This is a genomic window from Sphingomonas faeni (genome assembly GCF_024273235.1).
Lineage (GTDB): Bacteria > Pseudomonadota > Alphaproteobacteria > Sphingomonadales > Sphingomonadaceae > Sphingomonas > Sphingomonas faeni_A.
The window spans coordinates 57,672-112,782 of record NZ_JANBVH010000014.1 but is presented as its reverse complement, the minus strand read 5'-3'; the positions used below and the strand labels follow the sequence as shown (position 1 = coordinate 112,782).

General features: G+C 66.5%; 34 protein-coding genes and 1 riboswitch (1 of these 35 running past the window's edge). Of the genes, 11 read left to right on the top strand and 23 right to left on the bottom strand.

The window, feature by feature from the left end:
* The 3 genes from NLI89_RS09785 to NLI89_RS09775 all read right to left on the bottom strand — a co-directional run.
* Positions 1-302, bottom strand: a 302-nt coding sequence (locus NLI89_RS09785) for a hypothetical protein (RefSeq protein ID WP_254686877.1), incomplete at its 3' end; no start/stop codon positions are given.
* Positions 303-789: 487 nt separating this feature from the next.
* Positions 790-2,754, bottom strand: coding sequence for a putative bifunctional diguanylate cyclase/phosphodiesterase (locus NLI89_RS09780; protein ID WP_254686876.1), 1,965 nt, complete (start codon positions 2,752-2,754; stop codon positions 790-792).
* Between the two features lie 154 nt (positions 2,755-2,908).
* On the bottom strand, positions 2,909-3,397 hold the full coding sequence (locus NLI89_RS09775; RefSeq protein WP_439144502.1) for a DUF882 domain-containing protein: 489 nt from the start codon (positions 3,395-3,397) through the stop codon (positions 2,909-2,911).
* A 286-nt stretch (positions 3,398-3,683) separates the two neighbouring features.
* Between NLI89_RS09775 and NLI89_RS09770 the strand changes: the two genes are divergently transcribed.
* On the top strand, positions 3,684-5,075 hold the full coding sequence (locus NLI89_RS09770) for a L,D-transpeptidase family protein (RefSeq protein ID WP_302675706.1): 1,392 nt from the start codon (positions 3,684-3,686) through the stop codon (positions 5,073-5,075).
* 144 nt (positions 5,076-5,219) lie between these two features.
* Here NLI89_RS09770 and NLI89_RS09765 read toward each other — a convergent pair whose 3' ends face one another.
* Positions 5,220-5,540 (bottom strand): hypothetical protein, encoded by a 321-nt coding sequence (locus NLI89_RS09765; protein WP_254686873.1) that lies wholly within the window; start codon positions 5,538-5,540, stop codon positions 5,220-5,222.
* Positions 5,541-5,782: 242 nt separating this feature from the next.
* On the opposite strand from NLI89_RS09765, the gene NLI89_RS09760 reads away from it, so the two are divergent.
* The 6 genes from NLI89_RS09760 to NLI89_RS09735 all read left to right on the top strand — a co-directional run bounded on the left by NLI89_RS09760 (position 5,783) and on the right by NLI89_RS09735 (position 22,952).
* Entirely contained in the window at positions 5,783-5,953 is a 171-nt protein-coding gene (locus tag NLI89_RS09760) for a hypothetical protein (RefSeq protein ID WP_254686872.1), read from the top strand.
* Positions 5,954-6,350: 397 nt separating this feature from the next.
* Positions 6,351-9,551 carry a TonB-dependent receptor gene (locus tag NLI89_RS09755; RefSeq protein WP_254686871.1) on the top strand — a complete coding sequence of 1,067 codons (3,201 nt, stop codon included), beginning with the start codon at positions 6,351-6,353 and terminating at the stop codon, positions 9,549-9,551.
* 87 nt (positions 9,552-9,638) lie between these two features.
* A complete protein-coding gene (locus tag NLI89_RS09750; protein ID WP_254686870.1) occupies positions 9,639-11,195 on the top strand; it encodes a tryptophan halogenase family protein in 1,557 nt (518 codons plus the stop codon).
* Positions 11,192-12,436 carry an ROK family transcriptional regulator gene (locus tag NLI89_RS09745; protein ID WP_254686869.1) on the top strand — a complete coding sequence of 415 codons (1,245 nt, stop codon included), beginning with the start codon at positions 11,192-11,194 and terminating at the stop codon, positions 12,434-12,436. Before NLI89_RS09750 ends, NLI89_RS09745 begins: the two co-directional genes overlap by 4 nt.
* Positions 12,437-12,820: 384 nt before the next feature.
* Positions 12,821-20,047 carry an autotransporter outer membrane beta-barrel domain-containing protein gene (locus NLI89_RS09740; protein ID WP_254686868.1) on the top strand — a complete coding sequence of 2,409 codons (7,227 nt, stop codon included), beginning with the start codon at positions 12,821-12,823 and terminating at the stop codon, positions 20,045-20,047.
* Between the two features lie 208 nt (positions 20,048-20,255).
* Positions 20,256-22,952: a M1 family metallopeptidase gene (locus NLI89_RS09735; RefSeq protein WP_254686867.1), complete on the top strand. Its 2,697-nt coding sequence runs from the start codon at positions 20,256-20,258 to the stop codon at positions 22,950-22,952.
* Positions 22,953-22,983: 31 nt separating this feature from the next.
* Here NLI89_RS09735 and NLI89_RS09730 read toward each other — a convergent pair whose 3' ends face one another.
* The 3 genes from NLI89_RS09730 to NLI89_RS09720 all read right to left on the bottom strand — a co-directional run bounded on the left by NLI89_RS09730 (position 22,984) and on the right by NLI89_RS09720 (position 25,994).
* Positions 22,984-23,478 carry a cell wall hydrolase gene (locus NLI89_RS09730; RefSeq protein ID WP_254686866.1) on the bottom strand — a complete coding sequence of 165 codons (495 nt, stop codon included), beginning with the start codon at positions 23,476-23,478 and terminating at the stop codon, positions 22,984-22,986.
* A 285-nt stretch (positions 23,479-23,763) separates the two neighbouring features.
* Positions 23,764-24,948 carry an MFS transporter gene (locus tag NLI89_RS09725; protein WP_254686883.1) on the bottom strand — a complete coding sequence of 395 codons (1,185 nt, stop codon included), beginning with the start codon at positions 24,946-24,948 and terminating at the stop codon, positions 23,764-23,766.
* A gap of 11 nt (positions 24,949-24,959) precedes the next feature.
* Entirely contained in the window at positions 24,960-25,994 is a 1,035-nt protein-coding gene (locus NLI89_RS09720) for an aldo/keto reductase (protein WP_254686865.1), read from the bottom strand.
* Positions 25,995-26,093: 99 nt separating this feature from the next.
* Between NLI89_RS09720 and NLI89_RS09715 the strand changes: the two genes are divergently transcribed.
* Entirely contained in the window at positions 26,094-27,017 is a 924-nt protein-coding gene (locus tag NLI89_RS09715; RefSeq protein WP_302675703.1) for a LysR family transcriptional regulator, read from the top strand.
* A gap of 7 nt (positions 27,018-27,024) precedes the next feature.
* Here the strand turns inward: NLI89_RS09715 and cobA are convergent, their stop codons facing one another.
* From cobA to NLI89_RS09680, 7 genes are all read right to left on the bottom strand, one after another.
* Positions 27,025-27,816: a uroporphyrinogen-III C-methyltransferase gene (gene cobA / locus NLI89_RS09710; RefSeq protein ID WP_254686863.1), complete on the bottom strand. Its 792-nt coding sequence runs from the start codon at positions 27,814-27,816 to the stop codon at positions 27,025-27,027.
* Positions 27,806-30,391, bottom strand: a complete 2,586-nt coding sequence (locus NLI89_RS09705) for a molybdopterin-dependent oxidoreductase (RefSeq protein WP_254686882.1) — start codon at positions 30,389-30,391, stop codon at positions 27,806-27,808. The genes cobA and NLI89_RS09705 overlap by 11 nt, the downstream gene beginning before the upstream one ends.
* Before the next feature lie 125 nt (positions 30,392-30,516).
* A complete protein-coding gene (gene nirD / locus NLI89_RS09700; protein WP_254686862.1) occupies positions 30,517-30,855 on the bottom strand; it encodes a nitrite reductase small subunit NirD in 339 nt (112 codons plus the stop codon).
* Positions 30,852-33,368, bottom strand: coding sequence for a nitrite reductase large subunit NirB (gene nirB / locus NLI89_RS09695; protein WP_254686861.1), 2,517 nt, complete (start codon positions 33,366-33,368; stop codon positions 30,852-30,854). The genes nirD and nirB overlap by 4 nt, the downstream gene beginning before the upstream one ends.
* A 37-nt stretch (positions 33,369-33,405) precedes the next feature.
* Complete coding sequence (locus NLI89_RS09690; RefSeq protein WP_254686860.1) at positions 33,406-34,788, bottom strand: MFS transporter; 1,383 nt, start codon at positions 34,786-34,788, stop codon at positions 33,406-33,408.
* A gap of 382 nt (positions 34,789-35,170) precedes the next feature.
* Entirely contained in the window at positions 35,171-36,385 is a 1,215-nt protein-coding gene (locus NLI89_RS09685) for a CmpA/NrtA family ABC transporter substrate-binding protein (protein WP_254686859.1), read from the bottom strand.
* The gene (locus NLI89_RS09680; protein ID WP_060525221.1) at positions 36,385-36,963 is read right to left on the bottom strand and encodes an ANTAR domain-containing response regulator; all 579 of its coding nucleotides are present in this window, start codon (positions 36,961-36,963) and stop codon (positions 36,385-36,387) included. The genes NLI89_RS09685 and NLI89_RS09680 overlap by 1 nt, the downstream gene beginning before the upstream one ends.
* Before the next feature lie 131 nt (positions 36,964-37,094).
* A riboswitch (Fluoride riboswitch) is annotated at positions 37,095-37,171 on the top strand.
* A gap of 23 nt (positions 37,172-37,194) precedes the next feature.
* On the opposite strand from NLI89_RS09680, the gene NLI89_RS09675 reads away from it, so the two are divergent.
* Positions 37,195-38,601: a voltage-gated chloride channel family protein gene (locus NLI89_RS09675; RefSeq protein ID WP_254686858.1), complete on the top strand. Its 1,407-nt coding sequence runs from the start codon at positions 37,195-37,197 to the stop codon at positions 38,599-38,601.
* A gap of 24 nt (positions 38,602-38,625) precedes the next feature.
* Here NLI89_RS09675 and NLI89_RS09670 read toward each other — a convergent pair whose 3' ends face one another.
* From NLI89_RS09670 to NLI89_RS09640, 7 genes are all read right to left on the bottom strand, one after another.
* Positions 38,626-38,871: a hypothetical protein gene (locus NLI89_RS09670; RefSeq protein ID WP_254686857.1), complete on the bottom strand. Its 246-nt coding sequence runs from the start codon at positions 38,869-38,871 to the stop codon at positions 38,626-38,628.
* Between the two features lie 158 nt (positions 38,872-39,029).
* Positions 39,030-41,531, bottom strand: coding sequence for a glycoside hydrolase family 31 protein (locus tag NLI89_RS09665; protein WP_254686856.1), 2,502 nt, complete (start codon positions 41,529-41,531; stop codon positions 39,030-39,032).
* Positions 41,528-43,060: a tryptophan halogenase family protein gene (locus NLI89_RS09660; protein ID WP_254686855.1), complete on the bottom strand. Its 1,533-nt coding sequence runs from the start codon at positions 43,058-43,060 to the stop codon at positions 41,528-41,530. Before NLI89_RS09660 ends, NLI89_RS09665 begins: the two co-directional genes overlap by 4 nt.
* Positions 43,057-44,682, bottom strand: coding sequence for an alpha-amylase family glycosyl hydrolase (locus NLI89_RS09655; RefSeq protein ID WP_254686854.1), 1,626 nt, complete (start codon positions 44,680-44,682; stop codon positions 43,057-43,059). Before NLI89_RS09655 ends, NLI89_RS09660 begins: the two co-directional genes overlap by 4 nt.
* Positions 44,682-46,484 (bottom strand): alpha-amylase family glycosyl hydrolase, encoded by a 1,803-nt coding sequence (locus NLI89_RS09650; protein WP_254686853.1) that lies wholly within the window; start codon positions 46,482-46,484, stop codon positions 44,682-44,684. The genes NLI89_RS09655 and NLI89_RS09650 overlap by 1 nt, the downstream gene beginning before the upstream one ends.
* On the bottom strand, positions 46,481-47,995 hold the full coding sequence (locus tag NLI89_RS09645; protein ID WP_254686852.1) for a tryptophan halogenase family protein: 1,515 nt from the start codon (positions 47,993-47,995) through the stop codon (positions 46,481-46,483). Before NLI89_RS09645 ends, NLI89_RS09650 begins: the two co-directional genes overlap by 4 nt.
* Before the next feature lie 79 nt (positions 47,996-48,074).
* Positions 48,075-51,044, bottom strand: a complete 2,970-nt coding sequence (locus NLI89_RS09640; RefSeq protein ID WP_254686851.1) for a TonB-dependent receptor — start codon at positions 51,042-51,044, stop codon at positions 48,075-48,077.
* A gap of 235 nt (positions 51,045-51,279) precedes the next feature.
* Here NLI89_RS09640 and NLI89_RS09635 point away from each other — a divergent pair, with 235 nt between their 5' ends.
* On the top strand, positions 51,280-52,302 hold the full coding sequence (locus tag NLI89_RS09635) for a LacI family DNA-binding transcriptional regulator (protein WP_254686881.1): 1,023 nt from the start codon (positions 51,280-51,282) through the stop codon (positions 52,300-52,302).
* 152 nt (positions 52,303-52,454) lie between these two features.
* On the opposite strand, the gene NLI89_RS09630 is transcribed toward NLI89_RS09635, so the two are convergent.
* A complete protein-coding gene (locus tag NLI89_RS09630; protein WP_254686850.1) occupies positions 52,455-53,147 on the bottom strand; it encodes a DUF6445 family protein in 693 nt (230 codons plus the stop codon).
* A gap of 123 nt (positions 53,148-53,270) precedes the next feature.
* Here NLI89_RS09630 and NLI89_RS09625 point away from each other — a divergent pair, with 123 nt between their 5' ends.
* On the top strand, positions 53,271-54,770 hold the full coding sequence (locus NLI89_RS09625; protein WP_254686849.1) for an MFS transporter: 1,500 nt from the start codon (positions 53,271-53,273) through the stop codon (positions 54,768-54,770).
* 18 nt (positions 54,771-54,788) lie between these two features.
* Here NLI89_RS09625 and NLI89_RS09620 read toward each other — a convergent pair whose 3' ends face one another.
* Positions 54,789-55,111: the 3' end of a GH92 family glycosyl hydrolase gene (locus NLI89_RS09620; RefSeq protein ID WP_254686848.1), read on the bottom strand. Its footprint extends 2,011 nt past the window's final position; 323 of the gene's 2,334 nt are visible here — the last part of the coding sequence; its start codon lies beyond the right edge, outside the window — the gene reads right to left on this strand; its stop codon occupies positions 54,789-54,791.

Genomic DNA, 55,111 nt, shown 5'->3' with positions numbered 1-55,111 from the left:
AAAGCGAATTGTGAGTCGTCAAACTTGGTAACCGTTGGGGTTTCTATGACGAAGCGACCCGGTCTTTCAGCATCACGACCTGCCGAATATCCGACGTTTATGGTTCCCTTATCCAAACCAGAGCCGATCAGCCCTAGAGTCGGTTGGAAGTAGAATTCGCGATGCCACCTAGCTAGGTCGCCGATACAACTGCTGCGAGCCGTGACAGCTTCGATACGAGCAACTTCATAAACCGATGGTTTGCCGACAGAGCATCCCGCAACCTGTAACAATCCCCAGAACGTGACAGCTAACCCCCGCACGCTTTGAAGCTGAACGAGTGGCCGGTGTTAGGCAAGGCCGAGAGGCTCGTAAGAGCCCAAGATTGGGCGTTTTCAGACATGCGGCAGTCCCACGAGAAACCTGCGCCTCCTTAACATAACGACCCGGCTTCTGGGATGCTGGTGACGGGCGAAAACGGCAAGTAACGGCTGTTTTCCGTCTTGCACTGTGCGTCAACTACGAAACCAGTGGGCCATCCCGGAACCAGTCGGCACTCGTCCCCAACATGCAACCGCCATTCCCGCGCAGGCGGGCACCCATATCGGCAAAACCCCGCGAGATGACCGCGACCTCCCGAGCATCGCGGTCCCCGCCTCCGCGGGCCCGAACTGCCGAATGTCGATCCGCCATGGTGCCGGCCGTGATGCTGGCCGGAAAGACCTGGTCGGAGCGTTGCGCCGTACGCCGCCCTCAGCGCCTTGCAATCAAGACGATCCCACAGCTGTTCGGTAGCCCCGGCTGCGCTCGTTACGGGTGCAGGGCCGACGCCGTCGGGCCGGTCGCGCGAAGCGCTTCCACCGCCTCGCGCGCGGCCATCGGTCGTCCGAAGAAATAGCCTTGTGCCTCCGCGCATCCGAGTTCCCGAACGATCCCGAGCGCGAATTCGTCCTCGATCCCTTCGGCGATGACGGCCACGCCTAGGCTGGCCGCGAGCCGCGTGATCGCCAGCACCATCCGGTACGCCTCGCTGTCCCGTTCCAGCTCCTGTACGAACGATCGATCGATCTTGATCTTGTCGAAGGGGAGCATCTTCAGATGCTGGATCGACGAGAAGCCCGTCCCGAAATCGTCGAGCGCCAGCAGCATGCCCTCGCTTTTGAGCGACTGGATCAATCGCTTGGCGTTCGCGGGCTCTGCGATCAGCGCGTTCTCGGTGATCTCCAGCGTCACCCGCGATGCGGGAAACCCGGTGCGCGCGAGTACGGCGAGAACCTTGTCGCTGAACCCCGGGTCCTTGAGCTGCACGGGCGAAACATTCACCGCCAGCATGATGTCCGGCCCCCATGCCGCGGCATCGATGCAGGCGCGGTCGAGCAATTTGAGCATGAGGTCCCCGACCAGCCCGCATTCCTCGGCGATCGGGATGAATTGGTTCGGGCCGATCTCCTCCCCGTCCGGCCGGTGCCAGCGGGCCAGCATCTCGAAGCCCTGGATAGTGCCCGATACCAGGTTCACGATCGGCTGGTAGAAGGGCAGGAACGCGTCGCTGGCGATATCCTCCCGCAGCGCGCGTTCCAGAACCGAGCGCCGCGTGATCTCCACGTCCATCCGCGGCTCGAACATCTGGTACTGGGACCGGCCGTTTTCCTTGGCCTTGTACAGCGCGATGTCGGCCTGCCGCATCATCGTCTCGCGATCGGCTGCATCGCGGTGGACCAATGCTATGCCGACGCTCGCGCCGATATGGTGGACGAGCCCGCCGACCTGGAACGGTGCTGCCAGGCCATCGACGATGGCCTGTGCCAGCGAGGTAGCGGAATCCTTGTCGGGGTCGGTCGTCTCGATGATCACCGCGAACTCGTCGCCGCCGAGCCGATAGGCGACACCGACGCCGGCGACGATACCGGTCAACCGGGTCACCACCGCCTGCAACAGGCTGTCGCCCGCGGGATGGCCGTGAACGTCGTTGACCGCCTTGAAGCGATCGAGGTCGAGGACCAGCAGGGCCAGGTGCGTCGAGCAGCGATCCCGAAAGCCAAACCTATCGAGCTGTTCGCTCAGCGCCCGTCGATTGTACAAGCCCGTCAGAACATCGCGATAGGCCAGTTCCTGGGCGCGTTGCTCGGCGTCGCGCGCACGCTCCCGCTCCAGCTGCATGTCGGATCGGCTTCGCACCACCTCGGTAAAGCCGGCATAGCTGGTGGACATCGTCCGCAGGATGAGGATGGCGACGATCACGAAATTGGCACCGGTCCCGATCAGCTGCCAGTCGCCGGACATCAGGAGTTGGACGGTGACGGGCAGGGCGCCCAGCAACAGCACCAGCCGGCCCGCGGTCGGGAGGGTCAGCAGGCAGTAACAGCAGCTGATCGTGCCGACGAACACATAGAGCGCGACCGCCATGCTACGCTGCGGCTCGGCTTGCTCGAACAGCACCATGCCCCACCCGCCGAATGCCAGGCTGAGGATCGTGGCGGCGATGATCGTTCCGCGAAGATAGCGCCGTATATCGGCAGGCGGCGCGGCGACTTTCCTTCGGCGGAGCCACAGCCCGGCGCGCGCGGTTATGGCGACCGACAGCGCAACCGGCACGCCCAGGCTCATCGCCAATGGTATGTCGTCGTAGGAGGAAACCGCCAGGAAGACGATGTCGATGAACATCAGGGCGTACATGAGCGGGATCTGCTTGCGCAAAGCCGCATATTGCTCCGCGAGCAACACGTCCTCAGTATCCGCCCCTGGCGATGGTGCAGGGGAAGGCCAGTCCGACATCCGCGCCTCGCTTCGCCTTTCCTAAGTGATCCAGGTTATGGCGGAAGTGTTGAGAATTGGTGTGCTCGGCGCAACCCGAGTATTCGTCCCGCGCGCGACCCGGTCGCAGCGCATCGAAACGCATCGACAAGGCCCTGCCGGAACGGACCTGCCGTCAGCTCCAGTGACGCAGGGCGCCCGTGTCGACATGCACGAAGCCGTCGTGCGGATAATAGCCGACGCCGCCTGCGCGCAGCGACAGCGCGGCATCGCGGAGGCGGTTCAGGTGCACGCCGGGGATGGCGATGTCGGTCGCCTTGCCGAGCATGTGCTGGCTCTTGCTGGCGACGCCGTGCGATCGGGCATGCATCCGCCCATTCGTCTTCGGACTGCGGTAGGCCGAGACCAGCCGTAGCGGCTTGTGCGACGACACGTCGAGGCGGTCGCGGACGTGCACCAGCAGGTCGAGGAGTTTCGGGTCCATGGTTCGCGTGGCCCCCGTGCGCCAGTCCCGCATCGCGTGGTTCAGCTCGGCGAGGCCGTCCGCGCGGTAGCGGCCGTTGGCGAAGAAACAGGCATCGTACCGCTCGCCGGTATTGGCATTGAACAGCGCAAGGCGACGCTCGGGCGACCGCGCGGACGCGCGTTCGGACAAGGCCGCCATGACGAGGGCCGCGGTCCCGCCGTTCAGCAGATCGCGGCGGGAAAGCAAGGCGTTGGGCAAGATATCGGTTCCACTCAAAAGATTGCCTGCACCCTAGGGCCATCGTCCTTGCTCGTCCGTTTACCCACTACGCATTGGCCGGCGTCTGTCGTACCGCATGACCCGTTCACCCGATTGTCATCGGTCGGCGTGCATTCGGAGCAGGCTGATCGGCAGCGCGGTGTCCAAGCGAATCTGGGAGTATGGTGTGCGTTCAACAGTCGGAAAATCGCTGGCCTTGGGGCTCATGCTGTCGGCGTGCAGCGTCAACGTCGTGCCGAACCAGAACGAGGCGTCGAGCACGGATGCGGCGACCACGCCCGCGCAGTGGAGCGACCGGACGACGCAGCAACTGCGCAAGGCGATCGATGCCCGCGCCGCGCACGGCCTCGATCATGTCGATTTCGGCGCCACCTCCGGCAAGGATGGCGACCCGACCGCGCAGGCGTTGCGCTTTGCAGGCGCCCTGGCGCGCGGTGCGTCGGATCCGGCCAAGCTCTACGACGTCTATACCGTGCCGCGCCCGGCGCCCGATCTGAAGGCGGGCCTGGCCGCCGCACTGCGCGCCGGCGATCTGACCGCGTGGCTCGACAGCCTCGCGCCCCACGATGCCAATTACGCCAAGCTGTCGAGCGCCTATCTCGAACTCCGGCGGCGACCGGCGGCGCCCGTCGCCGACATCGCGGTCACCGGCAAGGCGATCGAGCCGAACGCGACCGATCCCCGCCTGCTGGTTATCGCGCGCGAACTGGTCGTCCTCGACTATCTCGGTGCCGATGCCGCGCAGGGCGATCGCTATGGGCCGGCGATGGTCGACGCGGTGCGCCGGATGCAGGCGGATTACGGCATGAAGCCCGACGGCATCATCGGCAGCGAAGCGCTGGCGATCCTCAATATGTCGGACGTCGACCGCGCCCGCGCGATCGCCGTCGCGATGGAGCGGTTGCGCTGGCTGGAACGCACCCCGGCGGCGACGCGGATCGACGTCAACATCGCGGCGGCACGGCTGACCTATTGGCGCGACGGCAAGATCGCCGACAGCCGCAAGGTGATCGTCGGCGAGCCCGACACGGAGACGCCCCAACTGGGCTCGCCGATCTTCCGGCTGGTGGCGAACCCGACCTGGACGGTGCCCCGCTCGATCCAGGAAAAGGACATCGCAAAAAAGGGCGCCGGATACCTCAAGGCGAACAACATGGTCTGGAAGAACGGCTGGATCGTGCAGCAGCCGGGGCCGAAGAATTCGCTCGGCCTGGTCAAGTTCGACATGCAGAACGACCACGCCATCTACCTGCACGACACCCCCGCCAAGACCCTGTTCGCGATGGTGCAGCGCCAGCGCAGCCATGGCTGCGTCCGGGTCGACGATGCGCTCGGGTTCGCCGAGCTATTGGCGAAGGATGGCGGCGTGCTCGACCAATGGCATCAGGCCCGCGCCACCGGCAAGGAAACCTTCGTCAAGCTGCCGCGGCAGATCCCCGTCCGGATGCTCTACCAGACGGTATTGTTCGACGATGCCGGCGAGCCGATCGTGCGCAACGACCCCTATGGTTGGGACGACCGCGTCGGCGCGGCCCTGGGCTTCAAGGCCGGCAAGGCCTTGCGCGTCCAGACCGGCGCCGCCGATGTCGGTCCCTGAGGCCTGAGCCCGAATGCACGGCGCGAGCGCACGCGACGGTCATCGGATATCAACCAGAACGAGAGGGCGGGCGACGTGTCGGCCGCACGCCCTTTCGACCGCACGCCCTTTCGACTCCATCACCGAAGTCGCCGGGATCAGCGTCTAGTTTCCATGCAAGGCGATCTGCGAGCGGATCACGGCGGTCAGCGCAGCATCCATCTCCCCGACGCCCCGATCGGACAGTGCATAGACCCGGCGCTGGTCCTCGGTCTCGGTGACGTCGACGGTCCCCGCGCATTCGAGCACCTTCAGCCACCGCAGGATCACCGACTGCGGCACCGTGCTGCCCTGCGCAAGCTCGTCGATCGTCACGTCCCGGCGTTCGCCCCGCCCGACGACCAGCTTCAGAAGGATGTCGAGTGCCGGATCCGCGAGGATAGCCGACGGCAACGGGCCATGCAGCGCCTTGCGGGCCGCCAGCATGCTGTATGCACAGGATAAAAGCTCGGCAGGTCCCAAGTCGTTCGGTGCGACGAATATCGTTGCCACGGTGCCCGCCATCGCCCTTGCCTCCTGATGCCGCCCGTCGCAGCCACGCCGCGGCAAGTTGATGAAGAATCTGTCATGTTGCAACTGGTTTCATTTTCTACCGGCACGTGGCACACGACCATGGCGTTTACGTTACCCAAGGTCCGCTCATCATATTGGCTGCAATAGGCTGCTGCATGCGTAACAATACCGACCCGATCGCCAGGCTGACCTATGTCGCCGGTGTGGTGCACGAGGCGCTTACCATCGTCGACGAACAAGGCGAGTTCATGATCGCGGCAAAGCTCGATGAAAGCCTGAACTGCATCCGCGACCGAATCGACGCCCTGAAGTCGCAGAAGATCTGACCTGTCGAGGTCGCGCCGGGAAGCATCGTTGCAAGCGTTTCAGGCAAATCCATAGGCGGAACCGCGCGCTGGCTGCACCGTCGAGGCAACCCCCGCAACACGGCGACCCATGGCGGATCGACACGCGGCACTCCGAGCCCGCAGCAATTCCAGCATCCGTCCGTCAACCATGACCAATTCCAGCGACTACGGCATCAACTAAAGCAACTTGCATTATTTAATTGACGACGACGCCAACGTCCGCGAAAGTTCCTGCGCTTCTAGACGACGATAAGTCGCGATTGGTGCAGGGAGAGGGGTGCTGAGCGCGTGTGCGCTGCTCAGCCAGATACTTCCGAACGCCAAGTGGAGTGATCGCCAGCAATGGTGGTCCGCAATGGCTCGGAGGAGAACGCCCGTGAATTCCCGCGTACAGTCCAAGACGATACTGATGATGGCCGCGTCGGTCACTGCCCTCGCTTATGGTGGAGCGGCGAACGCCCAGCAGACGTCGACCACGCAAGGCGTTCTTCAGTCGGCGCCGACCGACCAGGCGGCGTCTCCCACGGCGGTTGCGGCCGACCAGTCGAGCGAAGCGCAGAACCCCAGCACGCCGACCAGCGACGCGGGAGCCGAAGGGGCCGACATCGTCGTCACCGGCATCCGCGGCGCGCAGCAGCGGGCAGTCAATTTGAAGCGCGATGCCGCATCGGTGACCGACTCGATCTCCGCCGAGGACATCGGCAAGCTTCCCGACGTGACGATCTCGGATTCGCTCCAGCGTATCCCGGGCGTCCAGATCCGCCGCGACGCGGGCGAGGGTGCAGCCATCAACATCCGCGGCCTGCCGCAGGTGACGACGCTGCTCAACGGCGAGGCCTATCTCGGCGCGCAGTCGATCACGACGATCCAGCCGAACTTCAACGACATCCCGTCGCAGTTGTTCGCCGGCGCCGACGTCATCAAGTCGAGCACCGCGGACCTCCTGAACGCGGGCATCACCGGCACCGTCAATCTGCGCACGCGGCGTCCGTTCGACCTGAAGAAGGGCTTCACCTTCGCCGCCGCGGCCGAGGGCGCGTATGGCGACAAGACCAAGGAATTCGATCCGAACCTGAACGGCCTGTTCGGCTTCCATGGCGAGAAGTTCGGCTTCCTGGTGTCGGGAGCCTATTCGAACCTGCATCTGTCGAACTCGCACAACGGCATTCAGGAGGGTTACGGCGCGGCGCTCCACAACGAGCAGTTCAACACCGAGGCCAACCCGACCGGCGACGTCAACCTGAGCAGCGGCTTCTCGCCGGCCAATCGCCCCAAGGGCACGATCGTCGGCACCGGCCGCGACGTGAACGGCGACGGCGATGCGAACGACATCTTCATCGTGCCGCAGGGCTTCACGGCCTGGGACAAGGTCAACCAGCGCGAGCGGATCGGCATCAACGCCTCCGCGCAGTGGGAGATCAGCGACGCGCTGACGCTGAACGCAGATGCGTTCTTCACGCGCCAGAACGAGAATGACCGCACCGCCGGCATCCAGATGCAGAACGTCAACTGGCAGGCGGCCGAGTTCGTACCCGGTCAGTCGCGCGATACCGGATCGATCGTCACGCAGACCGCAACCAACTCCCTCAACCAGACAGTCTCGCGCGATTACAATCTCAACACGACCCAAGTCTATAATTACGACCTCGGCAACTTCGATTCCTACGCGCAGAACGATCGCTTTGAATCGCAGTCGCAGAACTACAATGTCGAGTTAAAATACGACAATGGCGGTCGCTTCAAGGCGAGCCTGCGCGGCATCTACGGCAAGGCCTATTCCAACTACGACCAGAGCTATTTGCAGTTCAGCCCGTCCAACGGCGCGCAGTGGCAGCCTGGCGGTGTCGGCCATTATCCCACCGGCGACGTTGCGTTCAATCCCGCCGGCTACGTGGTCAACACTGTCGCGGGCACTGCATCCTTGCCCGCCACCGTGGATTTCACGGGTAACCAGCCAGTGTTCACACTGCCGGCGCAGTTGACCGGCCTGCTCGGCGACATCAACAATTACGCGATGAAGACGACTTCGTCGGAGGGCAATTATAGGCGCAAGGGTGATTTGAAGCTGGTCCGCGGCGATGCCTCGTACGAGGCGAACGACAATGTCAGCATCGCCTTTGGCGGTCGCTACAGCGAGCGATCGGTCGACGATTTCGAGTTCGACCGCGCCGCGCCGCTCTATGCGGGGCAGGCGTCGCAGACCGGCGGGTGCCTCGTGAAGTGGAAGGCGTTCGACGTGGGCATGAACGACCAGACCTGCTCGGCCGTGTCGGGCACCTTCGGTACGCCGGGGTTCCAAGCCTATACGGCCGGCGTGGTCCGCAACGCGAGCGATCCGATCTTCAACGGCCAGGTCAAGCAGTACACGCTGCCGGGTGCCGGCCTGCCGCCGATCTACGTGCTCGACCCCAAGGTGATGGATAACGCTCTGGCGTTCCAGAACAGCTTCTATCCCGGCAACGTCGAAGTGCAGAATCCCGGCGCTTCGTTCAACGTCGGCGTGAAGCAGATTTCGGGCTACGCGCAGCTTAACGTGAAGGGTGACGTGTTCGGTATCCCGGTTTCGGGTAATGCCGGCCTGAAGATCATCAACACCAAGCTCGACATTACTCAGTTCGTGACCGGGGCGCCGCGACCCTATGGCCTGGCGAATGCGAGCAACGGCACGGTCGAGACCAAGCGCAGCTTCACCGACTTCCTGCCCGCGTTTAACCTTGCGTTCGAACTGTCGCAGAACCTGAAGCTGCGTGCCGCCTTCTCGAAGACCATGACACTGCTCGACCTCAACCAATGGGGCGGCGGTCTCAACCCGACCTACGCGATCCAGCCCGGCGCGCCCGGACAGGCTCCCGTGTTCCGCGTCACCGGCGGCAGCTCGAACGGCAACCCGTTCCTCGATCCGTGGCGCGCCACCAACGTCGAAGGGTCGCTGGAGTATTACATCGGTCGCAGCAGCCTGATCAGCGTCGGTGCGTTCTACATCGACGTCGCCAGCTTTATCCAGCAGGGCAACATCATCCGTACCGACCTGCCCGATAACGACGGCGTTGTGCGCAACCGCACTGTGTCGATCAGCACGCCGATCCAGGGCGAGGGCGGTACGCTGAAAGGCGTCGAATCCGGTGCCAAGCTGTCGTTCAACGACTTCGCGTTCATGCCGTCGATCCTGACCAACTTCGGCATCGACGCCAACATCACCTATTCGCCGTCCGATTCCGGTGCGGTCGATCTGAAGGGCGATGCGATCCCGTTCCAGGACAATTCGAAGATCCAGACCAACCTGGCGGGCTTCTACCAGGACGATCATTTCCAGGCGCGCGTCGCATGGAATTATCGCTCGAAGCGCGCGGTGCAGCAGAATTTCGGCGGCATCCAGGGCCTCGAACTCTATCAGCAGCCGACCAACTATATCGACGCCTCGATCAGCTATGACTTCACGCAGAACCTGACGCTGTACGCGCAAGGATCGAACCTGACCGGCGAATATGAGAAATACTATCTGACCTTCCCGGATTCGAAGGCCTACAACAACATCTACGAGCGCCGGTTCATGGCAGGCGCGCGCTTCAAGTTCTGATCCGCGGCATCGGCATGGACATGATGCCCGTCATCCTGTTTTCGGATGACGGGCATCGGTGTGGGTGACGGGAAGAAGGGGGACGGTATGACGAACGGGCCGCTTGGAGCGGCAGCGGACCGCGCACCGCTGCGATCGATCGTGATCGTTGGCGGAGGCACGGCCGGGTGGATGGCGGCGACGCTGCTCGCGCGTCGGCTCGAACATCAGCCGGTGAAGATCACCGTCGTCGAATCCAGCGCCATTCGCACCGTCGGCGTCGGCGAGGCGACCGTGCCGGGTATCCGCGATTTCTTCCGGGAGATCGGCGTCACCGAGCAGGAGGTGATGGCGGCGGCGCAGGGCACGGCGAAGCTCGGCATCGAATTCGTCGACTGGCACCGCAAGGGGGAAGGCTTTTTTCACCCGTTTGGCCTGTACGGGATGCGGTCCCGCGGCGTGGCGTTCCATCATTACTGGCGCAAGATGAACGCCGCGGGGCATCCGACGCGGTTGGCCGACTATTGTCTCGCGACGGCGCTCGCCGAACGTAACCTGTTCATGCTGCCGACCGACAAGCCGGTGCACGACCTGCTGTTCTTCGATTGGGCGGTGCATTTCGATGCGGGGCTGTACGCGCGTTTCCTGGCGGAGAAGGCGGCCGAATGGGGTGTCGAGCATATCGACGCCACGATCACCGATGTCCGTGTCAACGATGCGACCGGGTTTATCCGCGGCGTCGATACCGCGTGCGGCAAGGCGATCGACGGCGACTTGTTCGTCGACTGCTCGGGATTCCGGTCGCTCCTGCTCGGCGGGGCGCTCGGCGTACCGTATGAGGACTGGAGCAACATCTTGCCGTGCGACCGGGCGGTCGCCATCCCCTGCGCGCGGACCGGGCCGCTGACGCCGTATACCCGCAGCACGGCGCTTGCGGCAGGGTGGCAATGGCGGATCCCACTCCAGCACCGCGTCGGCAACGGGTATGTCTATGCCAGCCGGCATGTGTCCGACGACGAGGCGGTCGCGACGTTGCGCGGCCGGCTGGAGGGGGAGGCGCTGGCCGAACCGAACCTCATACGATTCCGCACCGGTCGGCGGACCGCGTTCTGGCAGGGGAATTGCGTCGCGCTGGGGCTCGCCGCGGGCTTCATGGAGCCGCTGGAATCGACCAGCATCACGCTGATCCAGACCGGGGTTGAAAAGCTGCTGGCCTTGCTGCCCGACCGTCGGTTCGATCCGGCGCTCGCGCAGGAATACAACCGGACAACCGCGCTGGAATATGAACGTATCCGCGATTTTCTGGTGCTGCATTATGCGGCGAATGGTCGGCACGGCGAGGCGATGTGGGACCGTTGCCGCGATACCGCGCTGCCCGAGACGCTGGCGCACAAGCTCAGGCTGTTCAAGGCGCGCGGGCATCTGGTGCGGTACGAATGGGAATCGTTTCAGGATCCCAGCTGGCTGTCGATGTATGCGGGGTTCGGCATCGATGCGGCGGCGCATGATCCGGTGGCCGATCGTTTCTCGGTGTCGGATCTTCAGGCAGCGTTTGCGCGGATGAAGGATTCGATCGCGCAGGCCGTCGCGCTTGCCGAGCCGCATGCGGCGTTCCTCGGCCTGTCCGAAGCCGCGCCGACTTTCATGATCCCGCCAGCGAAGTGAGCAAACCGATGGATTTCTCGGAACTGGATCTGTCGGGTCACGGCAGCGTGACGGCCAATGATCGCGCCGTGCGGCTCGGACCCAGCCTTTCGGGGACCAATCTGGAGCGGGCGGGGGACTATAATCAGCGGGTGGTCCTTCAGGTGATCCGGCGCAACCCGGACATCACCCGCAACGAGATCGCGGCGATGACCAATCTCACCTCGCCGACGATCGCCAATATAACGGGGCGCTTGTTCGAGGCCGAGCTCATCGTCGATGCGGGGCGACGGTTCGGGGGGCGCGGACAGCCCGCGACGCGGTTGCGGATCAATCCGGAGGGGTGTTTTTCGATCGGGCTGAACATCGACCGCGATCATGTGACGCTCGTGTCGCTGGATCTGGCGGGGACGGTGCGGTCGCGGTTCACGCGGCAGGTCGCTTTCGCGATGCCCGAGGACGTGGTGCGGATCGTCGGCGAGGGGATGGAGGAGATCCGCCGTGCCGGCGTGATCCGGATCGACCGGGTGCTGGGGGTCGGGGTCGCGCTGCCCGACGATCTGGGGCAGGTCGACCTGCCGCACCGGCCGCCCAACTACGACCGCTGGGGCGATGTCGACCTCCGCAAACTCCTCGTTGAAGTAGCCCCCTGGTCCATCCACACCGACAACGACGCCGCCGCGGCCGCGATCGGAGAGGCCCAGTTCGGCGACGGCCACGATCATGTCAGCTTCTTCTACATTCTCGTCAGCGCGGGGCTGGGCGGTGGTGTGGTGATCGACGGCGCCTATTACCGTGGTGCGAACGCGCGGAGTGGGGAGATCGGCTTTCTGCCGCTTGCGGCGGATCCGACACGCGTGTTGCAGGACGTCGTATCGCTGTCGGCATTGTCCACCCGGCTCGAGGCTGCGGGCTTGGTCCTTGCCGGGATCGACCCCACCCAGCCCTTTCCGATCGCGTTCGCGCCGCATGTTGATGCATGGGTGGATTGCGCGTCGGATGAGTTGGTGCCGGCGCTGAGGGCGGTGAACTGTCTGGTCAATCCCGCGGTGGTGCTAGTCGGCGGGCGTCTGCCGGATGATGTGCTCGACCAGCTTGCAGCAGCGTCGTATCGCAAGCTCGTAGCCGCCGCGCACGGTATGCCAACATTGGCGCCGATCGCTCGGGCCAGTCTGTCGAGAGATGCACCTGCGGTCGGAGCAGCAATCCTGCCGTTCCTCGATCGCATCCTGCCGTCCGACGCAATCCTCATCAAGGGGTGACCGCCACTGGTAGATAATGCGGTCCAATGCATGCTGATTCAGGATCGCGATACTGACCAGCTTTTCGACTGTGATCGGCAAGAGACAGTGCCCACGCGACCGCCAACGTGACGCGCACGTGGCATGTCGCTCCATGGGCCGATTGGAGTGTTCAATTGAGGCGGCGGTCACAGTCTTCGCACCGTAGTTCGACCACGAACTGGTTAAATCGAACGGCTACAGAGACGCGGTCACATTAGTATGTCCGGACCGTTGCTCAGCGATATTCGCGTCCACGGAAAGCCATTCAGAACGGGCGCAATTTACCTGACCAATTCACTCATGTGGCTCGACAGTGGGACAGCAAGCGATTAGCCCCCGTTCGCGAGATCAGGGGGATATGTAATGGGGAATAACATTGTGCCGACGCGGCGTGTTCGCGCGCGCGCGCTAGAGACGAGCGCGATTGCGGCAGCGCTTGTGCTTTCGGTGCCTGGTTTCGCGCAATGTGCGCCCGACCCACCCCGCGCCGACGTCGTAACAACCTGCACGGGTACCGACGCGGATGGCATCGGCATAACCGCGCCGGGTGCTACGGTCGTAGTAGACGGCAGCGCGACGGTGGTCGGCTTGTCCGCGCCGGCGATAGCGGTGAATCTCCCCTCCGATCCGAATGTCTTCGGCACGCGAACGGCGTCGATCAGCGTTGCGGGAACCGTGAACGGTGGCCTTCAGAGCGGCATCGACGTGCGCTCAGGCACGGTACCGTCGGGTTCGTTCGACTTCTACGGTACGCATGTCGACATCGCGGTTCAGTCGGGCGCAACCGTCGCTGGCGTGAACGGTATCACGGCTGGATCGTCGCCCGGCAACAGCTATGGCGTGGCTTTGGTCAGCCTAACTAACGCCGGGACGATAACGGGGACCGGTGGTCCGGCGTTGCTCGCAACCGAGCCCGCAAGGGGCGGCTTCGACGTCATAGTCAACACTGCAACCGGCTCGATTGCGGGGATCAGCGGCGCGGTCGGGCAACTCGCCAATGCGGGCATGATCGATGGGGGAGTTCGGAGCGCGATCGAGCAGACAACGACCTATAATTCGGGGGTCAGGGCAGGTGCGTGGACGAATGAGGGCACGATCCGGTCCGCGTCGAACGCAGCGACCCTCGCGAATTTTTCGCAGAGCGCGTCGCTGACCAACAGCGGAACGATCCGCAACGATGGCACCGGCGCCGCCGTGCAGGGTAGCAATCTGAAGATCACGAACTTGGTCGGGGGGCAGATCGGTACTGCTGGAATTACGGCGTTGGTGGCGGGCTCGGCGATCCAACTGGTCAACGCCGGTACGATCACGGGGGGCATCGTCGCTGATCCGGGTCAGGGGACGGGGTTTTTCAGTGTTGTTGATTCCACGGTTGGCATCATCAATGGCAACGTATCGCTCGGCCGGGGCAACGATCTTGTCTACGCGCGGTACGTCGGGACGTCGGCGCTGGTAACGGGGATCACGGGCAGCCTCAATGGCGGCGAGGGGACCAATTCGATCGTCCTGGCACCGACGACCGACCTGACGGTGAACACCGCGATCACGCTGCCCGGTGGCTTCCAGCGGTTGCGGCTCGATCCGGGCGCGGAGGCGACGGTCACGTTAGCCGACGGCTTCGTCACGCCCGGTACGATCGAACTGGCGGGGTATGGCAGCATCGTCAACGACGCCACGATCACGACCAACGGCCAGGCGTTCGTGCAGTCCTATTATGTAACGGGCGGCCCGACCTTCACCAACAACGGCAGCATCCAGACGAGCGTCACGCAGGGATATTATGCGGTAAGCCTCGGTAATTCCATGCTCACGAATGCCGGGACGATCGCATCGAATGGCAACGGCATCGCCCTGTCGGGCGGCACGCTCGTCAACACCGGATCGATCGTCGCGGCGGGCACCGCCGCCTCGTTATTCGGCGGTGCACTCGAAAATCGCGGGCTGATCCGTTCGACGGCGGGCATCGGCGTCGAGCTGAGCGGCAACACCGACAACATGCCGGCGATCAACAGCGGCCGGATCGAGGGCGCCACCTTCGGCGCGGTGACCGGGTATGTGTTGACGAACAGCGGGACGATCGCAGGCCTGGGGAGCGGCACCGCCGTCGGGCTTTCCAATTACGGCGTGCTCAACAACCTGGCGGGTGGTACGATCAGCGGCGGGGCCAATGCCATCAGCGGCCGCGATCCCTATGGCTCGACGAGCGTCTATAACGGCGCGGTCTTCAATGCCGGGACGATCGACGGCGACGTGACGTTCGTATCGCCACGCGATACCGGCTACGGTAGCGGCAACGCCAACCGCTTCGTCGCGCTGACGGGCGGCGTGCTGAACGGCAACCTGACGCTGGGCAAGGGCGACACGCTGGTCGTCGACTTGGTCAATCCCGGGCAGACTGCCTTCGCCGGGATCAACGGCACCGTGATCTCCAACGCCGGCCTGTTGCGCTACCGTGTGAGCGGCCAGCAGAGTGCCGTGATCGGCGCAGTCGGGCCGTTCCTCACGGCTGGGTACGAGCTCGTCGATAGCGCCACACTGACCCTGACCGCAGCCGCGGCACAGACGCTGCCGATCGTGCTTGCCGGCAACGGCACAGTCGACCTAGCCGCCGATGTCGCCGTGACCAACCAATCCGCGCTGCGCATGGCATCGGCGTCAATCGTACCCGGCACGACGACGGGCGGTTCGGACGGATCGACGGAGGCACTGACCGTCGTCAGTCGCGGAACCCTGAGCGGAACGATCGACGATTATTTCGCAGGTGCGTTGGGCGTGGCGGTTCTCGGTTCGAACAACACGCTGCAGAACGAGGGAACGATCCGCGCGGCGTACACGGCAACCAACGGCGGCGATGCGTTCAATGCCGCCGTCGTTTATACGGGTACCCTGATCAACAATGGCCGGATCGAGCTGAACGGGAGCTACGGCACCTACGGCGTCACGGACGTGATCAACACCGGCACGATCATCCAGACCGGGCCTCGGGCGTCCGTCGGGATCGGCAACGCCAGCACCGTCGCGAACAGCGGCACGATACAGACCGCAGGCTTCGCGATCAGCGGCGGATATTCGTCCGGCTCCTACGTGACGAACTCCGGCACGATCGCGAGCACGGGCGGCGTGGCGATCGGCAATATCTCCGGTGGCCAGGTCACGAACCTTGCCGGCGGTACGATTTCCGGCGTCGGCGGTACGGCGATCCGGATGGACGGCACGGTCGAAAATGCCGGCACGATCATCGGTTCGGTCGATTTCAGCTCCGGCTTCTCCAGCGGCGGGTCGACCTACTTCGCCAACGGCGGCACGGTCGCTGGCAATGTCAGCTTCGGGTATGGCGACGACACCTTCGTCGCCCTGAACGACGTGATCGGCGTGAGCGGCACGGTCGATGGCGGCAATGGTGACAACGTCTTCGTTCACGCGCGAAACACGAGCGGCACCGTGGCATTGGGGACCTTGCCAGCGGCCAACGTCGTCAATTTCAATCTCGAGGGCATCCGCGCGCTGGGCGCCGGAACGATCCTCACGGCGACCGCATCAAACCCGTTCCAGTCCGACCTTTATCTCTCGGGTGACGGCAGCATCGTCAATGCCGCCACGATCGAAGGCGCGGTACTGAGCGGTTACTATGATTATATGAGCGCCGATCCGGCCGCCCAGCTGGTCCTGTCCAGTTTTACGAATCAGGGAAGCATTCGCGACGGTTTCTTCGGGACCGCACGGAGTTTCACCAACACGGGGACGATCGGTTCCACGTCTCTTGCGGGCGGAGCCGTGTCGATCGACAGCGCGAACGACGTCAGCTTCGTCAACAGCGGCCGCATTTCTGGTGATGACAGCTACCAGACCGTCCATCTTTCGACCTATGCGGGATCGATCGTCGCGACGAACACCGGCAGCATCGAGGGGGGATTGACCGCCTCGGCCGGGAATTACTTTGGCTATTCTGACGCCTCACTCCCGTCATCGGCGATATCGTTGACCAACGCGGGCGTCATCTCCAGCGCAGTCCAGGCCGTATCGCTCTATATCATCGACTGGACGGGTCTCAGCGGTACCGTGTCGCTGGCCAACAGCGGTACGATCGAGGCGGCTGGGCCGGGTGGCGCTGGCGCCTCGGTCGGCGTCTATAGCTATAGCGATCTCACCGGTCCTGCCACAATCGGCGTGACCAATTCCGGGACGATCCGCGCCAATGGCGGGGGAATCGATCAGGTCTATTTCGACACCTATGGCACTGCGTATCACGTGACCCAAGCCGCCAACGCGCTCGGCTTCAGCGCCAGTTCGGGCATTGCGAGCATCACCAATATGGCGGCCGGCGTGATCGAAGCGACCGGCGATCGTTCTGTCGGAATACTGGGCTACGGCGCTGGCTTGGATCTCACCAACGCCGGTACGGTCCGCGGCGGCGTGGGCACGACGCTTGCCAGCTACGACGGGTTGATCGACACGATCGGCTCGACCTACCTCGCCGGCGCGATCCAGACGGTCGGCGGCGTAGACGATCGGATCGTCAACACCGGCACGATCATCGGCTCCATCGCGCTGGCCGGCGGCAACGACAGCATCGAGAACCGCGGCACGATCCGTGGCGACGTGTTCCTCGGCTCGGGCGACGACGTTTTCCTCCAGCAGGCGAGCGCGACCCTGGTCGGCACCATCGATGGCGGCGAGGGGAATGACGGGCTGATCGTCGATGCCACCGGCGGCGGCGCGGTGAACGGCGACCAGTTCGTCAACTTCGAACGCTTCACCCAGACCGGATCAGGCAACGTCATCTATTCGGGCAGCTTTCGCTTCGACACGATCGGCGTCAGCGGTGGCAGCGTCACGGTGGCAGCGGGGCAGATCCTGAGCAGCGACGGCGCGGTGACGATCACCGGCGGCGACGGTGCCGAGACCGTGACGAGCAATGGCACCATCACCGGTTCGGTCGACCTCGCAGGCGGCAACGACCGCGTCGTCAACGCCGGCGCGATCCTCGGCTCGGTCGCGCTCGGCAGCGGCGACGACGAATATGTCGAGGGTCTGGGCAGCCGCGTGGCCGGCACCGTCGATGGTGGTGCGGGCAACGACCTGTACACGGTGATGCTCGCGGGCAATCGCAACGGCATCGGCCAGCGTACCGGCTTCGAGCGGCTGGGCATCGCGGGCAACGGCATGCTGTCGCTGGCGCTCGACCAGGATTTCACCAGCGTCGCGCTGGCAGGAACCGACCTCGACCTGGTGCTGGCCGGGCATCGGATCGGATCGCTGACGGGTAGCGATGCGGCCGAGACCGTGGTGGTCGATGGCGATCTCGCCAACGTCTCGCTCGGTGGTGGTGACGATCAGCTTTCGCTGGGGACTACAGTCGCGATGGGACGCTATGATGGCGGCACGGGCAATGACCTGTTGCGCTTCGCCACGACGGGGCCGGTTACGCTGGCCGGCAGCGCTACCGGCTTCGAGCAGATCGCGCTGGCGGGCAGCGCGCTCACGGTGACGGGCGCGCTCGGTTCGACGGGTATGCCGCTGTCGTTCGGAAACGGCGACCAGCAACTGACGCTGGCGAGCGGCGGCACGCTGGCCGGCGTGATCGATCTCGGCGCGGGTAACGACGCGTTCCGCTGGATGGCGGGCGGGATACTCAACGGCACTGTCTCTGGTGGCGCGGGCAGTGACACGGCGACGATCGGACTGGTGGGCGTACCGACGGGCGATCACGTGCTTGCCGCCGGCGTGCTCACCGGGTTCGAGACACTCGCGACCGAAGGTAACGGCACGTTATCGCTGTCGGGCACGCAAAGCTACGACCGGGTTGTCGCCAATACCGACCTTGTCGTTCTCGGTGGCGGATCGCTGACCGCGGGGCAGGTCCAGTTCGGTGGCGGCAACAATCGCCTGGCCGTCCTCGGCCAGTTTGCCGGGTCGGTCGATGGCGGAGCGGGTACGGACACGATCGCCGTAACAGGCGGTACCGCAACCGCGCCCGTCGCGTTCGGCAGCATCGCCAATATCGAGAATTTCGGCATGGCGTCGGGCTATGCGACGATCGCGGGCACGGCGGTGCTTGGCAGCGTCGACCTGACCGGCGGACGCCTCGTCGGGCTGGCTGGATCGACGATCGGCGCGACGCAGATCACCGTGCGGCAGGGTGCGACCTTCGGCTCGGCGGGAACGGTGAACGGCAATTTGGTCGTGGCCGGCACGCTGAGTCCGGGCGCGTCGGCGGGTACGATGACGGTAAACGGCAACGTCGCGCTGCAGGAAGGATCCGTGTCGCTGTTCGAACTGACACCAGCGGTATCGGACAAGCTCGTCGTCAATGGCGCAATATCGATCGCGTCGGGTGCGACGCTCCAGATCGTTACCAGCGGGACGCTGCGCGCCGGCGTTTCGTACGACCTCGTCGTTGCCAGCGGCGGGATCACGGGAGCCTATTCGACGGTGCTCAAGCCCGATAGCCTGTTCGGCTTCGTGGTGCAGCGGGCGGATCGGATCCAGCTTCTCGGCCAGTTCCTGGGGGATGCGGCATTCTCGCCGCAGGTGGCTCGCAGCATTGCCTATGCAAATACGGCGCTGGCCGCGCAGCCCGCCACCAGTGCGCTATTCGCCGCGGTGCCCGCGCTGCTGACCGCGTCGGGCGCGTCGAATCCGACCGCGTTCGCGCAATTGACGCCCGAGGCCTATGCGTCGGCGACGCAGATCGGTGTCGATAACGCGCTGACGCTGTCTGGTGCGGCACGGGGTACGGCCTTCGCGGCGACCGGCGACACGGTCCACGCCTACACCTTCGCACAGGCGCTGGGCGGTTGGCATCGCTTCGGCGCGGATGGGGGCGCGGGTACCTCGGCAACGCAGAGCCGCAATTACGGCTTCCTGGGCGGGATCGGCATCGGCGATGCATCGTGGAGCGTGGGCGCGTTCGGTGGTTATCTCAATACCCGCCAGCAGATCGAACGGCTGGGTGCGCGGACCCGTGCGGATGGTTTCGTGGCGGGCGTGCATGCGCGCTTCATGGCGGACACAGGGTTCGGCATCACCGGATCGGTGATGTACGACGGCGGCAAGGCGTCGACGACACGCGCGCTGCCGGGGACCGCGGCTGGTGTCGGTCGCTATGACCTGCACAGCTGGGTCGGCGACCTCTCGATCGGCTATGGGATTGCCCTGGCATCCGATTGGACGCTGCGGCCGCGCGCGGGGATAACCTATGTTCGCACGACCCGTGACGCGACGGACGAGACCGGCGGCAGTGCCTTTGCGCTGACCGTGGCGCGAGACCGCCATGTCGCAGGCTTTGCGGATGCGGGGCTGTTCCTCGGCCGAAGCGAGGCGTCGTCGGCGCCGTTCCGCCCGTTCGCGTCGTTCGGCGGGCGCTATCAGGTCCAGGGCCGACGGGTCGATGCGCTGGCAGGCTATGCCGGCGGTGGTCTCGGTCTCGAGGCACTGGGCGCGCAACGTTCCAAGCTGGTGGGCACCGCGCAGGCTGGCGTTGGATATCGCCTGCCAAGCGGGCTCGACCTGTTCGCGGCGGCAGGATCGCAGACCGGTCGCGATGATCACCAGGAGAACATTACCGCGGGAGTGCGGCTGCGGTTCTGAGGATCGGGACGGGCGTGCAATCGGCTTGGCGTGATCCGCCATGCCGATTCCGCACCCGGTAGCCGTCCTCAGTCGCTGCGGGGGACGGCTACCGGCGTTGCTTTGCGGGGGGCTCTACGCAGGTTGCGTTATGGCGCCGCCAGTCAAAGCGCTTGCCGCCGCCATCCTGCTGACTTACATCTCTACTACACCTTAGTCGGGAATTTTAATGCGCACCTCCTTCGTCATCGGTTTCACCGCCCTGCTGCTGTCCACGACCGCGCAGGCGAGCCCGGCACCGGCACCGGCGCCGGCACAGGGGCCATCGCAACAGGGTGCACCGACCAAGGCGGCGATCACCCCGGATGCGAACGCGCCGAAGGGGAGGCTTTCCGACGCCGCGGTTCCCAAGGCGTATCGTCTCGATTTCACGATCCTGCCGGAAAAGGACAGCTTTTCCGGGCATGACGAGATCGACGTCACGCTGAAGGCGCCGACGAAATCTCTCTACATCCACGGCCGCGACCTGAAGATCGCGAAGGCGGTCGCCATGGTCGGCGGGAAGGCGACGCCGGCGGTGTTCACGCAGGTCGACCAGAGCGGGACCGCGCGGCTGGACTTCGCGCAGACGCTGCCGGCGGGCGCGGCGACGCTGGCGTTCGATTACACCGGTAGCTTCGGCGACAGCGCGTCGGGCGTGTTCCACGTCAAGGTCGGCGACGCCTGGTATAGCTGGACGCAGTTCGAAAGCATCGACGCCCGCGCCGCGTTCCCGAGCTTCGACGAGCCGGGCTTCAAGACCCCGTTCACCGTCTCGGTCACGACGCACCCCGGGATGGTCGCGGTCAGCAACGCGCCGCAGCTGGCCGTCACCAAGGTCGCGGGCGGGATGGAGAAGCACCAGTTCGCCCCGACCAAGCCGCTGCCGACCTATCTCGTCGCGTTCGACACCGGTCCGTTCGTCCATCAGACCGGGATGATCCCGCCGACGCCAGAGCGGCCGACGCCGATGCCGTACGGCGCGGTCGCCACCACGGCGCAGAAGGACAAGATGGGCTATGTGATGGCCGAAACGCCGCGCATCGTCTTGCTGCTCGAGAAATACTTCGGGGAGCCGTTCCCCTTTCCCAAGCTCGACCAGATCGGCACGCCGATCATGGCCGGCGCGATGGAGAATGCCGGCGCCGACACGTATGGCGACGGCATCATCTACCTCGCGCCGGGAGCGACCACCCGCGAAAAACAGTCGTTCGGGATGATCGTCGCGCACGAACTGTCGCACCAGTGGTTCGGCGATCTCGTGACGCCGGCCTGGTGGGACGACATCTGGCTGAACGAGAGCTTCGCCAACTGGATGGGCTACCGGATCGGCAACGAATGGCGGCCCGAACTCAACATCGGCGTCGGCGCGCTGGCCGAGGGCTTCGGCACGATGAACACCGATGCGCTGGAGGTCGGCCGTCCGATCCACCAGCCGATCACCGAAAACGGCCAGATCGATTCCGCGTTCGACAACATCACCTATGGCAAGGGCGGCCAGGTCGTGGCGATGATCGCCGCGTATCTCGGCGACGAGAAGTTCAAGGAAGGTGTCCGCCTCCACCTCAAGCGCCACGCCTACGGCAACGCGACGTCCGAACAATTCTTCGAGTCGATCTCCGATGCCGCCAAGGATCCGCGCGTGCTCGCCGCGCTGAAGTCGTTCGTCGACCAGCAGGGCGTGCCGGTCGTCGACGTGCGGCGGCAGGGCAATGGCCTCGTCGCCACCCAGTCGCGCTATGCATTCCTGGGCTCGTCGCCGCCGCCGCTGAGCTGGACGATCCCGTTCTGCGTCCGGGTCGGCGCGGCGAAGCAGTGCGCGCTGCTCGACAAGCCCGCGACGACGATCGCCGCGCCCGCCTCGGGCGTGATCATGCCCAATGTCGGCGGTGCGGGCTATTACCGCTTCGACCTCGCGCCCGCCGACTGGCAGTCGTTGATCGCGGCGTCGGGGACGCTATCGCCGGGCGAGGCGCTCGCCACCACCGACAGCCTGTGGGCGGCGTTCCGCGCCGGCAAGGCACCGGCGGCCTGGCTGTTTGCCGAAGCCCGCGCGGTCGCCGCGAACCCCGACGCGACCGCGAGCATCGACGGTGGCCGGCGGATCGCCGGGCTGCGCGCGCGCGGCCTGATCACCCAGGCATCGCTGCCGGGCTATCGCGCGTTGCTCGCGTCGATCTACACGCCGCGCCTCGCCGCACTCGGTTTCGATCCCGCCGCCGGCGCCCACGCGAAGGACGACCCCGACCGTCAAAGCCTGCGCCACGACCTGGTCGATCTCGTCGCCGACGAAGCGCGCGACACCGCCGTCCGCAACACGCTGAAGGTCGCGGGTGAGAAATATCTCGCCGGCGATGCGACGGCGCTCGATCCCGGTTTCATCGGCAGCGCGCTGACCGTGGTGGCGCAGGAGGGCGGCTTGCCGGTGGTGAAGACGCTGATCGACAAGGCGCTGTCGAGCGAGGATCCGACCTTCCGCCAGAACGCAATCGGTGCGGCGGCGTCCAGCGGGCGCGCCGAGGCCGCCACCTATCTTCTCGGGCTCGATGACAAGCGGATGCGCAGCTACGACAAAATCGCGCTGATCTTCGGCATCGTCGGCAACGCCGACACGCGCGACCTCGGCACCGACTGGATCCTGGCCAATTACGAGACGCTTCTCGCCGGCGGCACCGGTATCTTCCTGACCAGCCGCCTGCCTCAGGCGCTCGGCACGCAGTGTGGCGCCGACCAGGCCGATCGGATCGACGCAAAGGTCGGCGCCCTCATCCGCAAGGCCGATGTCGGCGTGCTGACCTATGATCGAACCTTGGAAAGCATGCGCCATTGTGGCGTACTGCGCCAAGCCAAGTCCGCCGAGATCGCGGCGGCGCTGGCCGTAAAATAGCGGATCGGCGTTCGGTCGCACGGCGCACCGGTCAGGACCGCGTGCGCCTGCGATAGAAGATATGCGACTTCACCTGCGCGACCTTGTCGAGCGAGGGGCGCCAATAGGGGACCATCCAGTCGGTATGGTAGTGCGTCGCTATGCCGACCGGGGCGTAGACATGACCGTCGAGTGCGCGCCGCGCCGCGCGCCGGGCCTGCGTCCATCCGTCATGTTCGGGGCGGCGGGTCAGCGATCCGTCGCAGGTGAAGGAGAACTGGCAGCCGGTGATCCGTCCCGATCCCTGATACACGACACCGCAGACGGTCTTCGGGAAGCCCCGCGCGCGGACCCGGTTGAGGATGACCTGGATCACCGCGCGCTGCCCCTCGCGATCGCCGCCGGCCTCGTAGAGCGCGGCGGTCGCAAGGCATTCGGTCGCCTGTTCGCGCGATGCGACTCCGCCGCGAAACCGGAAGGGTTTGGCGGGCGCGCCGGCATCGGCGACGATCGGCACCGCCGCATTCGATACACGGGCCTCCGCCATCGTCAGGGGGCGGTGGGGCGGTGAGGCGGACCCGGCAAACGGCGCCGGCAGTCTGGTAAGCAGGCCGCAACCCACCGCGACCATGACGGCGGTTCCCAGGATCAAAAGCCAATGCTCGGACGACGGCCTGGCCTTACGCCGGCGGCCGTTCTTTCGGGACGAGGATCGCGTATGCCGGGCCGTCATGTCGCCTGCGCTCTACCGCGAATCCAGCGGCGGACCAGTTCACAAATCCTATTTCGAGCGCCCATCCGATTTCGCGTCGCGTCAAGATCGGGTCGCACCTTACGAAACGGCGTCGGCCGTCGCCAACACCCGGTCGGTGGCCGACCCACGCCGGACGCTGACGATCACCGCCACCAGCCCCAGCGCCGAGGCTACCGCGCCGGCCAGCGCGACCGCCGGATACCCCAGCCCCGCCGCGATCACGCCGCCGCCGACCGCCGCGCCGATCGCGTTGCCCAGGTTGAACGCCGCGATGTTCATGGCGGAGGCGAGATTGGGGGCGTCGGCGGCGGCGTGCATGACGCGGATCTGGAGCGGCGGGACCAGCGCGAAACTGGCGATACCCCAGAGGAAGATGAGGATAGCGGTCGGCGCCCGGAACGGCATCAGCAGGGCGAAGGCGACGAGGATGATCGTCAGCGCGGCAAGCGTCACGATCAGGGTTCGATCGACCGAGCGATCGGCGAAGCGTCCGCCCAGCCAGTTGCCGACGGTAAGCCCCAATCCGTACGTCACCAGCATCGCCGTGACATAACCGAGCGAGGCATGCGTCACCTCGCGCAGGATCGGCGTGATGTAGGTGAAGACGGTGAACATCGCGCTCGCACCGATGACGGTCAGGCCGAGTGCGCCGAGCACCGGGCCACGGGTGAGCACGCGCAATTCCGCCATCGCATCGCTGCCGGTGGGCGCGGGCAAGGCGGGGAGCGTCAGGCGCAACGCCGCCATCGTCGCGACGCCCAGCGCGGACACGCCCCAGAACGATGCGCGCCAGCCGAGATGCTCGCCCGCCCAGGTCGCGAGCGGCACGCCGACGACGTTGGCGATCGTCAGCCCCATGAACATCGCCGCGACCGCGCCCGCGCGACGCTCGGCGGGCACGAGGCTGGCCGCGACGATCGAGCCGACGCCGAAGAACGCGCCATGGTTGAACGAGGTCAGGATCCGCGCCGCCATCAGCATGCCGTAGCCGGTCGATACCGCCGCCAGCAGGTTGCCTATGGTGAAGATGCCGGCGAGCGCGATCAGCAGCGTCCGCCGGGGCACGCGCCCGGTCGTCAGCGTCATCAACGGCGCGCCGATCACTACGCCGAGCGCATAGGCGCTGATCAGCAGCCCGGCGGTCGGGATCGACACGCCGAGATCGCCGGCGATAACGGGCAACAGGCCCATCGGCGCGAATTCGGTCACGCCGATGCCGAACGCACCGACGGCCAGGGCCAGCAGGCCGGGGTTGGGCTTCATCATGTCGATCCTCAAACGAGTGCCGGGTTCAGGCGGGCGAAACCCTCCTGCTGGCGGTATGGCGTGTGCGGGTAGGGCGGCAGGACGTCGCTGGCCGCATCGAGTATGGCGATCTGGCCGGGCGACAAGGCCCAGCCGACCGCGCCGAGATTGTCGCGCAGTTGCGCCTCGTTGCGCGCGCCGACGATCACCGACGCGACGGTGGGCCGGCGCAACAGCCAGTTGATCGCGACCTGCGGGACGGTCCTGCCCGTTTCTTCCGCAACCGCCTCGAGGGCGTCGATCACCCGGTAGAGATGCTCGGCCTCCACCGGCGGGGCGAACTGCTCGGTATCGTGGAGGCGGCTACCCTCGGGGACCGGACGGTTGCGCCCGATCCTGCCCGTCAGCCGGCCCCAGCCGAGCGGGCTCCACACTAGCGCGCCGACGCCCTGGTCGGCACCGAGCGGCATCAGGTCGGCTTCGTACGCGCGGCCGATCAGCGAATAATAGACCTGGTGCGTGACGAGCCGTGGCCAGCCGTTGCGGTCGGCGATGCCCTGCGCCTTCATCACCTGCCAGCCGGGATAGTTGGACACGCCCGCATAGCGCACCTTGCCCGTCGCGATCAGCGTGTCGAGCGTGCCCATCAGTTCCTCCGTGGGGGTCGACGCATCGAACGCGTGAAGCTGGAGGATGTCGACATGATCGGTGCCGAGCCGCCGCAGCGATGCCTCGACCGCGCGGATCAGGCGCGCGCGCGATGTGCCCCAATCCTGTGGCCCGTCGCCCATCGGCAAGCCGGTCTTGGTCGAGATCAGCACGTCGTCGCGGCGGCCCTTGATCGCCGCGCCCAGCACCGACTCCGACGCGCCGTTCGAATAGACGTCGGCGGTGTCGAACAGCGTCACGCCCGCCTCCAGGCAGACGTCCACAAGGCGCCGCGCTTCGGTTTCGTCGCTGCGCCCCCACGCGCCGAAAAGCGGTCCGGTGCCGCCGAAGGTCGCGGTGCCGAAGCTGAGCACGGGCACGCGTAACCCCGATGATCCGAGTTGCCGGTATTCCATGTGCCTATCCCCAATCGCTACGTCGAAGCATAGATGGACGCTTCACCTGCGTCGCATTAGTGTCTGCGTCGGCGAAGGATTTATGACGTGGACGCAAAGATGGTCATGGGCGCGGATCGGGCGCGGGCGTTGGAGATCTTTGCGGCGGTCATGCGCGAGGGCAGCTTTTCAGGCGCCGGGCGTGCGCTCGGGCTGACCCCGTCGGCGGTCGCGCGGTCGATCGACCGGATCGAGGCGCGGCTAGGCGTGCGGCTGTTGCTGCGCTCGACCCGCGCGCTCACGCCGACCGTGGAGGGCCAAGTCTATCTGCAGACCGCGCGGCGGATCCTCGCCGACCTCGACGATGCCGAGCAGCAGATCGCCGATCAGGGCGCGCCCCGCGGCCGGTTACGGATCAGCGCGGCGTTGTCGCATGGTCGGTTGTGCGTCGTCCCGTTGCTCGGCGAATTCGCACGACTGTATCCGCACATCCTGATCGACTTTGCGCTGACCGACACGATCGCCGACGTCGCGGGCGGACAGGCGGATGTAGCGATCCGGTTCGGTCCGCTCGCCGACAGCCTGCTTACCGCGCGCAAGCTAGGTGAGAGCCGGCGGGTGATAGTCGCCGCGCCAGAGTATCTGGCGCGGTGCGGTATGCCGGTCGAGCCCGAAGACCTGCATCGGCACAACTGCCTCAACTTCAACTTCCGCCGGGTCGAACCAGTCTGGCCGTTCCGCCGCGACGGGGAGGCCATCGCATTGTCTGTGAAGGGCAATATCGAGGCGAACAACGGCGAGACGCTTGGCCAGCTTGCCGCGGCAGGCGTCGGGGTGGCGCGCGTCGGGTCCTTCAGCGTCGTCGACGATATCGCTGCGGGGCGGCTTGTCGCGCTCTTGGAGGATTTCAATCCGGGCGACGTCGAGCAGATCCACGCGGTGTTCGTCGGTGGCAGCAACATACCCGCGCGCGTTCGCGTTTTCGTGGACTTTCTGGCGGCCCGGTTGGCGGGGGAAGGTAGGCGAATGCCGGGCCGTGGCTGATGTGTCGTTACGATGACGTGGCCAGTTGCGGCCGTTCTGCGCGGTTCGTTCCATTTTCGCCGACGGATGATGCGGCGATCGCCTCGCCGATCAGCAACAGCGAGGGATCATGGTCGCTGATCGTCTCGACGAGGAACGCGAGCGCCGACAGTCGGCCCCGCAGGATGCGCTCGGTCGGCAGCGATACGTTGACCGCGACCATCACCGGCGTCTCGGGCGCGCGGCCTGCCGCGATCAGGTTGCGCGCGACTTCGGCCGCGGCGGCGCGGCCCATATAGACCGCGAGTGTCGCGTCGGGCGCCGCGAGCGCGGTCCAGTCGAGATCGAGCGCTTCGCCCGCGCGGGCGTGTGCGGTGACGAAGGTGAGTTTCCGGGCGAGGCCTCGTAGCGTCAGCGAGGCCCCACCAGAGGCTGCGGCGGCGCTCGCGGCGGTGATGCCGGGGCAGATCCGTACCGTGATGCCGTGGGCGGCGAGGTGCTCGAGCTCTTCGGTCGAGCGGCCGAAGATCGATGGGTCGCCACCCTTGAGGCGGACGACGCGCTTGCCGGCCTTGGCGGCGGTGGCGATCAGCACGTTGATCGAGACCTGATCCTTCGAGTGCCGCCCCGATCGCTTGCCGACGCTCACGGTTTCGGTGGCCTCGGGGATCAGTGCGAGGACGCCCGCGCCGACCAGCGCGTCGTAGAAGACGATCTCGGCCGCCGCGAGCAGGCGTTCGGCCTTGCGCGTGAGAAGGTCGGGATCGCCGGGGCCGGCACCGACCAGCCAGACCGAACCGGGCGGGAAATCATGCGACATAGGCTGATCCTTGCGTGACGAGGAGTTTGGCGAGAGCAGGGCGGCACGATCCGCAATTGGTGCCGGCTTTCAAGGCCGCCCCGATCGCGGGGACGTCGGCGAGATGCTGGTCGGCGATGGCGGTCAGGATCGTCTTCAACCCGACGTCGAAGCACGCGCAGACGATCGGCCCGCGGTCGATTTGCACGCCGGGCGCTCGGCCGGCGAGCAGGGTGGGCGCGGCGACCGCTTCGCTTAGCTGCGCGACGAGCCAGTCGCGGGGCGGCAGCGTGCCGTCGCGCGTGACGAACAGGACGGCGGCGAGCCTGCCGGCATCGAGGATCGCGATCCGGCGGCTGCCGCGCGCGGAGTCGATCGCCTCGATCCGCTGTCCCTTGGGGAGCAGCGCGTCGAGCGCGGCGGCGTCGCCATTTCCCGCCATCTCCCATGCGGTTCCGCCCGGCACCGCGACGCGCGTTGCCCACAGGCAATCAGGGCGGTTCGCTAGTTCGCCGCTGAGGACGACGAAGCCGCGCCACTCGGTCGCCACCGGTTCGATCCGCACGGGGGTCGACTTGAAGCCGGGCTGGCCCGAGATGGGATCGGCGAGCGGGCGGGGCAGCAGGCCGGCGCGACCACCGGTCGCGGTGCGGTCGGTCCAGTGGATCGGCACGAACAGCTCGCCCACCCGCTGCGTCTTGACGACGCTCGCGCGGAACACGCTGTCGCCCTGCGGCGTCGTCACGCGGGCCAAGCCGCCATCGACGATCCCAAGCCGTTCGGCATCATCGGGGTGGATCTCGACCAGCGGTTCCTCGCGGTGCCGCGCGAGCTTCGGCGACAGGCCGGTGCGGGTCATGGTGTGCCACTGGTCGCGGTAGCGTCCGGTGTTGAGCGTCATCGGCCATTTTACGAGCGGCGCGGCGACCGGCTTCTGCACGACCGGTACCAGCCGCGCGCGGCCGTCGGGCGTCGAGAACCGCCCATCCGCGAACGGCGTCCCACCCCAGCGGAACGGCGTCATCGCGTCATACTCGGCATTGCCCTTGGCGGCATGCCCGGGAAGCGCGAACAGCCGCGTGCCGTCGTTTTCGTACACCGACAACCGGCAATGCTCGCGCCAGATCTCGGCCGGGCGATCATAGGGGAACGCCGTCTTCCACCCCATCCGCCGCGCGACCTGCGTGACGATCCACCAATCGGGTTTCGCCTCGCCGGGGGCGGCCATGAAAGCGCGCTGGCGGCTGATCGTGCGGTCCGAATTGGTGACGGTGCCGTCCTTCTCGCCCCACGCCGCGGCAGGCAGGCGGACATGCGCGTGGACCGAGGTGTCGGTGTTCTCGATCACGTCGGACACGACGACGAACGGGCACGCCGCCAGCGCCTCGCGCACGCGCCCCGCGTCGGGCATCGACACCGCGGGGTTGGTCGCCATCACCCACAGCGCCTTGATCCGGCCGTTGCCGAGTTCGCGGAACAGGTCGACCGCCTTCAGCCCCGGCTTGGTCGCCATGTTCGGCGCGGCCCAGAACCGGCCGACACGCGCCACGTTCTCGGGCGCGAAATCCATGTGCGCGGCGAGGGCGGACGCCAGCCCGCCGACCTCGCGCCCGCCCATCGCATTGGGCTGGCCGGTGATCGAGAAGGGCGCGGCACCGGGCTTGCCGATCCGCCCGGTGGCGAGGTGGAGGTTGGTGATCGCATTGACCTGATCGGTGCCCGACAGCGACTGGTTCACGCCCTGGCTGAACATGGTCACGGTCTTCGGCGTCGCGGCGAACAGCTCGTAGAAGCGCCTGAGATCCTGCGGCGGCACATCGCAGATGCGCGCCACCGACCACAGGTCGCTGCCCTCGCCAAGCTGGTCCCAGAAATCGTCGGGCGTCGCGACATGCGCGGCGAGATAGGCGTGATCGACCACGCCTGCGTCGCGGCACCACGCCAACAACCCGTTCATCAACGCGACGTCGGTGCCGGGTCGGATCGCGAGGTGGAGGTCGGCCTCGTCCGCGGTCTCGGTACGGCGCGGGTCGATCACGACCAGCTTCGCGCCGGCATCGCAGCGCGCGCGGATGCGCTGATAGACGACCGGGTGGCACCAGGCGGTGTTCGATCCGACCAGCACGATCAGGTCGGCGGCATCGAGATCTTCGTAGCTCGCAGGCACGATATCCTCGCCGAACGCGCGAGTGTGCCCCGCGACCGCGCTCGCCATGCAGAGCCGCGAATTGGTGTCGATGTTGGCCGATCCGATGAAGCCCTTCATCAGCTTGTTGGCGACGTAATAGTCCTCGGTGAGCAGTTGCCCGGAGACGTAGAAGGCGACGCTGTTGGGGCCGTGCTGCGCGATCGTGTCGCGGAAGCGCTTGGCGACGAGGTCGAGCGCCTTGTCCCAGGATGCGCGGCGCTGGCCGATCATCGGGGTGAGCAGGCGGCCTTCGAGCCCGATCGTCTCGCCGAGATGCGTGCCCTTCGAACAGAGCTTGCCGGTGTTGGCGGGGTGGTCGGGGTCGCCCTTGATCGTGACGAACCGCTCGCCGGTCGCGGTCGCGAGGATACCGCAGCCGACACCGCAATACGCGCAGGTCGTGCGGATATCCTCCCCGGCACGGGGAGGGGGACCATCCGAAGGATGGTGGAGGGGGGCTTCCGCAGGCGTCTCCCTTTGTGGAGGCCCCCCTCCACCGCCTGCGGCGGTCCCCCTCCCCGTGCCGGGGAGGATCACGCCGCCGCTTTCATGGTCGACGTCCGACACAGCAAAACCCGCCCACCGCTCACCTTCACCGGGATCACCGGCGTACACCCCTTGTCCTCGCCCAGCGCGTCGCCCGTATCCAGCGCGATCCGCCAATTGTGTAGCGGGCACGCCACCGCGCCGCCGTGCACGATCCCCTGCGACAGTCGCCCGCCCTTGTGCGGACAGCGATCGGCGAGCGCGAACACCTTGCCGTCACCGGTGCGGAACACCGCGATGTCGTCACCGCCGGTGACCTGTACCGTGCGGCTGCCGCGCACCGGGATCTCGTCGACCCAGCCGATATCGAGCCATTCGCCGATCATGCCATTTCCCTCCCTAGAGCGATGGGCGTTGCGTCCAGAGGCGTAAACCGCGCCATCGGCGCATGCTGCTCGCGATGCTCCCCCGCCGCGCGTGCCGCCCACGGATCGTCCTGCGTGAACTGCTGCGAGAACAGGAACCGCGCCGCCAGCGCATCACGACCTTCCGCATCGTCGGCGATCCGTTCGCGAATGTATTCCACGCCGATCCGCTCGATCCACGGCGCGGTCCGCTCCAGATAGCGCGCTTCCTCGCGGTACAACTGGATGAACGCGGCGCAATAGTGCATCGCCTCCGCCTCGGTCGCGACCTTGCACAGGAAGTCGGTCGCGCGGACCTTGATCCCGCCATTGCCGCCGACCGACAGCTCGTAGCCGCTGTCGACGCAGACCACACCGAAATCCTTGATCGTCGCTTCCGCGCAATTCCGGGGGCAGCCGCTGACCGCGATCTTGAACTTGTGCGGCATCCACGATCCCCACGTCATCCGCTCGACCTTCACGCCGAGCCCGGTCGAATCCTGGGTCCCGAACCGGCACCAGTCCGACCCGACGCACGTCTTCACCGTCCGCAGCGACTTGCCGTACGCATGCCCGCTGACCATCCCGGCGGCGTTCAGATCCGCCCAGACCGCGGGCAGATCCTCCTTCTTGATCCCGAAGATGTCGAGCCGCTGTCCGCCCGTCACCTTGACCATCGGCGCATCGTATTTCTCGACGACGTCGGCGATCGCGCGGAGCTCGCGCGGGTTGGTGAGCCCGCCCCACATCCGCGGTACGACCGAATAGGTGCCGTCCTTCTGGATGTTGGCGTGCAGCCGTTCGTTGACGAACCGGCTCTGCTGGTCGTCCTTGTAATCGCCCGGCAGCGCGCACAGCAGGTAGTAATTGAGCGCCGGGCGGCACGACGAGCACCCGTCGGGCGTCGACCAGCTCATCTTCTGCATGACTTCGGGGATCGATCGCATGCCCTGCGCGACGATCTCGCGGCGGACGTCGTCGTGGCCGAAGCTGGTGCATTTGCACACCGTCTTCACCGCCCGTTCGCCCGAATACTCGTCGCCCAATGTGACTGCGAGCAACGTCTCGACGAGACCCGTGCACGACCCGCACGATGCGGACGCCTTGCAGGTCGCGCGGACCGCGTCGAGCGTCGTGTTGCCCGCGCCGATGCACGCCACGACCTTGCCCTTGCTGACGCCGTTGCAGCCGCAGATCTCCGCATCGTCGGAGAGCGCCGCAACGGCCGCCTTAGGGTCCGCCTGCGCCCCTCCCGAGGCGAAGGACTGGCCGAAGATCAGCATGTCGCGGATCGGCGAGATGTCCTCGCCGCGCCTGAGCAGGTCGAAATACCAGCCGCCATCGGTCGTGTCGCCGTACAGCACCGCGCCGACGATCCGGTCGTCCTTGACCACCACGCGCTTGTAGATGCCGCGCGACGCATCGCGCAGGACGATGTCCTCTGCGCCTGCACCACCCGAAAAATCGCCCGCCGAGAACACGTCGAGCCCGGCGACCTTCAGCTTGGTCGAGGTCACCGATCCGCGGTAGCCGCTGTGCTGGCCGACCAGCCCGTCGGCGAGCGCGCGGCACATGTCCCACAGCGGCGCGACGAGGCCGTAGACGTTTCCGTCATGCTCGACGCATTCGCCGACCGCCAGGATCGACGGGTCGCTGGTGACCATATGATCGTCGACCTTGATCCCGCGGCCGATCTCCAGCCCGGCGTCGCGCGCGAGGGCGACGGAGGGGCGAATGCCAACCGCCATGACGACCAAGCTGGCAGGGATCAGCGTGCCGTCCTTGAGCATCACGCCCTCGACATGGGTATCGCCGACGATCTCCGCCGTGTTGGCTTCGGTGAGGATCACCTGCCCGCGGGCCTCCAGCGCCGACTTCAGCAACCAGCCTGCCGCCTCGTCGAGCTGCCGCTCCATCAGCGTCGGCATCAGGTGGATCACCGTGACCTTCATGCCGCGCAGCGTGAGCCCGTGCGCCGCCTCCAGCCCGAGCAGCCCGCCGCCGATCACCACCGCCGCGCCGCCCTTGCCAGCAGCCGCCAGCATATGATCGACGTCGGCCATGTCGCGGAACGAGATGACGCCGGGCAGGTCCTTGCCGGGGACGGGGATGATGAACGGATCGGAGCCGGTCGCGATCAGCAACCTGTCGTAGGACACGGTCAGACCCGACCGCGCGGTGACCGTCTTCGCGGCGCGGTCGATCGCCTGCACCGGATCGCTCGTGACCAGTTCGATCGTGTTGGTCGCGTACCAGGCGTGATCGTTGATGACGATCTGCTCGAACGTCTTCTCGCCCGCCAGCACCGGCGACAGCATGATGCGGTTGTAGTTCACGTGCGGCTCGGCGCCGAAGATCGTCACGCGGTACCGGGTCGGATCGCGCGCGATCAGTTCCTCGACCGCGCGACAGCCGGCCATGCCGTTGCCGATCACGACGAGATGCTCGCGCGCCTTGGAAAAGGGGGTGTCGGGGGAGGGGGTTTGGTGGTCCATCAGATCGTCCAGTCGCGTTGGAGCCGGGGAAGGGGGGTCACGCGGGGAGCGCGCCGTTCACGGAGCGGTCGCTGGTGCGCCGTGCGTCGAGCGCCGCATCGAGCAGCGCACGCTCGTCCGATTTGTGCGTCGCCGAGAACCGCACCGCCAACGCGCAGACCGCCGTGCCCGCGACGATGTAGCCAAGCACCACGAGGCATTGCTGCGGGGTGGCCGACGCCTTGTTCAGGAATCCCGCCGCGACCGCGCCGATATTGCCGCCTGCGCCGATCAGTCCGGCGACCCCGCCCAGCGCCTTGCGGTCGATGAACGGCACCAGCGCATAGGTCGCGCCGCACGCCATGTGCGTGAACAGCCCGAACATCGTCATCGCCAGGATCGCGAGCGTGACGCTGCCGGCATTGCCGAACAGCACCAGCCCGATACCCTCGCCGAGCATCAGCACGAACAACAGCAGCGCGCGGCCATCGAGCCCTTTCACGAGCGCGATCCGGTCGCTTGCGATCCCGCCGAGCGCACGGGCGAATAGCGCCAGCCCACCGAAGATCCCCGCCGCCAGCCCCGCATTGGTCAGCGAAAGCCCGAACCGGTCGACGTAATAGCTCGCCGCGATGTTGTGGATGAAGATCTCGACGCCGAAGCACGCGCCATACGTGGCCGCGAGCATCCAGGTCCGGTAATTGGCGGCGGCACGGCGGAAGATCGCCATGCCCGTCGCCTTGCCGCCGTCGAGTTCGATCCCCGCCGCGCGGAGGTCGACGATGTCGCCCTGCGGCGTGTCCTGCGTGTAGCGCGCGTAGACCAACGCCATCGCGACCATAGCGATGCCCGGCACGAACATCGCCGCGCGCCAGCCGAAGGCGTGCTCGACGCCGAGTCCGATCAGCGCCGCGACGACCAGCGGCATCAGGCTCTGCGCCGCGCCGCCGCCGGCATTGCCCCAGCCGCCGACGGTCGCGTTGGCGGTGCCGACGACGTTGGGCGCGAACATCACGCTGGTATGATATTGCGTGATGACGAACGACGCGCCGATCGCCCCGATCGCGAGGCGGAAGAACAGGAACGTCTCGTACGTCTGCGCAAACGCCAGCCCGAACACCGGGACCGCACCGAGCAGCAGCAGCCACGTGTAGGTGCGGCGTGGACCGAACCGGTCGCAGAGCGGCCCGACCACCAGCCGCACCAGGATCGTCACCGCAACCGCAGCGATGTTGATGTTGGCGATCTGATCCTTGTTCAGCCCGAACTCGGCCTTGATCAGCGGCATCAACGGCGCGGCGGCGAACCACGCGAAGAAGCACACGAAGAACGCCAGCCACGTGACATGAAACGCGCGCATCTGCGGCGTGGCGACGCTGAACAGGTCGATCCGCGTGGCTTTCGGTGCGGTGGCGTCGATTCCCGGTGATGCGAACAGCATGATTTCCCCCATCTGCGACGGACAAAGAAAAAGCCGCCCAGACGACGACCTTGCGGACGTATCAGGGCGGCTTCGTTGCCTATGGACGATCGGTGGATCGCCCTACGCGGTCAGGCCCCATCGTTGGAACCGGTCTCGCGATGATTTCGTGTCCGACTCCCTTGCCAGACGATGCGAAGATGACCGAAGTGGCCGTATCGCGCAAGCGCCATTTCGCAGATGCAGCAGATTTGGGGTGTTAAGGGCGACCGACCGCTAAAACTCCCCTCCCTGGAAGGGAGGGGCAGGGGGTGGGTCGGCTTCCGCATGTCCGAACCGCGGTGGCTCAAGCCGACCAACCCACCCCCAACCCCTCTCTTCCAGGGAGGGGAGAAGCCAAGGTTCACGGCAACCCCGCCAGATACCCTTCGATATCCTCCGGATCGAACGCCCGCCGATCGAAGAACGCATCCCGCCCCAGGATCAACCGCCCCTGCGTCGATCCCGCGCCGATGCCGTCCGCCCCGATTGCCCCCTCCAGCTTCGAACTCGCATTGGGCAACGGCGCGTCGGAACCCGCCAGAGCCGCACGGTACACATCCGGACGGAACACGCCTTGCGCGACGTCCGCCTCGGCGGCGGAGAACGGCGTGCCGTCCCACCGGACCATCTGCGAATACAGCCACGCCGCCTGGCTCCGCCACGGGAAGTTCGCCGCCTCGCGGTACTGGAACATGAAGTCCGGCACGTGGATCGGCACGGCATCCCGCACCAGCCGCACCCGGTCGCCGATCGCCCGCGACACCGCACCGACCGGCGCATCGAGATAGTCCGCGCGGGCGAGGATCGCGGCATTCGCCTCGAGCGTATCCGGATCGACGAACTGCGCAGCGGCGGCGTGGAGCGCGCGGATCAGCCGGTGAACCACGTCGCCGCGCTCGACCAACGTCGCCTCGCGCATCGCCAGCACCTTCTCGACGCCCCGCCGCCAGACCTGAGCGGTCACCAGCGCGATCCGCCCGACCCCGCGATCGACCGCCACTCCGTTCCAGGGCTCCCCGACGCAGATCCCGTCGACTTCGCCCGCCGCCAGCGCATCGGCGGCGAAGGTCGGGCTGGTCGTGACGATCTCGACATCGGTGTCGGGCCGGATGCCCACCTGCGCCAGCCAGTAGCGCAGCATGTAATTATGGCTCGAATACCGGTGGACCACGCCAAACCGCAGCCGCCGGCCCGCCGCGAGACGCTCGACCGCGACCGCTTTCAACCGCGCGCCAAGCAGGACGGGATCGCCGAGCGCATCGCCATCCATCACCTGCGCCGCGAGCGGCAGCGACAGCGTGATCGCATTGCCGTTCAGCCCCAGCACGAACGGTACCGCCATCGGCACCGCCGGCCGTCCGCGCCCCAGCGCCGTCGCGATCGCCAGCGGCGCGACCATGTGCGCGGCGTCGGTATGGCCGTACAGCAGCCGGTCGCGCACCGTCGCCCAGGTCATGTCGCGGACCAGTTCGATCTCCAGCCCCTCGGCCTCGGCAAACCCGCGTTCGCGCGCCAGGATCGGCAGCGCGGCATCGACCAGCGGCAGGAAACCGATGCGGACCCGGTCTAGCGCCATCACAAATCTCCCATGAGCGCATCGCTGGTGATGATCGCGTCCGCAATCTCGGCGATCCGGCGGTTGGAGCGCATCGCCTGCGCGCGCAGCAGGCCGTACGCGGTCGGCTCGTCGATCCCGCGGCGTTTCATCAGGATCGCCTTGGCCCGGTCGACCGTGGTGCGGTCGGCCAGCGCACTGCGTGCTTCATGCAACTCGGCCTGCAACCGCGCGAACGCCTGGAACCGGCGGATCGCGAGGTCGATCACCGGCTTGATCCGCTGTTTGGCCAACCCATCGACGATATACGCCGACACTCCCGCATCGACCGCCGCGGCGGTAGACTCCGCATCGCTCTGATCGACGAACATCGCGATCGGCCGGGCCAGCGCGCGCGACACCGCGAAGAACTCCTCAAGCACGTCGCGACTGGGGTTCTCGAGGTTGATCAGCACTACTTCCGGCGCCGCCTTCTCCAGCGCGGCGACCATCCCCAAAGTGCCGTCGATCACCACGATATCGTCGAGCCCCGCCTCGCGCAGGCCGTCCGAGATGATCGCCGCCCGCGTGGTACTCGTGTCGATGATCGCGATCCGCATCCCTCTATCCTATGCGGCACCACAACGAATGGCGAGCCGGGAATGGCGAGCCGGAGATCGTCCGATGCCGCCAAAGCCTCTCGCCACCCAATGCGAAGGCCGTTGACGAAAGGCCGTCCGGCTTTCATATGTTGCAACACGGCAATGGATTTCTGCCGGGTCTTCGGACCGAACTGCCCTGGCAAGGGACGATGATTCCTACTTGGCGCCGCGAGGCAGCAAGGAGGGATTGTGCGCGCTTCTTTTTCCAATCTCGTCACCGACCTGAACGTCGCCGCGTTCGTGCGGATGCGCGGCGATCACGCCGTGTCCGTCGCGAAATGGGGGCTGATCCTCGTACCGATGGCGGCCGTCGTGGGCACGCTATGCGCGGGCTTCCTCTGGGCCCTCGATGCTGCGACGCGGCTCCGTTTCGCCTGGCCGTGGCTGCTCTATCTCCTGCCGCTCGGCGGTTTCGGGGTCGGGCTGCTCTACCATCTGACCGGGCGTTCGGTGGAGGGCGGCAACAACCTGATCGTCGAGCAGATCCATGAGCCGGGCGGCGGCGTGCCCTTGCGGATGGCGCCGCTGATCCTTTTCGGCACCGTCGTGACGCACCTGCTCGGCGGTTCGGCAGGGCGCGAAGGTACGGCGGTCCAGCTGGGCGGCAGCCTCGCGAGCGGCTTCGGTCGCGCGTTGCGGCTCGATACCGACGGCACGCGTATCCTGTTGATGACGGGAATCGCCGCGGGGTTCGGTGCCGTGTTCGGCACGCCGATCGCCGGCGCGGTCTTCGCGCTGGAGGTGCTGGCGATCGGGCGCATCGAGTATCGCGCGCTGGTGCCGTGCCTGGTCGCGGCGTTGGTCGGCGACTGGACGTGCCTGGCATGGGGCATCCATCACGGGGTCTACCGGATCGATGCCATCGTGCCGGTCGATGCGCTGCTGGTCGCCAAGGCTGGCGCGGCAGGGGTGGCGTTCGGCCTGGTCGGGCTCGCCTTCGCCGAGGCCAACCACGCGCTCGGCGGATGGCTGAAACAAATCGTGCCCTACGGCCCGTTGCGTCCCGTGATCGGGGGGCTGGCGATCATCGCGCTGGTCTTCGTGTTCGGCACCCGCGATTACCTGGGGCTGGGGACGCTCGCGGCGTCGCCGGGCGGTCTCACCATCGCCAGCTTCTTCGGGCCCGACGTCCATGCGTGGAGTTGGGCGCTGAAGCTGCTCTTCACCGTCGTCACCCTGAGCGCCGGCTTCAAGGGCGGCGAGGTGACGCCGCTGTTCTTCATCGGTGCGGCGCTTGGCAACGCGCTGGCGCCGGTGTTCGGCGTGCCGACCGGTGTATTCGCCGCGATCGGGTTCGTGGCGGTATTCGCAGGCGCGGCCAATACCCCGCTCGCCTGCACCCTGATGGGGATCGAACTGTTCGGCGCGACCTATGCGGTGCCGATCGCGGTCGGGTGTTTCGTCGCGTATCTCTGTTCGGGTCACAGCGGCATCTACCTGTCGCAGCGCGTCGCGATTCCCAAGGTGCCGACGGACGGACTGACAACCAACACGACACTGCGCGACGCACGGGCGAACCGCCGGTCGGGCCGCGCACGCGCCACGAGACGATCGCCCGAGGTGCCGATCCCGCCGCGGTTCACCGCCGGCGACTGACGGTTCGCAACGCACGTATCGCGCTCAATCGGTTATGTCGTCGATCCGCTTGCGGCCGTCGACGAGCAGCGCGGCATCGTGCCGGGGACGCTCACCTGCTCGCCAGATGCGTTGTTCGGGCCGACTGCGGTGTCCGGCATCCCGGCCGGGAGCCTCGGCGAGTTCGTTAACCTCGGAAGGCTGGCCAGCGTGCTGCGATGACGACCAGCTTTCTACAACCGTCCGGCGACCATGCTGGTCTACGCGAACCGGAACTACGAGAATAATCACTTCGGCCGCACCTTCCTCATCGGTGCGCGCTTCAAAATGTAAGCGCGGCGAGGCTGAGCAGTTCCTTTTCCCGGGCGCATTCCCAGTGGAGTGCGCCCGTTTTCCTGCCGGGGGGGGCGGATGTGGATGGTCGAGGTCGCATTTGGCTTAGCGGCCCCTTATCCGGTCTTGGCTTCGCGTCCTTCCAGGACGACGACGCTCGCCCCGACCGGCGCCGGTACGATCACACTGGTTGTCACCGCAGCACTGTCCTGCTCGGCTGCCATGCGCTTGCCCTTGATCATGGCGGCGCCGGTGCCGGCCCAGTTGTGGACGGTGACGGCGATCGATGTCCACCACGGTTTGAACCCGCCCTCGGGCTTGGCGAAGTCGATCGACAGGCCGGTCGGCGTGATCGTGCAGCGCACCGTCTGGCGGAAATACCCGCGGCGGGTGTACGCCAGCGTGCGGCCATCGTCCTCGTAGAGCGTGCCCATGCAGTCCGCGCCGGGATAGATATCGAGGCGCAGCGGACCGTTCGGGGTCTCGCTGGTGCTCTGGGCCAGCGGCTGGCGGGGCAGGATCGTGCCGGCGCGGACGAACACCGGCAGATGATCGAGGCGTGGCGTTTCGGTCACGCGGTCGCCGAGCGTGCGTGCGGTCGGCACGGCTTGCGTCGCCGACTGGATCGGGCCGGCGGCGGCGGGCTCGGGCGTGCCGACGCGCTGCCCGGTCCAGTAATCATACCAGCCGCCCGCGGGCAGGCACACGTCGTAGGTCTGCGGCGATTCCGGCTTGGGCGGCGGCGCGATCAGCAGCGACTTGCCGAGCGTGAAGGCCATCGACTCGTCGCACGACGCCGTCGCGGCGGCGGGGTAATCGTAGAATACCGGGCGCATGATCGGGTCGCCGAACCGCGCGTTCTGGTCCGCCAGCGCGTAGAAATACGGCATCAACCGGTAGCGCTCTTCGATGAAGTGGCGGCGGATCGCGAGGTGGTCGGGGCCGTCGACCCACGGCTCGACCCGCGGCGTGCCGGTCGCCGAATGGTTGCGGAACACCGGCGTGAACGCACCGATCTCGGTCCAGCGGGTGAGCAGGTCGGGGCTCGGGCCGCCCGCGAACCCGCTGACGTCGGCGGCGCTGTAGCCGAAGCCCGACAGGCCGAGGTTGATGATCTGCTGCACCGACAGCTTCAGATGATCCCAGGTCGCGCTGTTGTCGCCGGTCCAGGTGACCGCATAGCGCTGCCCGCCGGCATAGCTCGCCCGCGTCATCACGAACGGGCGCTCGTCGGGGCGCAGCTTGAGCAGGCCGTCGAACGTCGCGCGCGTGTTGAGCATGCCGTAGACGTTGTGCGCCTCGCGGTGATCGGTGATGCGCGCGGCAAAATCGTCGCTGTCGATGCGGTGGCGGGTGTCGAGCGGCATCGTCTTGGTCGGCGTCTCGAAGATCGCCGGCTCGTTCATGTCGTTCCAGAACCCCGCGATCCCGGCGTCGAGAAAGCCCTTATATTGCTCGCCCCACCAGGTCCGCGCCGCGGTCTTGGTGAAGTCGGGGAACACCGACGGGCCCGGCCAGACCGGCGCGACATAGGGCGTGCCGTCGGCGTTCTTGATGAATGCGTCGGCCTTCATCCCGCTCTGGTAGGGCGCGTAACCCTGCTCGACCGCGGCGATGTGGAGATCGGTGATCGCGACCAGCTTGATCCCGTCGGCCTTCATCTCGGTCGCGAGCCTGGGGAGGTCGGGGAAGGTCTTGGCGTCGGTGGTGAACGGGCGGTTGCGATCCTGATAGCCGATGTCGAGCCAGATCACGTCGGTCGGCACGCGGTCGCTGCGCAGGCGGGCGGCGATCTGGCGGACTTCGTCGGCGCTGCCGTAGCTGTAGCGCGACTGCTGGTAGCCGAGCGCCCATTTCGGCGCGAGTGGCGCGTGGCCGGTCAGGTCGGCGTAACGCCGCGTGACCTCCGCCATCGACGGCCCGGCGATGAAATAATAATCGATCGGGCCGTCGGGGCCACCGAACGAGAGCGTCTCGGCATCGCGGTGGCCGAAGTCGAACCAGGTGCGATACGTGTTGTCGAGCAGGATGCCGTAGCTGCCGCCGGCTCCACCGCTGCCGATGAAGAAGGGTATCGACTTGTAGATCGGATCGTCGGCGCTGCTGAACCCGAATGCGTCGGTGTTCCAGTCGACGAAACCGTGGCCGCGCCGGTCGAGCCCCTGCGTCTTGTCGCCCAAGCCGAAGAAATGTTCGCTGATCGGCAGCGTCTTCGAGATCGCGAACGCCTTGCCGTCGGTCGCGACGGGGGCGGCATCGGCGGAGATGACCTTGCCGTCGAGCGTCTCGAAAATGATCGCGCCGCCGGCACCGACACGCACGCGGACGCTGGCGGTGGCGAAGCCGTCTGGAGCCGCGGTCACGGCGATCTTCTGGTGGCGGATCGCGGCGGGGACGGCCCAGCTGGCGTCCTCGGGGAACACGCCGTCCTTGGCGACGCGGACGCGCACGAGCCCGTCGGTCATCGCGGTGATCCGCGTCACCGTCGTTCCGACCTGCACCTCGACGCCGTCGCGGCTTGGGGTCAGCTTTGGCGCTGCGGCGACGCTCGTCTGGGCCTGGACGGGCGTGCTGCAGATGGCGGCGGTGGCCGCAAGCAGGAGGGCGATGCGTTTCATACGTGATCCTTGTGGTCCGCCAGATGGTGGAGGCGAGAGGCGTGTGACCCGAAATTCGATGCGCAACGGGTCAGGAAATCGTCGATCTTCGGCATGTCGACCGGATCGATATCGGCACCGGGCGGGGTCAGCCGCGCAGGGTCGGGGAAAGTGCCGTAGCCAGCGAACAGGCAGTGCCAGCTGATCGCGGAATAATAGCGCGCGAGCCCGGCGCGATCGATGGCCGCGACCATGTCGCCACCGGTGAACCAGGTGGAGATGAGCATCTTCAGATCGTCCGACAGCGCCTCGACCCGGCGCGCTTCCGCCCAATAGCCGGTCGGATCGTCGTGGCGCTGGTTCAGCCGGTAATGTGCGACGATGTAGTCGCGGACGCCGTCGTAGCGCGCGGCGATGCGCGTGTTGAATGCGGTGCGGACCGTGTCGGTCGCGCCGTCCTGGTCGACCATGTCGAGGAACGCCTCGACGGTGGCGATGACGAGATGCAACGCGGTCGCCTCGAGCGGTTCGAGGAAGCCCTGTGCCAGCCCGACGGCGAGTGCGTTGTGCGACCAGCTGTCGCGGACGCGACCGACGCGCATCTTGAGGTGGCGTGCTTCGCCGGTCTCGACGCCGATATGTGCGCGCAATTCCGCTTCGGCGTGCGCTTCGGTTAGGTGACGACTGGAATAGACGTAGCCGTTGCCGATGCGGGTCGTCAGCGGGATGTGCCATGCCCAGCCCGCCGATAGCGTGGTTGCGCGGGTCTGGCTGGGGATCGGCGCGTCGGGGGCGTGCGCGGTCGGCATCACCACTGCGCGGTCGTTGAACAGCGCGTCGGAGTAACTCGTGAACGGCACGTCCAACGCGCTGAAGATCGTGCTGCGAAACCCGCTGGCGTCGACGAAGACATCGCCCGCAATGCGCTGGCCATCGGTATCGATCAGCGCGGCGATGTCGCCGTTCGGGGCGCGCTCGACGCTGGCGATCCGCCGCTGGAGGTGGACGACGCCCAGCGTTTCGGTCGCGTGCTTGGCGAGGAATGCGCCGACCTTGTACGCGTCGAAATGATAGCCGTAGCTGACCTCGAACGGGAAATTCGCGTCGGGGTGCGGCGCGCAGTTCCCGGCGGCGAGGCGGGCGGGGAGCAGGAACTGGTCGGGATGCGCCTGAACATCGCGACCGGTCCGCCGAGCCCGCGCATTGTAGAAGAATTGCGGCGCGGTGTGGCCGTCGAGCGCGGTGGGGAAGGGGTGGAAATAGCGCTCGCACCCGGCGCGGTCGGACCAGCCTTCGAAGCCGATTCCGAGCTTGTAGGTCGCGTCGCACGCGGGCATCCACTCGGCTTCGGTAATGCCGAGCGTGTCGAAGAAGTGCTTCAACTGCGGCGTCGATCCTTCGCCGACGCCGACGATGCCGATCTCCGGGCTTTCGATTAACGTCACGCGGACGCCGCGATCCCGCCAGCGATGCGCGACCAGGCACGCGGTCATCCACCCGGCGGTGCCGCCGCCGAGGATGATGATGTGCTGGCCGCGCCCGTCGATCACCGCCGCAGCACCAGCCCGGACAGCGGCGGTAGCATGGTCGTGTCGGCACCATCGGTCGCGAACAGCATGTCGCCGAAGGTCGCGATGCCGACCGGCCAGCCGCGCGGTTCGTCGCCGAGGTTGAACGCGCAGAGCAGCGTCTCGTCGTCCGATTTCCGCTCGAACGCGATCACCGCATCGTCGCTGTGCACGATCCGCAGGCTCCCCAGCCGCAACGCCGGATGCGCCTTCCGCGCGGCGATCAGCGTCCGCGTCCAGTGCAGCAGCGACGTCGCATCCGCTTCCTGCGCGTCAACGGCGATCGCGCGGTGGTCCTCGCCGAACGGCAGCCAAGGCTGGGTGCTGCCGAACCCGAGATCGGGCGCCGCACCGATCCACGGCATGGGCGTGCGAGCGCCGTCTCGGGACAACGTCAACGGCCAGTTCGCGATCGCCTCAGGATCGAGCAGGTCGTCGAAGGCAATGTCGACCTGCGTCAGCCCGAGCTCCTCGCCCTGGTACAGGAAGATATTCCCGCGCAGCGCGACCAGCAGCAGGATCTTCATCCGCGCGAACGCATCGCGTTGGTCGGGCGTGGTCCAGCGCGAGATCGCGCGTGGCGCATCGTGGTTCTCGAACGCCCAGCTCGGCCATCCGAGGCCGGGCGTATCGGGCCAGTTGCCGACCGCATCGACGATCAACTCGGGCGTCAACCGATCCGCGTACAGGAAGTCGAAGCCGTATGCGCTGTTGAGCCGGCCATTGCCGCCGGTGAACAGCTTCATCTCGCGGTCGCTGTCGTCGCCGCCGACTTCCGCCACGGTGAACCCGGCGCCATATTCGTCGAGCAGCGCGCGGATCCGCTCGATGAAGCCGACGATGTCCGGATGGCTCTGGTTGTGCAGCTTCTGCTGGAAGTCGAACGACCGCGTCCGTGCGCGATTGGTCGCGGGTGCCGGCGGGTTGTCGGTCAGCGCCGGGTCGTGCATCGCGAAGTTGATCGCATCGAGGCGGAAGCCGTCGACGCCGCGATCCAGCCAGAATCGTGCCGTCGCGATCAGCTCGTCCTGCACCGCGGGATTATGCCCGTTGAGCTGCGGCTGGTCCTTCAGGAAATTGTGCATGTAATATTGCCCGCGTCGCGCGTCCCAGGTCCAGGCGGGGCCGCCGAACACCGACTGCCAGTTCGACGGCGGCGTGCCGTCGGGCTTGGCATCCGCCCAGACGTACCAGTCCGCCTTGTCGCCGCTGCGCGACGCGCGGCTCTGGCGGAACCAGTCATGTTCCTCCGAGGTGTGCGAATAGACCTGATCGATGATGATCTTGAGCCCGAGCGCATGCGCGCGCGCGATCAGCGCGTCGAAATCGGCGAGCGTGCCGAAGATCGGATCGACGTCGCGGTAATCCGACACGTCATAGCCGAAGTCCGCCATCGGCGAGGTGAAGAACGGCGACAACCACACCGCGTCGACGCCGAGCGAGGCGACATAATCGAGATGCGCGGTGATGCCCGGCAGGTCGCCGATCCCGTCGTCGTTCGAGTCCGCGAAACTACGGGGATAGATCTGGTAGATCGTCGCGCCCTTCCACCATGGGTGGTCGGCCACGGCGTGATCGGCAGCGTCAGGCAATCGTGCAGGCATCAACGGGTCTCCGCGGCGCAGACGGCATAGCCGAACGCGGGCAGGGTTATGGTGACGCTGCCGGGGGCGGCAGCGCGGGAGGCACATTTGCCGGCAAGCGTAGCGAAGCGCGTGGAGCCGATCTCGACCTGCACCGCCTGCGTCAGCGGCTTGGCGGAGGTGTTGAACGCCATCAGGATTTCCGCACCCGTCGTCGGATCGAAGCGCGAGACCGCAAGCAAGCCGGGTGTCTCGCTACGGCTGCGGACTACCGTACGGCCACGAGTCAGCGCCGGATGCGCAACGCGCATCTTCGACAGCTCGGCGATCTGGCGGAACAGCGGATTGGCTTCCCCGAAGCTCTCGGTGGCGGTCGTCTTGGTCGTGCCGAGCAGCCGGTTGTCGTTGTAGATCGCGACCTTCGACGCGAACATGTCCTCGCGCGCGTCCTGGTCGTTACCGTCGCCGACAAAGCCCTGTTCGTCGCCCGAGTAGATCGTCGGCACGCCGCGCAACGTCAGCAGCATCGCGTTCGACAGCAGGACGCGCTTCAGCACCTCCTCGTCGGACGCCTGCGGGAACGCCTTCCGCACGAACGTCGCGAAACGGCCGTCGTCGTGGTTGCCGGTGAAGGTCGGCAGGATCGCCGCGGTGTCGGCGCCTTTCGCATACAGCACGTCGCCGTCGAACAACGCTTCGAACGCGTCGGTGCCGCGCGTGCCTGCGACCGTCTCGACCACCGCCTGGCGGAACGCGAAGTCGAGCACCGCGGGCAGTTTGTCGACGATCGTATGCTGCGCGAGCACCGCCGGGCGGACCTCGTGATCCGAGACTTCGCCGAAGATGTGGAAGTTCGGGATCCCGTTGGCCTGCGCGCGCGTCAGCATCGCCGGCACGAACTGCGCCCAGAATTCGGGGTTCACGTGGCGCGCGGTATCGATGCGGAAGCCGTCGACCTTGAACCGGTCGATCCACGATCCGAAGATGTCGATCATCCCGCTCACGACGCGCGGGTTCTCGGTCATCACGTCGTCGAGCCCCGAGAAATCGCCCATCGTCGAGCTCTCGTTCATGAACGTGGTGTCGCCGCGATTATGGTAATAGATCGGGTCGTTGAGCCACGGCGGCACCTTCACGGTCCGCTCGGCGGCGGGCACGTACGGCGTGTACGCATAGGTCGTGTCGGTCAGCTTGGCGAAGTTCGCCGCGGTCCGCACGTCGTCGCCGACGAACCCCGGATTGATCGCCTTGCCGCCGACGCCGCCCTTGCGCTGGTACGGATAGCTCGCGCGGTCGCGGTACGGGCAGGGCATGCCGACCGCGCATTCGCGGTACTGGATCACGTCGGCGGTATGGTTGATGATGATGTCCATATACACCTTCATCCCGCGCGCGTGGGCCGCGTCGACGAAGGCGGTCATGTCGGCATTGGTGCCGAGATGCGGGTCGACCTGCGTGAAGTCGGTGATCCAGTATCCATGATAGCCCGCGGACTCGCGGCCCGGCGAACCCTGCACCGCCTTGTTCTTGAAGATCGGCCCGAGCCAGATCGCCGTCGCGCCGAGATGCTGGATATAGTCGAGCCGCTTGGTCAGGCCCTTCAGGTCGCCGCCGTGATAGAAGCCCTTCGCGGTCGGATCGTAGCCGGTCTTGAGCCGATCGCCGGCGATGCCGCCGCGATCGTTGCTCGGGTCGGCATTTTCGAACCGGTCGGGCAGGACGAAATAGATGACCTCGTCTTGGGGCGCCCGCGCGCGGTAGTCGGCGGGCGGCACGGCGGCCGCGCCGGACAGCGCGAGCAGGATGGCTGCGGCGATGCTCATGCGCCGAGCCCTGCCGGTGCCGCGCAATGCTGTGCGACGAACGCCGCGTGATGCTGCATCTGCGCCACTTCGCGCGCGTTCAGCTTGTCGATCGTGTCCATGAATTCCCCCAGGTCGCTAGTCGATATCGCGTCCGCCAATGGATGGTGGCCCGCTGGAATAATGCCTTGCCCGGCCAGCACCTGAAGCCAGCCGACTTCGGTGAACAGTTCCTCATGCTCGCGGACGATGTGTCCGTTACCGCGCCAGAGGTCGATCTTCGCGGCGAGCGTGTCGGGGACGGCCATGTCGCGGCACTGGCGCCAGAACGGCGTGTCGTCGCGTTCCGTCGCCTTGTAGTGGAGGATGATGAAGTCGCGGATGCGCTCGTATTCGAAGTCGCTCTGGCGGTTGAATTCGGTGCGATCGGCGTCGGCGATGACGCGACCCGGCAAGAGCTTCAGCAACCGCGAGATCGCCGACTGGATCAGGTGGATGCTGGTCGATTCGAGCGGTTCCATGAACCCGGCGGCGAGCCCGAGCGCGACGACGTTGCGGTTCCACATCCGCTTGCGGCGACCGGTCCGGAACGCGATCGTGCGCGGGTCCGCCATCGCCGGGGTGTCGAGTCCGCCGAGCAACGTCGCGGTCGCCTCGTCCTCGCTCATGTGCGCGCTGGAGAACACCACGCCGTTGCCGGTCCGGTGCTGCAACGGGATCCGCCATTGCCAGCCGGCGGCATGCGCGGTCGAGCGGGTGTAGGGCGTGAACGCCTCGCTGCGTGCCGACGGCACCGCGATCGCGCGGTCGCACGGCAGCCAGTGCGTCCAGTCCTCGTACCCGGTGCCGAGCGCTTCTTCGATCAGCAGCCCGCGAAACCCGGTGCAGTCGATATACAGGTCGGCGACCACGGTCGTGCCGTTCTCAAGCACCAGCCCGGAGACATCGCCGCTCTCGCCGTCGCGCGTCACACGAACGATCTTGCCCTCGATCCGGTTGATGCCACGGGTCTCGGAATAGCGTCGTAGGTAGCGCGCGTAGAGCCCGGCGTCGAAGTGATAGGCATAGGGCATCGACGGCAGCGTGCGCGCGGTGCGGGCGGGCCCCCGCTGCATCCGCTCGGCGAGCGCCGCATGTGTGTTGAGCGAATAGGCGCCGAGATCGCCGGCAAGTCCAAGCGACCGCGCGCGCAGCCAATATTGGTGGAACGGCAATAGGCCGACATCACGCCCGACATCGCCGAACGCGTGCATGTAGCGATGGCCCGGCTTGAACCAGTCGACGAACTCGATCCCGAGCTTGAACGTGCCCCCGGTCGCCCGGAGGAACGCGTCCTCGTCGAGCCCGAGCGCATCGTTGAACAGATGGATCTGCGGGATCGTCGCCTCGCCGACCCCGACCGTGCCGATCGCGTCGGACTCGATCAGGTCGATCTCGTACCCCGTCTCCAGGAACCGCGCGAAGGTGGCCGCCGCCATCCAGCCGGCGGTGCCGCCACCGGCAATGACGATGCGCAAGGGGTGGTCGGCCATAGTCTGCGTCCCGTTTTCAAACCGTCAGGTGCCCGTCTGCAGGGCCTCGCGGGGCGGCATCTACCGCCCCGCCCCCCGGTCAGAACTTGTAGGTGATGCCCACATAATAGTCGCGACCATAGCGCTGATAGTCGATCACCTGGCGCGGGTCGTCGTTCTGGTAGGTGACGAACGGCCGGTCGGTCAGGTTTTTCGCCTGCGCCAAAATCGCGAAGTTGCGAAGCGGCCCCGACTGGAATTCATAGCCGATCTGCGCATCCAGGATCGCCTCGGCCTTGGCGGTGCGATAGGTCGGGTTGGCCGACAGACCCGCCACCTCGGCCAGGAAGCTGGAGCGATAGCGATAGTTCGCGCGCGCCTGGAAGCCCCATTTCTCGAAGTAGATCGTGCCGCTGGCGGTGTATTTGGACAGGCCGGGCAGGGTGATCGCCTCGGTCGGGTTGCTGCCGTACTTGATCGTCGACTGCGTGTAGTTGCCGCTCGCGAACATGCCGAACCCGTCGAGCGCGGACGTGATCGCCTTGAACGGCAGCGACAGGGTTGCCTCGACGCCGAGCACTTCGCCGCGACCGGTATTGTCGGGCAAGGAGACGTTGCCGATCGTCTGACCGGCCGCGATCACCTGCGCCTGCTGCGCCGCGGTCAGGGAGGGAAGCAGCGCCGAGAAGTCGTAGGGCAGCGAATTGTTGGGATCGACGAAATCGGTCAGGTGCTTGAAGTAGCTCGACAGCGCGACATAGCCGCCACCGCTGAAATACTTCTCGAACGACAGGTCGATGTTGGTCGACTGGTACGGCTTCAGATTGACGTTGCCGCCGGTCGAGGTGAACACCGGGAACAGGCCGGCGGGCGTCTGGCCGATATTGGTCAGGTTGATCGCGACGTCCTGCGTGACGCGCTCCTGGTCGAGGCGCGGACGGATCATCGTCTGCGATGCGCCGACCTTGACGAAGCCCAGCGGGATCAGTTCGACCGACATCGTCGCCGACGGCAGGAAGTTGGTGTATTTCACCGACTCCTTCACCGGCGCGATCGTCACCGCGCCGCCGACGACGCTGGCGATCTGTCCGGTCGAGCTCTGGTCCGAATGCACGACCTGCGCGCCGATCGAGCCCTTGAGCGGCTTGTCGCCGACCAGCCCGTCGATCGTGACCTTGGCGTAACCGGTCCACACCTTTTCGAGCACGACATTGTCGCGCACCAGCGCGGACGGCCGGCCATCGAACGCGGACTGCAGCGTGTTGTTGTAGAGATACAGCGGATCGAGCGTCAGCATCTGCGGGATGCCGAGATAATCGAGCGCGACGTTGGTCCCGAGCAGCGCTTCGCTGGGCACGTCGCTGCTGAGCGGCGAACCGCTCGCCACGGTGCAGCCCACGCCGCCGCCCGGCGGGCACAGGAAGTAGGACGTGTAGGCGCTGGTCTTCTTGCGCTGGCTATAGTTGCCGCCGGCTTCCCAGCCCTTGACGACGCTGTTCGAGAACTCGCCGTTGAGGCTCGCGCGCAGCGACTTCAGATCGTCCTTGAAGCTCGGCCGGTTGAGGAAGCCGGTCTGGACGACCTGCTGCGTGCCGTTGTTGCCCCAGCCTTGCGGGTCGGTCAGCTTGAAGACGCTGGTGTCGGTGTAATCCAGCGTCGGCGAGAAGGTGTAGGTGCCGTTGCCGTTCTGCTTGACCGTGACGGTGTCGGCCGCGCCGCTCTTGGCGAAGCCGGTGCCGGTGTTGGTTTCCAGAAGGAAGTCGGTGCGGTCCGCATGGCTCCAGCTCGCATCGACGTTCAGGTGGATGGTGTCGGTCAGCTTCAGATCGTTGTTCCAGCCGAACGAGTAATTGTCCGCCTTGCGCTGGTTATAGTCGTTGCGCTGCACGCCGAAGACGTTGCCGAACGTCGCGTCGGTGACGAAACCGTCGCTGCTCGTCACGCCCGAAACCGTCGTGCCGCCGACCGTACCGGCGCTGGCCAGCTGCCCCGCGAGCGGGAATTCGATGCCGCGCAGGATCTGCGTTTCCTGGAAATGCGAATACAGCGCGTCGAAGGTCGAATGGAAGCTGTCGGACGGCTGCCACTCGATCGTCGCGACGCCGCCGTAGCGCTTCAGCTCGTTCGACTGGACATAGGGCTTGGCGCCGTTGACCAGGAACGGATCGGCTGCGGTGCCGGTGCCGCTATAGCCCCAGGCGTTGTAGCGCTCGTTCTGCGACGGCGTCTGCGTCGCGGATACGCCGATCGCGATGCCGAGCGTGTCGTCGGCGAACTTGTCGACATAGGTCGCCGACGCGCGATAGCCGTAGCGCGTGCCGTCCGGGTTGAGCTTGTCGATGCCGTTCATCTGGCCGCGCGCGCTGATCGCGACGATCCGGTTGGGCTGGTCGAGCGGACGCAGCATCCGCAGGTCGACCGTGCCGGCGATTCCCGCGGCGATCAGCGAGGCGTCGGCGGACTTGTAGACGTTGACGTTCTTGAAGAATTCCGACGGATATTGATCGAACTCGACGCCGCGATTGTCACCGGTCGTCACCTGTTCGCGGCCGTTGAGCAATGTGGTCGAGAAGTCGGGGCCGAGGCCGCGGATCGACAGGCGCTGGTCGCGACCTTCGAGGCGCTGTGCGGTGACGCCCGGCAGGCGCGCCAGCGAGTCCGCGATCGACACGTCGGGCAGCTTGCCGACGTCTTCGGCCGAAATCGAGTCGACGATCAGCACCGACTGGCGCTTGATCTTGGCGGAGGATTCGAGACCGGCGCGAATGCCGGTGACGACGATGTCGGCACCGCCGTCGCTCTCAGCGGATACTGCGGCGGCGTCCTGCGGCGCGGCCGGCACGGCGTCGGCCGGCTGCGGCGTGGGTTCGGCGGCGGTCGTGACGGCATCGACCTGCGCGGGCGCGGTCGAATTGGCGTTGGGAACGCCGGGGGCGACCTGTGCGAACGCGGCGTGGCCCGGCAGGATCAGCGCGGCGGCGAGTGCGGTGGCGCTGACACGGAGCGCGAGGCGGCTATGCGCGGAAACGCCGGTCGTGGCGCGCGCGCGGCACGGTGCAAAATTGCTCATGAATACCCCTTTGGCGGGAATGATCCCGCGCATCCTCAATGACTTGTATCGATAGCCTCGACGTCGTGCTTCCGCGTCGATTGTCGCAAGACGGCTATATTTCGGCCGGGGTCGTTGCAAAAGGGACGGGCATACGTATTCACTGTTTCATGCAGACCATGTCTCTTCTGGACCACGTCCCCCGAAGTTGGCGCCGAAATCGGCCCCGGCGCTGGCCCCGACAAAGGCGCTGGTGATGGGGCGCCGCCCGACCTCGTTCGACATCGCGCAACTGGCCGGCGTGTCGCAGCCGACGGTGTCGCGCGCGCTGCGCGGATCCAAATCGGTCAATCCGCAGACCCGTCAGCGGATCGAGGCGATCGCGCGAAGCCTGCATTATGCCGTCGACAAACATGCGTCGTCGCTGCGGAGCCAGTCGGCGAACACGCTGGCGCTGCTGTTCTTCGAGGAACCCGCCGAAGACGATTCCACCATCAACCCGTTCTTCCTGTCGATGCTCGGCTCGATCACGCATGCCTGCGCACGCGCCGGGTACGATCTGCTGATCTCGTTCCAGCAATTGTCGGGCGACTGGCACGTCGATTACCAGGACAGTCGCAAGGCCGACGGCATCATCCTGCTCGGCTATGGCGACTATGAAGCCTATCGCGCGCGCCTCGATCACCTCACCGAACAGGGGACCAAGGTGGTGCGCTGGGGCGCGGTCGGCACCGGGCCGGCGGGGATCACGGTCGGCTCGGACAACCGCGGCGGCGGCGAGGCGGCGACCGCGCACCTGATCGCGCAAGGGCGGCGCCGGATTGCGTTCCTGGGCACGGCCGACGGACGGTATCCCGAACTCGAGGATCGCTACCGCGGATATCACGATGCGCTGGAGGCGGCTGGTCTGACGGTGGACGACGCGTTGCAAGTCGATGCGATCACCACCGAGGACGCCGGGCAGGACGCGGTCGCCGAACTCGCACGGCGCGGTGCCGAGTATGATGCGATCTTCGCGGCGAGCGACAGCATCGCGATCGGTGCGATGCGCGCGCTGGCGGCGGCGGGGCGATCGATCCCCGACGACGTCGCGATCGTCGGCTTCGACGACATCGCCTCCGCGCAACTGACCAACCCGCCGCTGACGACCGTCACGCAGGACGCGCGCCGGGCGGGGGAGGCGCTGGTGCGCACGCTGCTGGCGAGACTGCGCGGCGAAGTGTCCGAAGACGCCCCCCTGCCAACCCGACTGGTGATCCGCGCAAGCAGCGGGGCGTAGCCCGACATGATCCTCCCCCGCCAGGGGGAGGTGGCAGGCGTCAGCCTGACGGAGGGGGCGGCATGAGCAACCGCTGTTGCGTAACCTCCCCCTCCGTCACCTTCGGCGCCACCCCCCCCTGGCGGGGGAGGATCACGTGTACGGGTGGCCGCTCAATCGTCGAACAGGAAGAGATTCAGCGTCAGCCGCCCGGCCAGCGGGTCCGAACTCAGCACCACCTCCGGCGGCAGATACGCGCAGTGCAGCGTATTCCCCGCATAGACGAGCGCCCGGTTGAAGCGCGCCGGCTGGACCCCGACACACTCGTACAGCGCCGTGTCGCCGGCAATGTAGGACGCTTCCGGCATCCCAAACGCCTGAACGCCCGCCTCCAACTCAGCCTTGAACCGATCGAGCCGCACCGCATCGACGCTCTCGAACCCCGTCGACCGCTGCCGGTAAAAGGCGGTGCCGCCTTGCTCGCCATGCCCCAGGAACAGCAGCACCGCGATCCGCCGCGGCTCCACGCCATCGAAATGCGGCAGCCGCTGGATCGGCGCCAGATCGGCGGGCGCCGTGGTGACCAGCGAATAATAGGCTTCCGACACCGCCGGCGCCGGATCGAGACCGAAATGCTCCGCCAGCAACGGCGCGATCCGGCGGCGCATCGTCTCCGCAAGGCGAGGCGGGACCTCGGCGCGGACACCGGGATAATGCGGGCCGATCGCGGTCATCCGCAGGCTCGCCGCATCCTCGCGCAGCGCGTCCGGATCGGGCCAGAAATCGTCGATCGCGATCAGCGGACGCTGCTCCCGGCCCCGGAGATGCAGCTTGGTTTTCGGCATGTCGGTCATTGCGGTCTTCATGCCGCGCGGGTGCGCGACGAGGCAAGGTATTCGTATGCATGGTTGTTTCGACCGCCGCTTGGCGTCAAGCCGGACCGGCAGGATCGTCGTGCAGACAAGCGACGGCCAAGGGAGAGCCGCGTTTTGAACGAGAAACCAGTCCAGGGCTTTGCCGGCCTTTGGAATATCAGCTTCGGCTTTTTCGGCATTCAGATCGGCTTCGCGCTGCAGAACGCCAATATGAGCCGGATCTTCCAGACGCTCGGCGGATCGCTCGACGACCTATCCTATCTATGGGTCGCAGCACCGCTGACCGGGCTGCTCGTCCAGCCGATCATCGGCCATTACAGCGATCGCACCTGGACCCGCTTCGGCCGCCGCCGCCCCTATTTCTTCGCCGGCGCCCTACTCGCCGCGCTCGCGCTGTTCGTGATGCCCGAGGCCAGGATGCTGTGGCTTGCCGCGCTGACATTGTGGGTGCTCGACGCCTCGGTCAACGTCTCGATGGAGCCGTTCCGCGCGTTCGTCGGCGACATGCTGCGCAAGGACCAGCACACCGCCGGCTATGCGCTCCAGACCGCGTTCATCGGCGCCGGCGCGGTGGTCGGCTCGATCTTCCCGTTCGTGCTCGCGCATCTCGGTGTGTCGGGCGATGCGCTCGCAGGGGTGCCCGATACGGTGCGCTACAGCTTCTGGTTCGGCGGTGCCGCGTTGCTGCTGGCGGTGCTCTGGACGGTCGGCAACACGCGCGAATACAGCCCCGACCAGATGGCGTCGTTCGCCGAGCGTGACACGGACGAGGCACTGCCCGCACCGGTCCGCGCGCTTGCCAGTCGCGGCTTCGCGACCAGCTTTGCCTGGATCGTCGCCGGCATGGCGGTGATCGTAGCGGTCCCCCAACTCGCGTTGCAGAAGGAAGTGTACCTGCTCGGCGGGCTGCTCGTCGCGTTCGGCGTCGCCAGCCTCGTCGCCATCGCCCTCGCGCGCGGCGGCAACACCGACAACGCGCTGAGCCAGATCGTCGGCGATTTCGGCGACATGCCCGACGTGATGAAACGCCTCGCGCTCGTCCAGTTCTTCAGCTGGTCCGCGCTGTTCATCATGTGGATCTTCAGCACCCCCGTCGTGGCGCAATACATGTACGGATCGAGCGACGCGACGAGTGCCGCGTATAATGCCGGCAGCGACTGGGTCGGCGTGCTGTTCGCGGTCTACAACGCGGTCGCCGCGCTGGTCGCGCTGCTGATCCTGCCCCGGCTGGCGAAGCGGATCGGCCGCGTGAAGACGCACATCGCGTGCCTGCTGTGCGGCGCCGCCGGGTTCGCGAGCTTCCTCGTGGTGCGCGATCCGACCCTGCTGATCGTCAGCGAAATCGGTATCGGCATCGCCTGGGCGTCGATCCTCGCCATGCCCTACGCGATCCTCGCCTCCAGCCTGCCGCAGGCCAAGCTCGGCATCTACATGGGCCTGTTCAACATCTTCATCGTCCTGCCGCAGCTGCTGGTCGCGACGCTGATGGGCTCGGTGTTGAAGGCGTTCTTCCCGACCGAGCCGATCTGGACGATGGCCTTCGCTGCGGTCGTCATGGCGCTTGCGGCGCTGGCGATGCTGCGTGTTCCCGAAGTCATCGACGAGCACGCCTGACGGACCAGGCTGCCGGACTTACCTAACGGGAGCAGTCGACGACGAGAACGGCCGGGCCTTCGCACCCTTGCCCCAGGCTTTGTTCGGCTGCGCGCCCATCACGAACCGCAATTCGCCACCCTGCCGGATCTCGTCGTCGCGCAGATAGCTGCGGGTGAGGGGCGTGCCGTTCAGCGTGACCGACCGGATATACGGGTTCGCATCCGACAGATTATCCGTCCGGATCGCGAACTGCTTGCCACCGGGCAGCGCCAGCGTCGCCTGCGACAGGAACGGGCGGCCGATCACATATTCGTTCGATCCCGGCGCGACCGGATAAAAGCCGAGTGCGGTGAACACCA

Coding starts and splice junctions, on each gene's coding strand:
- NLI89_RS09780 (WP_254686876.1), bottom strand. CDS start 2,754: ATGTCGGACTGGCCTTCCCCTGCACCATCGCCAGGGGCGGATACTGAG.
- NLI89_RS09775 (WP_439144502.1), bottom strand. CDS start 3,397: ATGGCGGCCTTGTCCGAACGCGCGTCCGCGCGGTCGCCCGAGCGTCGC.
- NLI89_RS09770 (WP_302675706.1), top strand. CDS start 3,684: ATGCTGTCGGCGTGCAGCGTCAACGTCGTGCCGAACCAGAACGAGGCG.
- NLI89_RS09765 (WP_254686873.1), bottom strand. CDS start 5,540: ATGCTGGCGGCCCGCAAGGCGCTGCATGGCCCGTTGCCGTCGGCTATC.
- NLI89_RS09760 (WP_254686872.1), top strand. CDS start 5,783: ATGCGTAACAATACCGACCCGATCGCCAGGCTGACCTATGTCGCCGGT.
- NLI89_RS09750 (WP_254686870.1), top strand. CDS start 9,639: ATGACGAACGGGCCGCTTGGAGCGGCAGCGGACCGCGCACCGCTGCGA.
- NLI89_RS09740 (WP_254686868.1), top strand. CDS start 12,821: ATGGGGAATAACATTGTGCCGACGCGGCGTGTTCGCGCGCGCGCGCTA.
- NLI89_RS09735 (WP_254686867.1), top strand. CDS start 20,256: ATGCGCACCTCCTTCGTCATCGGTTTCACCGCCCTGCTGCTGTCCACG.
- NLI89_RS09730 (WP_254686866.1), bottom strand. CDS start 23,478: ATGGCGGAGGCCCGTGTATCGAATGCGGCGGTGCCGATCGTCGCCGAT.
- NLI89_RS09725 (WP_254686883.1), bottom strand. CDS start 24,948: ATGAAGCCCAACCCCGGCCTGCTGGCCCTGGCCGTCGGTGCGTTCGGC.
- NLI89_RS09720 (WP_254686865.1), bottom strand. CDS start 25,994: ATGGAATACCGGCAACTCGGATCATCGGGGTTACGCGTGCCCGTGCTC.
- NLI89_RS09715 (WP_302675703.1), top strand. CDS start 26,094: ATGGTCATGGGCGCGGATCGGGCGCGGGCGTTGGAGATCTTTGCGGCG.
- cobA (WP_254686863.1), bottom strand. CDS start 27,816: ATGTCGCATGATTTCCCGCCCGGTTCGGTCTGGCTGGTCGGTGCCGGC.
- nirD (WP_254686862.1), bottom strand. CDS start 30,855: ATGATCGGCGAATGGCTCGATATCGGCTGGGTCGACGAGATCCCGGTG.
- nirB (WP_254686861.1), bottom strand. CDS start 33,368: ATGGACCACCAAACCCCCTCCCCCGACACCCCCTTTTCCAAGGCGCGC.
- NLI89_RS09690 (WP_254686860.1), bottom strand. CDS start 34,788: ATGCTGTTCGCATCACCGGGAATCGACGCCACCGCACCGAAAGCCACG.
- NLI89_RS09685 (WP_254686859.1), bottom strand. CDS start 36,385: ATGGCGCTAGACCGGGTCCGCATCGGTTTCCTGCCGCTGGTCGATGCC.
- NLI89_RS09680 (WP_060525221.1), bottom strand. CDS start 36,963: ATGCGGATCGCGATCATCGACACGAGTACCACGCGGGCGGCGATCATC.
- NLI89_RS09665 (WP_254686856.1), bottom strand. CDS start 41,531: ATGAAACGCATCGCCCTCCTGCTTGCGGCCACCGCCGCCATCTGCAGC.
- NLI89_RS09655 (WP_254686854.1), bottom strand. CDS start 44,682: ATGCCTGCACGATTGCCTGACGCTGCCGATCACGCCGTGGCCGACCAC.
- NLI89_RS09650 (WP_254686853.1), bottom strand. CDS start 46,484: ATGAGCATCGCCGCAGCCATCCTGCTCGCGCTGTCCGGCGCGGCCGCC.
- NLI89_RS09645 (WP_254686852.1), bottom strand. CDS start 47,995: ATGGCCGACCACCCCTTGCGCATCGTCATTGCCGGTGGCGGCACCGCC.
- NLI89_RS09640 (WP_254686851.1), bottom strand. CDS start 51,044: ATGAGCAATTTTGCACCGTGCCGCGCGCGCGCCACGACCGGCGTTTCC.
- NLI89_RS09635 (WP_254686881.1), top strand. CDS start 51,280: ATGGGGCGCCGCCCGACCTCGTTCGACATCGCGCAACTGGCCGGCGTG.
- NLI89_RS09630 (WP_254686850.1), bottom strand. CDS start 53,147: ATGAAGACCGCAATGACCGACATGCCGAAAACCAAGCTGCATCTCCGG.